The 53973-nt window shown below is 72.4% G+C and carries 58 protein-coding genes (2 of these 58 cut by a window edge); 32 read left to right on the top strand and 26 right to left on the bottom strand.

What is annotated here, in order from left to right; translation table 11 throughout:
• The 5 genes in view from rsgA to ACIBK9_RS00905 are tightly spaced (at most 8 nt apart) and all read right to left on the bottom strand, a layout consistent with a single transcriptional unit that may run on beyond the window.
• Positions 1–130: the 5' portion of a ribosome small subunit-dependent GTPase A gene (rsgA, locus tag ACIBK9_RS00925; protein WP_397154163.1), read on the bottom strand. 908 nt of this gene lie to the left of the window's left edge; 130 of the gene's 1038 nt are visible here — the first part of the coding sequence; the start codon lies at positions 128–130; its stop codon lies beyond the left edge, outside the window.
• The gene (locus ACIBK9_RS00920; protein WP_397154161.1) at positions 123–1412 is read right to left on the bottom strand and encodes an MFS transporter; all 1290 of its coding nucleotides are present in this window, start codon (positions 1410–1412) and stop codon (positions 123–125) included. The genes rsgA and ACIBK9_RS00920 overlap by 8 nt, the downstream gene beginning before the upstream one ends.
• The gene (locus ACIBK9_RS00915) at positions 1409–2626 is read right to left on the bottom strand and encodes an arginase family protein (protein WP_397154159.1); all 1218 of its coding nucleotides are present in this window, start codon (positions 2624–2626) and stop codon (positions 1409–1411) included. The genes ACIBK9_RS00920 and ACIBK9_RS00915 overlap by 4 nt, the downstream gene beginning before the upstream one ends.
• A gap of 8 nt (positions 2627–2634) precedes the next feature.
• Entirely contained in the window at positions 2635–3735 is a 1101-nt protein-coding gene (locus tag ACIBK9_RS00910) for a JmjC domain-containing protein (protein WP_397154157.1), read from the bottom strand.
• Positions 3732–4862: a hypothetical protein gene (locus ACIBK9_RS00905; protein ID WP_397154155.1), complete on the bottom strand. Its 1131-nt coding sequence runs from the start codon at positions 4860–4862 to the stop codon at positions 3732–3734. Before ACIBK9_RS00905 ends, ACIBK9_RS00910 begins: the two co-directional genes overlap by 4 nt.
• 683 nt (positions 4863–5545) lie before the next feature.
• On the opposite strand from ACIBK9_RS00905, the gene ACIBK9_RS00900 reads away from it, so the two are divergent.
• Both ACIBK9_RS00900 and ACIBK9_RS00895 read left to right on the top strand, forming a co-directional pair.
• Positions 5546–6487 carry a hypothetical protein gene (locus tag ACIBK9_RS00900; protein WP_397154153.1) on the top strand — a complete coding sequence of 314 codons (942 nt, stop codon included), beginning with the start codon at positions 5546–5548 and terminating at the stop codon, positions 6485–6487.
• A 121-nt stretch (positions 6488–6608) separates the two neighbouring features.
• On the top strand, positions 6609–6896 hold the full coding sequence (locus tag ACIBK9_RS00895; protein ID WP_397154151.1) for a hypothetical protein: 288 nt from the start codon (positions 6609–6611) through the stop codon (positions 6894–6896).
• Between the two features lie 74 nt (positions 6897–6970).
• On the opposite strand, the gene ACIBK9_RS00890 is transcribed toward ACIBK9_RS00895, so the two are convergent.
• The 3 genes from ACIBK9_RS00890 to ACIBK9_RS00880 form a co-directional block, all read right to left on the bottom strand.
• Complete coding sequence (locus ACIBK9_RS00890) at positions 6971–7777, bottom strand: type II CAAX prenyl endopeptidase Rce1 family protein (protein WP_397154149.1); 807 nt, start codon at positions 7775–7777, stop codon at positions 6971–6973.
• 118 nt (positions 7778–7895) lie between these two features.
• On the bottom strand, positions 7896–8252 hold the full coding sequence (locus tag ACIBK9_RS00885) for a YdeI family protein (RefSeq protein WP_397154147.1): 357 nt from the start codon (positions 8250–8252) through the stop codon (positions 7896–7898).
• Between the two features lie 5 nt (positions 8253–8257).
• On the bottom strand, positions 8258–8671 hold the full coding sequence (locus ACIBK9_RS00880) for a VOC family protein (RefSeq protein ID WP_397154145.1): 414 nt from the start codon (positions 8669–8671) through the stop codon (positions 8258–8260).
• Positions 8672–8764: 93 nt separating this feature from the next.
• On the opposite strand from ACIBK9_RS00880, the gene ACIBK9_RS00875 reads away from it, so the two are divergent.
• Positions 8765–9691 (top strand): helix-turn-helix transcriptional regulator, encoded by a 927-nt coding sequence (locus ACIBK9_RS00875; protein ID WP_397154143.1) that lies wholly within the window; start codon positions 8765–8767, stop codon positions 9689–9691.
• A 6-nt stretch (positions 9692–9697) separates the two neighbouring features.
• Here the strand turns inward: ACIBK9_RS00875 and ACIBK9_RS00870 are convergent, their stop codons facing one another.
• Together ACIBK9_RS00870 and ACIBK9_RS00865 are read right to left on the bottom strand one after the other, a co-directional pair.
• Positions 9698–10144 (bottom strand): GNAT family N-acetyltransferase, encoded by a 447-nt coding sequence (locus ACIBK9_RS00870; RefSeq protein WP_397154141.1) that lies wholly within the window; start codon positions 10142–10144, stop codon positions 9698–9700.
• Positions 10145–10170: 26 nt separating this feature from the next.
• Positions 10171–11043 carry a winged helix-turn-helix transcriptional regulator gene (locus ACIBK9_RS00865; RefSeq protein ID WP_397154139.1) on the bottom strand — a complete coding sequence of 291 codons (873 nt, stop codon included), beginning with the start codon at positions 11041–11043 and terminating at the stop codon, positions 10171–10173.
• 52 nt (positions 11044–11095) lie between these two features.
• Here ACIBK9_RS00865 and ACIBK9_RS00860 point away from each other — a divergent pair, with 52 nt between their 5' ends.
• Entirely contained in the window at positions 11096–12367 is a 1272-nt protein-coding gene (locus tag ACIBK9_RS00860; RefSeq protein WP_397154137.1) for an MFS transporter, read from the top strand.
• Positions 12368–12424: 57 nt separating this feature from the next.
• Positions 12425–13315 (top strand): SMP-30/gluconolactonase/LRE family protein, encoded by an 891-nt coding sequence (locus ACIBK9_RS00855; RefSeq protein ID WP_397154135.1) that lies wholly within the window; start codon positions 12425–12427, stop codon positions 13313–13315.
• On the opposite strand, the gene ACIBK9_RS00850 is transcribed toward ACIBK9_RS00855, so the two are convergent.
• Entirely contained in the window at positions 13281–14195 is a 915-nt protein-coding gene (locus ACIBK9_RS00850; protein WP_397154133.1) for a LysR substrate-binding domain-containing protein, read from the bottom strand. The two genes, ACIBK9_RS00855 and ACIBK9_RS00850, sit on opposite strands and share 35 nt — an antisense overlap.
• 79 nt (positions 14196–14274) lie before the next feature.
• On the opposite strand from ACIBK9_RS00850, the gene ACIBK9_RS00845 reads away from it, so the two are divergent.
• Positions 14275–15480 carry an MFS transporter gene (locus tag ACIBK9_RS00845; RefSeq protein WP_397154131.1) on the top strand — a complete coding sequence of 402 codons (1206 nt, stop codon included), beginning with the start codon at positions 14275–14277 and terminating at the stop codon, positions 15478–15480.
• Positions 15481–15498: 18 nt separating this feature from the next.
• Here ACIBK9_RS00845 and ACIBK9_RS00840 read toward each other — a convergent pair whose 3' ends face one another.
• Positions 15499–17085: a Coagulation factor 5/8 type domain-containing protein gene (locus ACIBK9_RS00840; RefSeq protein ID WP_358289412.1), complete on the bottom strand. Its 1587-nt coding sequence runs from the start codon at positions 17083–17085 to the stop codon at positions 15499–15501.
• A gap of 110 nt (positions 17086–17195) precedes the next feature.
• Positions 17196–17627 (bottom strand): MarR family winged helix-turn-helix transcriptional regulator, encoded by a 432-nt coding sequence (locus tag ACIBK9_RS00835; RefSeq protein ID WP_397154129.1) that lies wholly within the window; start codon positions 17625–17627, stop codon positions 17196–17198.
• 57 nt (positions 17628–17684) lie between these two features.
• On the opposite strand from ACIBK9_RS00835, the gene ACIBK9_RS00830 reads away from it, so the two are divergent.
• The 5 genes from ACIBK9_RS00830 to ACIBK9_RS00810 all read left to right on the top strand — a co-directional run bounded on the left by ACIBK9_RS00830 (position 17685) and on the right by ACIBK9_RS00810 (position 21027).
• A complete protein-coding gene (locus ACIBK9_RS00830) occupies positions 17685–18056 on the top strand; it encodes a VOC family protein (protein ID WP_397154127.1) in 372 nt (123 codons plus the stop codon).
• A gap of 82 nt (positions 18057–18138) precedes the next feature.
• Complete coding sequence (locus ACIBK9_RS00825) at positions 18139–18789, top strand: hypothetical protein (protein WP_397154125.1); 651 nt, start codon at positions 18139–18141, stop codon at positions 18787–18789.
• Between the two features lie 173 nt (positions 18790–18962).
• Positions 18963–19457, top strand: coding sequence for a sigma-70 family RNA polymerase sigma factor (locus ACIBK9_RS00820; protein WP_352355860.1), 495 nt, complete (start codon positions 18963–18965; stop codon positions 19455–19457).
• Complete coding sequence (locus ACIBK9_RS00815; protein WP_358289406.1) at positions 19454–20161, top strand: zf-HC2 domain-containing protein; 708 nt, start codon at positions 19454–19456, stop codon at positions 20159–20161. Before ACIBK9_RS00820 ends, ACIBK9_RS00815 begins: the two co-directional genes overlap by 4 nt.
• A gap of 17 nt (positions 20162–20178) precedes the next feature.
• Positions 20179–21027: a PHP domain-containing protein gene (locus ACIBK9_RS00810; protein WP_397154123.1), complete on the top strand. Its 849-nt coding sequence runs from the start codon at positions 20179–20181 to the stop codon at positions 21025–21027.
• A gap of 90 nt (positions 21028–21117) precedes the next feature.
• On the opposite strand, the gene ACIBK9_RS00805 is transcribed toward ACIBK9_RS00810, so the two are convergent.
• Complete coding sequence (locus ACIBK9_RS00805) at positions 21118–21714, bottom strand: alpha/beta hydrolase (RefSeq protein WP_358289401.1); 597 nt, start codon at positions 21712–21714, stop codon at positions 21118–21120.
• A 103-nt stretch (positions 21715–21817) separates the two neighbouring features.
• On the opposite strand from ACIBK9_RS00805, the gene ACIBK9_RS00800 reads away from it, so the two are divergent.
• Positions 21818–23008: an aromatic acid exporter family protein gene (locus tag ACIBK9_RS00800; protein WP_397154120.1), complete on the top strand. Its 1191-nt coding sequence runs from the start codon at positions 21818–21820 to the stop codon at positions 23006–23008.
• Positions 23009–23429: 421 nt separating this feature from the next.
• Here the strand turns inward: ACIBK9_RS00800 and ACIBK9_RS00795 are convergent, their stop codons facing one another.
• The 3 genes from ACIBK9_RS00795 to ACIBK9_RS00785 all read right to left on the bottom strand — a co-directional run bounded on the left by ACIBK9_RS00795 (position 23430) and on the right by ACIBK9_RS00785 (position 28143).
• On the bottom strand, positions 23430–23798 hold the full coding sequence (locus tag ACIBK9_RS00795) for a hypothetical protein (RefSeq protein ID WP_387679428.1): 369 nt from the start codon (positions 23796–23798) through the stop codon (positions 23430–23432).
• Between the two features lie 101 nt (positions 23799–23899).
• Entirely contained in the window at positions 23900–27346 is a 3447-nt protein-coding gene (locus ACIBK9_RS00790; protein WP_397154118.1) for a tetratricopeptide repeat protein, read from the bottom strand.
• A gap of 104 nt (positions 27347–27450) precedes the next feature.
• The gene (locus tag ACIBK9_RS00785; RefSeq protein ID WP_397154116.1) at positions 27451–28143 is read right to left on the bottom strand and encodes a winged-helix domain-containing protein; all 693 of its coding nucleotides are present in this window, start codon (positions 28141–28143) and stop codon (positions 27451–27453) included.
• 176 nt (positions 28144–28319) lie between these two features.
• Here ACIBK9_RS00785 and ACIBK9_RS00780 point away from each other — a divergent pair, with 176 nt between their 5' ends.
• The 10 genes from ACIBK9_RS00780 (at position 28320) to ACIBK9_RS00735 (ending at position 34301) form a co-directional block, all read left to right on the top strand.
• Positions 28320–28571 carry a MoaD/ThiS family protein gene (locus ACIBK9_RS00780; protein WP_358289389.1) on the top strand — a complete coding sequence of 84 codons (252 nt, stop codon included), beginning with the start codon at positions 28320–28322 and terminating at the stop codon, positions 28569–28571.
• Between the two features lie 72 nt (positions 28572–28643).
• Entirely contained in the window at positions 28644–29309 is a 666-nt protein-coding gene (locus ACIBK9_RS00775) for a DUF2993 domain-containing protein (RefSeq protein ID WP_397154114.1), read from the top strand.
• A 37-nt stretch (positions 29310–29346) separates the two neighbouring features.
• Positions 29347–29859, top strand: coding sequence for a sigma-70 family RNA polymerase sigma factor (locus ACIBK9_RS00770; protein WP_125643242.1), 513 nt, complete (start codon positions 29347–29349; stop codon positions 29857–29859).
• A complete protein-coding gene (locus tag ACIBK9_RS00765; protein WP_397154112.1) occupies positions 29856–30674 on the top strand; it encodes an anti-sigma factor family protein in 819 nt (272 codons plus the stop codon). Before ACIBK9_RS00770 ends, ACIBK9_RS00765 begins: the two co-directional genes overlap by 4 nt.
• A gap of 28 nt (positions 30675–30702) precedes the next feature.
• A complete protein-coding gene (locus tag ACIBK9_RS00760; protein ID WP_358289383.1) occupies positions 30703–31161 on the top strand; it encodes a thioredoxin family protein in 459 nt (152 codons plus the stop codon).
• 174 nt (positions 31162–31335) lie between these two features.
• Positions 31336–31749 carry a DUF4395 domain-containing protein gene (locus ACIBK9_RS00755; RefSeq protein ID WP_397154110.1) on the top strand — a complete coding sequence of 138 codons (414 nt, stop codon included), beginning with the start codon at positions 31336–31338 and terminating at the stop codon, positions 31747–31749.
• Positions 31746–32585 (top strand): sulfurtransferase, encoded by an 840-nt coding sequence (locus ACIBK9_RS00750; RefSeq protein ID WP_358289377.1) that lies wholly within the window; start codon positions 31746–31748, stop codon positions 32583–32585. The genes ACIBK9_RS00755 and ACIBK9_RS00750 overlap by 4 nt, the downstream gene beginning before the upstream one ends.
• The gene (locus tag ACIBK9_RS00745) at positions 32585–32887 is read left to right on the top strand and encodes a DUF1416 domain-containing protein (protein WP_357706203.1); all 303 of its coding nucleotides are present in this window, start codon (positions 32585–32587) and stop codon (positions 32885–32887) included. Before ACIBK9_RS00750 ends, ACIBK9_RS00745 begins: the two co-directional genes overlap by 1 nt.
• A gap of 104 nt (positions 32888–32991) precedes the next feature.
• Positions 32992–33552, top strand: coding sequence for an RNA polymerase sigma factor (locus ACIBK9_RS00740; protein WP_397154107.1), 561 nt, complete (start codon positions 32992–32994; stop codon positions 33550–33552).
• Entirely contained in the window at positions 33549–34301 is a 753-nt protein-coding gene (locus tag ACIBK9_RS00735) for a methylated-DNA--[protein]-cysteine S-methyltransferase (RefSeq protein ID WP_397154105.1), read from the top strand. The genes ACIBK9_RS00740 and ACIBK9_RS00735 overlap by 4 nt, the downstream gene beginning before the upstream one ends.
• On the opposite strand, the gene ACIBK9_RS00730 is transcribed toward ACIBK9_RS00735, so the two are convergent.
• The gene (locus ACIBK9_RS00730; RefSeq protein ID WP_387679403.1) at positions 34277–34831 is read right to left on the bottom strand and encodes a helix-turn-helix domain-containing protein; all 555 of its coding nucleotides are present in this window, start codon (positions 34829–34831) and stop codon (positions 34277–34279) included. The genes ACIBK9_RS00735 and ACIBK9_RS00730 overlap by 25 nt on opposite strands.
• A gap of 225 nt (positions 34832–35056) precedes the next feature.
• Here ACIBK9_RS00730 and ACIBK9_RS00725 point away from each other — a divergent pair, with 225 nt between their 5' ends.
• A complete protein-coding gene (locus tag ACIBK9_RS00725; protein ID WP_397154103.1) occupies positions 35057–36298 on the top strand; it encodes a hypothetical protein in 1242 nt (413 codons plus the stop codon).
• Here ACIBK9_RS00725 and ACIBK9_RS00720 read toward each other — a convergent pair.
• The 3 genes from ACIBK9_RS00720 to ACIBK9_RS00710 are packed head-to-tail and all read right to left on the bottom strand — an operon-like array spanning position 36285 to position 38786.
• Positions 36285–37463, bottom strand: a complete 1179-nt coding sequence (locus ACIBK9_RS00720) for a hypothetical protein (protein WP_397154101.1) — start codon at positions 37461–37463, stop codon at positions 36285–36287. The genes ACIBK9_RS00725 and ACIBK9_RS00720 overlap by 14 nt on opposite strands.
• A 7-nt stretch (positions 37464–37470) precedes the next feature.
• Positions 37471–38124, bottom strand: coding sequence for a hypothetical protein (locus tag ACIBK9_RS00715; RefSeq protein WP_397154100.1), 654 nt, complete (start codon positions 38122–38124; stop codon positions 37471–37473).
• Positions 38121–38786 (bottom strand): hypothetical protein, encoded by a 666-nt coding sequence (locus tag ACIBK9_RS00710; protein ID WP_387679392.1) that lies wholly within the window; start codon positions 38784–38786, stop codon positions 38121–38123. Before ACIBK9_RS00710 ends, ACIBK9_RS00715 begins: the two co-directional genes overlap by 4 nt.
• Before the next feature lie 169 nt (positions 38787–38955).
• Between ACIBK9_RS00710 and ACIBK9_RS00705 the strand changes: the two genes are divergently transcribed.
• Positions 38956–40899 carry a hypothetical protein gene (locus ACIBK9_RS00705; protein ID WP_358289355.1) on the top strand — a complete coding sequence of 648 codons (1944 nt, stop codon included), beginning with the start codon at positions 38956–38958 and terminating at the stop codon, positions 40897–40899.
• Positions 40900–40972: 73 nt separating this feature from the next.
• Positions 40973–43942, top strand: a complete 2970-nt coding sequence (locus tag ACIBK9_RS00700) for an ATP-binding protein (protein WP_358289352.1) — start codon at positions 40973–40975, stop codon at positions 43940–43942.
• An 18-nt stretch (positions 43943–43960) separates the two neighbouring features.
• Here the strand turns inward: ACIBK9_RS00700 and ACIBK9_RS00695 are convergent, their stop codons facing one another.
• Positions 43961–44380, bottom strand: a complete 420-nt coding sequence (locus ACIBK9_RS00695) for a YjdF family protein (protein ID WP_397154097.1) — start codon at positions 44378–44380, stop codon at positions 43961–43963.
• 172 nt (positions 44381–44552) lie between these two features.
• On the opposite strand from ACIBK9_RS00695, the gene ACIBK9_RS00690 reads away from it, so the two are divergent.
• A complete protein-coding gene (locus tag ACIBK9_RS00690; RefSeq protein WP_358289348.1) occupies positions 44553–45782 on the top strand; it encodes a MurT ligase domain-containing protein in 1230 nt (409 codons plus the stop codon).
• Positions 45772–46485, top strand: coding sequence for a type 1 glutamine amidotransferase (locus ACIBK9_RS00685; protein WP_397154094.1), 714 nt, complete (start codon positions 45772–45774; stop codon positions 46483–46485). The genes ACIBK9_RS00690 and ACIBK9_RS00685 overlap by 11 nt, the downstream gene beginning before the upstream one ends.
• A 4-nt stretch (positions 46486–46489) precedes the next feature.
• Here the strand turns inward: ACIBK9_RS00685 and ACIBK9_RS00680 are convergent, their stop codons facing one another.
• Together ACIBK9_RS00680 and ACIBK9_RS00675 are read right to left on the bottom strand one after the other, a co-directional pair.
• Complete coding sequence (locus ACIBK9_RS00680) at positions 46490–46852, bottom strand: DsrE family protein (protein WP_352319743.1); 363 nt, start codon at positions 46850–46852, stop codon at positions 46490–46492.
• A 9-nt stretch (positions 46853–46861) separates the two neighbouring features.
• The gene (locus ACIBK9_RS00675; RefSeq protein WP_397154092.1) at positions 46862–48355 is read right to left on the bottom strand and encodes a sugar-binding protein; all 1494 of its coding nucleotides are present in this window, start codon (positions 48353–48355) and stop codon (positions 46862–46864) included.
• Positions 48356–48423: 68 nt separating this feature from the next.
• Between ACIBK9_RS00675 and ACIBK9_RS00670 the strand changes: the two genes are divergently transcribed.
• The 4 genes from ACIBK9_RS00670 to ACIBK9_RS00655 all read left to right on the top strand — a co-directional run bounded on the left by ACIBK9_RS00670 (position 48424) and on the right by ACIBK9_RS00655 (position 50941).
• Positions 48424–48912, top strand: a complete 489-nt coding sequence (locus ACIBK9_RS00670) for an FABP family protein (RefSeq protein WP_352319740.1) — start codon at positions 48424–48426, stop codon at positions 48910–48912.
• Positions 48913–48914: 2 nt separating this feature from the next.
• Positions 48915–49211, top strand: coding sequence for a DUF2470 domain-containing protein (locus ACIBK9_RS00665; protein ID WP_352319738.1), 297 nt, complete (start codon positions 48915–48917; stop codon positions 49209–49211).
• A 313-nt stretch (positions 49212–49524) separates the two neighbouring features.
• The gene (locus tag ACIBK9_RS00660) at positions 49525–49938 is read left to right on the top strand and encodes a Fur family transcriptional regulator (RefSeq protein WP_357967168.1); all 414 of its coding nucleotides are present in this window, start codon (positions 49525–49527) and stop codon (positions 49936–49938) included.
• A 64-nt stretch (positions 49939–50002) separates the two neighbouring features.
• The gene (locus ACIBK9_RS00655; protein WP_352319734.1) at positions 50003–50941 is read left to right on the top strand and encodes a glycine cleavage T C-terminal barrel domain-containing protein; all 939 of its coding nucleotides are present in this window, start codon (positions 50003–50005) and stop codon (positions 50939–50941) included.
• A 5-nt stretch (positions 50942–50946) separates the two neighbouring features.
• Here ACIBK9_RS00655 and dtd read toward each other — a convergent pair whose 3' ends face one another.
• Positions 50947–51378, bottom strand: coding sequence for a D-aminoacyl-tRNA deacylase (gene dtd, locus ACIBK9_RS00650; RefSeq protein ID WP_397154089.1), 432 nt, complete (start codon positions 51376–51378; stop codon positions 50947–50949).
• A gap of 60 nt (positions 51379–51438) precedes the next feature.
• Between dtd and ACIBK9_RS00645 the strand changes: the two genes are divergently transcribed.
• A complete protein-coding gene (locus tag ACIBK9_RS00645; RefSeq protein WP_358289333.1) occupies positions 51439–52347 on the top strand; it encodes an asparaginase in 909 nt (302 codons plus the stop codon).
• 30 nt (positions 52348–52377) lie between these two features.
• Here ACIBK9_RS00645 and ACIBK9_RS00640 read toward each other — a convergent pair whose 3' ends face one another.
• Positions 52378–53973: the 3' portion of a DUF2207 domain-containing protein gene (locus ACIBK9_RS00640; RefSeq protein ID WP_387679371.1), read on the bottom strand. 9 nt of this gene lie beyond the right edge of the window; the window shows 1596 of its 1605 coding nt (coding positions 10–1605); its start codon lies beyond the right edge, outside the window — the gene reads right to left on this strand; its stop codon occupies positions 52378–52380.

The raw sequence follows: 53973 nt of genomic DNA, 5'->3' as shown, positions 1-53973 counted from the left end.
GGGCGACGGCGCACGCCTCGGCGAGGCTCCCGTGCACGGCGGCGATCCGCGCGGGCACGTGCTCGTCGCGCGGCCACACGGCCCCGTCCGGCCAGCCGAGCACGGCCAGCCCGCGTGTCCCGTCAGGCATCGCGGCCCGCCAGGTCGCCCGCGGACTCCTCGACGAACCGGTCGCGCACGCCCGATCGCGCGACCGCCCAGAGGAGCACCGCCCCGGACGTGACCACGATGACGGCCGCCAGCCCGGCCAGGTACGCCGTCCGCCCCACGAGGTTCGCCAGCGGCAACGCGATCGCGAAGCCCAGTGGCACCATCGCCGTGGTCATCGTGGTCTCGAACGAGCCCACCCGCGAGAGCATCGAGGCCGGGACGGAGAGCTGTACCAGCGTGTCGAAGACGATGCCCGCGACCCCGGCGGTGAGGCTCGTCAGGAACAGGGCCGCCGCGATCACCACCAGGTCCTGCCCGTACGCCAGCGCGATCAGCTGGACCGGCATCGACACCGCCAGCAGGACGACGACGAGCACACCGCGCCACGCGACCCGCACCATGCCGCTCACCAGCGCTCCCAGCAGCCCACCCGCCGCGAGGAAGGTCACGAGGACGCCCCACTCCTCGATGCTCCCGAGGGTGTCCCGCACGGCGATCGGCCCGAGCACGCTCACCGACGCCAGACCGATCTGGGCCGGCACCCAGATGAGGATCGCCCCCAGAACGTACGGAACGCGCGGCATGATGCGCATCGCGTCGAGGAAGCGCACCCGTTCCCGAGGACCGTGCGCCTCGCCCTCCGCGGCCTCCGGCTCCTGGCGGCGCGGCACCAGCCGCCACAACCAGGCCAGCGAGAGCAGGGAGAAGACGAAGGTCGCGGCGTCGAAGAAGAGCGCCAGCGGGACACCCCCGAACGCCACGAGCAGCGCCGCCAGCGAGGGCCCGGCCAGCCTGCCGGTGTCGCCGGCGACACCGAGCCAGGAGTTCGCCTTCTGCAACTGCGTCGGCCGGACCAGCTCAGGCAGGAGCCCGACGGCGCCGGGCATGAAGAAGGCCGTCGCCGCGCCGTACACCGCGGCCGAGGCCACGAGATGCCAGAGCTGCGGCTGCCCGAAGGCGAAGGTGAGCGCGGGGAACAGCTGGGCGCCGAGGCGGACCAGGTCCGCGCCGAACATGACGGGCAGCCGCCCGATGCGGTCGGGCAGGGCGCCCCCGTACGCGACGAAGACGAACCGCGAGACCCACAGGGCCAGCAGCACCATCGGGATGCCCCGCCCGTCGGGTGCGACGGCCAGAGCGGCGAAGGCGAAGGTGACCGCGACGACACCGTCCCCGAGCCGCGAGACCGCCTGCCCCGCCAGGTGGACCCGGAAAGGGAGCGAGGTCAGAGGCGAGGTGGACACGGGTCTGGCCTCGGTCATCCAACTGCTCCAGGGAGGTCGTCCGTCAACGGTTCCGGCTGGTCATGGGGGGCGGACAGGGCCCGCCGGGCCTCTTCCAGCAGGACGGTCACCATCAGGTCCGCCAGATGCCTGGCCGCCAGGTGCCGGCCGGTCGGGGACGGGCACGCTTCCACCAAGTCGGCCCCGACCAGCCGCCCGGCGCCCGCCACCGCACGGGCCACCGCCGTCAGCGTCGCCGGGGCGAAGCCGCCTGAGCAGGGGTAGACCACGTCGGGCGCGTGCACCGGGTCGAGGGCGTCGACGTCGACCGTGAGGTAGACCGGCCGCCCGTCGCAGAAGCGCGCGATCCGCTCGGCCGTGCCGGGCTCGGCGGCCTCATCGGCGGTGAGGTAGGAGACCCGCTCCTCGTGCGCGTCGGCGGCCAGGTCGACCTGTGGGTCCACCCCGCGGACGCCCACGGTGAGCCAGCGCAGGCGGGAATGCTCGGCCAGCGCCCAGCTGACGAAGTTCCCGCAGTCGGCCGTGGCCCGCTCCCCGCGCGGCCTGCGGTCGGCATGCGCGTCCACGTGTACGACGCGGAGGCCGGGGTGGGCGTCGGCGACGGCGCCGATGGCGGGGTAGCTGACCGAGTGGTCCCCGCCCACCACCAGCGGGCGATGCCCCTGGGCGACCACGGCGCCGACCAGCGCCCGCAGCCGCTCGTGCGCCGTCACGCCCGTGTCCGTCGCCGGATCGACGAGGAGGTCGCCGTGATCGGCGACGCCGGGCAGCCCGTCGGCGGGCCTGGCGCGCAACGACCACGACCACGCCCCGTCCTGGCCGAGCAGGCGCAGCCGCCGGGCGAGGGCCGCGCGGATCACGGGGACGCCGTCCCTGGGCCGGGGCCCCGGCGGACCTCCCAGGTCCACCGGCGCCCCGATCACCCCCCACACCGCCGCGTTCGCGCGCTTGCCGGCGGGCAAGGCGAGCGGGGTCACGGCCACGCGGGCCAGCCCGCCGCCGGCCGCCGCCGCCGCGCCCATCGGCACGATCAGCCTGACCCTGCGCAGCGCCTGCTCGGCCTGCGGCGTCAGCCGTACCGCCGGGAGCGTGGCACGGCCGTTCCACAGCTCGCGCAACGGCTCGGTCAGGGCGAGCCGGACGCCCTCGGTGTCGTTGACCAGCTCAGCGCCCTCGATCCGGAACGCCGGGTTGAGCGCCCAGGGCGTCGCGGCCGGTGTGTCGCTCGTCATGGCGCGCTTCACCCCACCTGTTCGACCAGGAGCAGCCCGGCCTTGACCAGCGCGTCGAGCCCGGCGTCGAGGTCGTCGTCGCCAAGCGGGATGCCCATGACGTCCTCGCGCCTGACGACCCGCCCCGCCGACCACGCCTTCACCCAAGGGGCGAGCCTGGCGTCGACGTTGAGCCGGACGCCGAGGCTCTCGATGGTGATCGTCTCCTCCTTGTACGTGACCAGCGGCGGGAAGCGGGCCGCCCACCGCAGGCCGGTGCCCGCGAAGGAGGCGCTCTGCACCGACCAGGGCAGCGACAGCCCCTCACGCCGTTCGAGTGACTGCGCGGAACGCAGTTCGCGCGCCTGGTGCACGTCCGTGGACAGCGAGGTCATCAGGGAGTCGAGCGCCACGGCGTCGTCAGGTCTGCGCTCGCCATGGCGGTTGGTCCACGCGTCCATCGCGGTCCTGGTCAGGTCCTCGGGAGTGGACAGGTGCACGCCGAACGTCCAGTGCAGGCTCGGCCCGATGCCGGTGGCCTCATGATCCCAGCGGCGCGGGATGTGCCAGACGTCGCCGGGGTGCATGTCCGCCTCCTCGATCAGCTTCGCGTCGGGCCCGGTGCCCTCCCAGATCCGCCAGCGTTTGCTGCCCTCGGCCTGGAAGATCACCGTGGAGTGACCGTCGCAGTGGCGGCCGAACGCCGACTTCTCGGTCCAGCAGGCGTAGCCGTTCACCCAGGCGGGGTCGTCGGCGAAGTACTCGAACTGCTCGCGCAGGCGGGCGGGCCCCACGTGCAGACGATCGGCCCGGTTCGCGATGAGCGTCGCGCCCGACCGCAGGTACTCGATCATCGGGCCGTAGCGCCAGTTGCGGTGCACGATGTCGCCGCCGTCGATGCGGGTGCTGATGTAGCTGCCCGGATAGGCGATCGGGTCCGCGGACAACCGGATCATCAGCGGCTCGATCGTGGTCGTCTTCATGAGGTGGTCGACGACGCTCCAGCCGAGCGAGGACTCCCAGGAGTGCTCCCGCGAGACCCGGCCCTTCAGCAGTTCGTGACCGAACGACTTGCGCCAGACGGTCTCCCCGCCCAGCGCCTCGACGATGATGTCCCAGGACAGTGTCATTGTGGTGTCCCAACGCTCCGAAGGACGCCTACCTGGATCAACGCCCGCACGGCGGCTCTCAGCTCGGGCGTGGCGGCCGCGTCGCCGAGCTCGTCCTCGCCGACGAGGGCTCCCGGCTGTAGGAGGCCGGCCAGATCGCCCAGGTCGACGGTGAGTTCCCGCCCCATGGCGAAGACGCTCCTGCCTGTGGTGATGATCGGTAAGCGGGTGACTTTGTACGGCGGGCCCAGATCGACGGCTCTGCGGGGGAAACGCGGCGGCGTGCCGTACCCGCTGGAGCGGAGCAGTCGCGCCAGGCGTTCCGCGGCCCGTTCGACGCCGTCGCCCGCGAGGGCGGCGCGGAAGGCGTCCAGCGGATCGGGCTCGTGGCGGCGGCGCATCTGGTGGAGCAGCGCCTCCGTCGCGGTCTGCGCGGGGTCCTCCGGATAGACCGTGAGCCCCAGCAATGTCGATGGGCCGTCATTGCGGAAGATGTGAAACATCCCCGCGGGAATCAAGAGGAAATCGCCCGGCGCGAGACGGACGCTTTCCGCCGCCGGAAGAAGCGGCTCCGCGTCGAGCGTTCTCGGCCGCCCGTTGCCGAGCGCGGAAAGGCTCGACCGCGACCACGTCCAGGCCGTTTTGCTCGCCGGGCCGAGATTGAAGATGAAGGAGGGCTCGGGGTCGGTGTGCACCCCGAAAGGAGTGGGACCGGCGCTGGCGACGAAGCAGTACCAGTCGATTCCTCGCGTCAGCGGGACGCCCGCCTCCGCGAGCGGGGCGACGAAATGCGAGTAGAGCAGTTCGCCGAATTCCGCGTCCCACGATTCCATGCCGTTGGCGGCGAGGCAGATGTCGGTCTTGCCGCCCTGCTCGAAAAGCCAGGAGTGGATGTCGTGCGCACGGGAGAAGGCACCCGACATCAGCCGCTCCGAGGCGTCGTAGTCGAGGGCGGCCCCGCGGAAGGCCCGCATCGTGGGCAGGTCCGCGTCGTCCTCGTCCACCCGGGTGGTGGCCGCCGCGACGGCGTTCAGCAGCAGGTCGGTGAGGGCCTCCGGCCTGGTGATCAGGCCGGGGACGTGCACGCGCTCGGTGAATCCGGGCGCGTTGCGCTCGCAGAGCTCCCGCCACTTCCCCTCGTCCAGCACGTTTCAGACCTCCGGAAGATTCCTGCGGCCGGTGGGCGCAAGACCCCGTTCCCTCGCGACGGACGGAAGGAGGTCTTGCGCCGTCGGCTCAGGACGCCTGGAAGGCGCCCGTCGCTACATTCGGATGACGTCCTGGGGGACGTCGTCTCCGTTCAGGAGATGCCGGGAACGGCCCGGATCGGGCCGATCCCGGTCGCGGCTCACCGTCAGTGGCCGACATCCTGCTCGGGCCGCATCCACAGCTGACGGCCCTGAGCGGTGGAAGTCGAGTCCTCGAACACGATGATGTCCGAGATGTCGACCACGGCCATGGGCGAGTCGTTACGCGACGGCGTTTCCATTGATGCTCCTCTCGTTGTCGTGGGAGACGCGACGCAATTCCGTCTCGATCTCCGTGAACCAGTGGGACAAGAGTGCGATCATCCGGTGCGCTGATCAGCTTGGGGCGATCACTGGAACGAACCTAACGACAGCCGATATGGATCCGCTTTCGCTGCGCTTTGGATCGCCTTTTCCGGCAAATGTGACGAGTGGGAGATCAGGCGCGGGATGAGCGGGCGGCCCGCCGACGAGCCACATCGGGTCGCCAACCGGCTGGAGCCGCTGTTCGACCTTCACCTTCGTGTCGCGGCAGCCTTGCAGCAACCAGGAACGTCCGGTCCGGGCCGTTCGTCGTTCATTGCGTGACCCTCTCCCCGGAACTTGACGAACGGCTGCGCGAGGCGTCCGCGAGGATGCACCGCGCCGAGCACGTCCGGCGTCTGCGCGGGAACGCCGCGCGGCAGATCGCGGACGTCCGCGACACCCTGAAGGGCCTGGAGTGCGAGCTGGCCGATGAGGAGCGCGACGTCGCCCGGCTGGAGGGCGGCCTGTCCGCCGTCCTGTCCCGCCTGCTGGGCAACCGGGAGGAGCGGCTGGCACGCGAGCGCGCCGAGGTGGTGGTGGCCAGGGAACGCGTGGACGGTCACCGCGCCCGGCTCGCCCAGCTCGAAGCCGACGTGGCGGCGGCCGACGCCGAGCTGGCCGTGCTCGACCCCGCCTCCCGCGAGTACGCGCGGCTGCTGGTCGAGAAGGAGCAGCAGATCGTCCGGAGCGGCGATCCGCGGGCGCGGGAGCTGGCCGACCTCGGCGCCGCGCTCGACCGGCTGAGCGCCGAGGTGCGCGAGTGCGACGAGGCCCACCAGGCGGGGCAGGGCGCGCACGAGGCGCTGGCCGTCGTGCTGCGCCTGCTCGACTCCGCCAGGACGGCCTCCACCTTCGACGTGTTCGGCGGCGGCCTGATCGCCGACGCCTTCGAGCACGACAGGCTGACCAGCGCCGACAAGGCCGCCTGGCACGCCCAGCGGGCCCTGGACGTCTTCTCCCGCGAGCTGGCCGACACCGGGATCGCGTCCCGGCCGGTGATGCCCAAGGTGGACACGCGGTGGTTCGTGGACGCCTTCTTCGACAACATCGTCAGCGACGTGCTCAAGCATCAGCGCATCGAGAAGACCAGGGCCGAGGTGCAGCGGCTGGCGCAGTGGGTGCGCGAGACCAGGGCGCAGCTGAAGGGGCGGCGCGGCCAGTTGCTGGCCGAGCAGTCGCGGCTGCTGACCAGGCGCGAGCAGCTGCTGCGTCCCGAGTAGCCGCTCGTCGAGCGCCACCGATCACTGTCGTCACGGACAGTAGTCGTGTGACTGCAATACGTGAATGATGGCGAGGACGCCGGCGCCACGGCGCCGTACCTCAAGGGACAGGAACGCGCTCATGCTCCGTACCACGACCAGCCTGACCGGCCTCGCCACCGCCGCCGCACTCGTCCTGAGCCTGGCGACCCCCGCCTCGGCCGCGACCGGCACCCTCTACATCAACCGGGCGCAGTACGACGACCCCAGCGGCTGCTACACCTCCGACAGCGCGAACCCCTTCGTCTACAACCGGACCGACGAGGTGGCCATCGTGTTCCTCCGGCCGGGCTGCCAGGGGCCGGTGACCGGGGCGGTACAGCCGAACGAAGGCCAGGAGATATTCGGCACCAGCGTGCTCATCCGGTAGGGAAAATCGTCCGGCCACGGCCCCGCGGCGTTGTGCGGGGTCGTGGCCTTCGTCGTTCCGGGGAAGGGGGCGGCTCACATCGAGGCGGCGCCGGAGGCGAGGGCGACGATGCCGACGACGGTCATCAGGAGCGTCGTGCCGGGGTGCATGGTGATCGAGATGCGGATGTCCTGCTTCTTCCAGGCCAGCCAGACGCCGGGGTAGAGGAAGACGAGCTTCGACAGGACGGTCCAGGGGGCCCAGAAGTGGTACACGGAGAACAGGAGGGTGTTGAAGATCGGGGCCCACTTGCCGAGCTGCGGCAGGCGGGGCAGCAGGAAGCCGCGGAAGTAGTACTCCTCGATCAGCGGCAGGGTGAAGCCGGTGAACGGCCCGCAGACGAGCAGCGTGGTGAGCACGACCGCCTGCGGGTAGCCCTGGAGGTAGGTGGTTCCGTCGGGGCCGGCGCCCTGGTAGTCGACCCAGGTGAAGAACCAGTCGTAGACGAGGTTGTCCAGCGGGGTCAGCGCGAGCGAGACGACGGTCATCCACACCAGGCACGCGCCCCCGAGCCACATGACCGTGCGGCGCGTGAGCGGCTTGTCGCGGTAGCGGACGACGCCCTTCATCGTGAAGCGGCCGGTCTGCTTCCTGCCCAGCCACAGCAGGAACAGCTGGAGCGGGAAGAGCACGATCGCGAGGGCCATGGCCCAGGCCGCGAAGATCGGCGCGCCCATCGCCCGCACCAGCGGGGCGGCGACGAACGCGTACACGGCCACGATGGCCGCGCCGGGCACCAGGTGCAGTGCGATGGAGAGCGGGACGGAGTGACGGTCCGCGAGGAGCTTCGCGACGAAGCCTGTCGGGTGGGAGCCGGCCGGGGGCCGCGTTGCTGTGTCCATGCCGGCAATCGTGGCCGGGCGACCCGACACGGCCCTGACATCGTTCTGACACGGCTTCGAGCCCCGTGAAAGGCGCACGTCACGAGGGGCCGGAGCGCCCCTGCCGAGCGGGAAGGCGTCAGGCGGGCCAGCGGCCGGTGGCCTTGGCGGCCTCGATCGCGGCGTGGCCCGCCGGGCGCATCCGGCCGGCGGCCGTCAGCGCCTCGGCCTTGGCGACGTTGATGGCGGACCAGGGGCTCCGGCGGGCGCGCGGCGAGTAGCGCTGGAGGTAGTGGTCGCCGTCGAAGGCCCTGCGGTGGCTGTCGATCCAGCCGTGGCACAGGGCTTCGTCCAGGGCCTCGTCGAGGGTGACGGTGGTCGCGGCGCTGTTCTTCTTGGCGATCAGCAGCCAGACGTCGGCGGCCGTCTCGTGGTGCTCGGCGAGCCAGGACCTCCAGGCGGCGGCGTCGTCCAGGCGCAGGGCGTCGTCGGTCATCGTGGTCAGCCCTTCCGGCTCGCGAGGACGTTGAGGTAGTGGTGGTTGATCATGATGCCGAGGATGTTGCCGAAGGGGTCGCGGACCGAGGCGGTGGTGAAGCCGGGGCCGCGTTCGGTGGGCTCGTCGTAGGGGGTGGCGCCCATCTCCAGCAGCCGCTCCCAGGTGGCTTCCAGGTCGTCGACGGCCCAGTAGACGATGGCGCCGCCGTCTTCGGCGCTCCAGCTCTGCGGGGCGAAGCGGGCGTCGATGATGCCGAGTTCGTGCTGGTAGTCGCCGACGCGGAACTCCGCGTAGACGGGGTCGCCCTGTTCGGGGCGCTGGAAGTAGGCGGGGATGCCGAGGAGGTCGGCGTACCAGTCGCGGGCGGCGGCGACGTCGTGGGCGTAGAAGCTGATGGTGGTGAGTCCGCGGAGCATGTCCTCGCGCCTTTCGTTGCGGTGGCTTGTGAGATCGATGCTGCCAGGCAAAGTGCTCATCGAATGAGCACTTTTTCTGACATCGTCGAAGACATGAGAGCGGATCGACTGGTGGCCGTCCTGCTGCTGATGCAGTCGCGTGGACGGGTGACGGCGGCGGACATCGCCGCCGAGATGGAGGTCTCGGTCGCCACGGCGCGCCGTGACCTGGAGGCCCTGTCGGCGGCGGGCATCCCCGTCTATCCGCAGGCCGGGCGCGGCGGCGGGTGGGCCCTGCTCGGCGGCGCCCGCACCGACCTGTCCGGGCTCAAGGCCTCCGAGGCCAGGGCGCTGTTCCTGCTGCTCGGCCCGGCCGCGGCCATCGCGCCCGAGGCCAAGGCGGCGCTGCGCAAGCTCGTACGCGCCCTGCCCTCGACGTTCCGGCAGGAGGCCGAGGCGGCGGCGGACGCCGTGGTGGTCGATCCGGCCCGCTGGGGCGAGCACCGCCGCGCCCGGCCCGCGCTCGTCAACCTGCTGGAGGACGCGGTGGTCCGGCGCCGGAAGGTCCGCCTCACCTACTCTGGACGGGCGCGCGTCGTCGCGCCGTACGGCCTCGTCGACAAGGACGACACCTGGTACCTGATCGCCGGCACTCCCGACGGGCAGCGGACCTTCCGCGTCGACCGGGTCACCGACGCCGAGGTCACCGACGACCCGGCCGAACGCCCGGCGGACTTCGACCTCGCGACGGCCTGGGACGAGGTCGTCACCGCGATGGAGGCCCGCCGCGCGACGACCACGGCCACCGCGACCATCGAGCCCCGCTACCTGCGCGTCCTGCGCGACCGCTTCGGCCGCCACTGCGAGGTGATCTCCCACGGGGAGCGGGTGCGCGTCACGCTCACCGCGCCGACCGCGCTGGACATCGCCCGCCAGCTCGCGGGCTGGGGCGACCTCGTCGTCGTGGAGGGCCCGGAGTCCGTCCAGCGGGAGCTGACGAAGCTGGCCGCGCAGCTCACAACGCTGTACGGCGGCGGCTGACGGCCCCTACCGGGCGGTGTCGCGGCGGTAGGTGTAGAGGATGAGGCCCTCGTGAAACCTGCCGATCTTGTCGTAAAGGGCGCGGGCCTGGGCGTCTTCGAGGGTGTTCCAGTAGAGGCTGGGGTAGCCGTGGTCCTTGGCGTCGCGGGCCACCCACTCGATCACCGCCGTCGCGATGCCCCGCCGCCGGAACGCGGCGTCCACGAACAGGTCCGCCATGTAGCACCTTCCGGCGTACCAGACGCTGGCGTGGAACAGGTAGTGCGCGATGCCCACCATCTCGCCGTCCAGGCGGGCGGTGATCCCGCGGGTCTGCTCGTCGTCGATCAGGCGTCGCCAGGTCCGTTCGTAGGCGTCGTCGTCGCGTTCGGTGTCGAAGTAGGCGTCCTGTCCGCGGGCCAGCACTTCCCAGCGGGCGCGGTCGGGTTCGGTCAGGAAGTCGATCTCCAGCATGGCGCCATCCTGCCGTAGGCCGGCGGTCAGCGGCCGCGGACGAGGGCGAGCATCTCGTCCACCGAACCGGCCGGATCGATGATCGGGAACTGCACGGCCCGGACGACCGCGTCGGGATCGACCAGCAGGGTGAGGCGCTTGAAGCGGTCGACGCCGGCCGTCCGGAAGGTCGGCAGCAGCAACCCGGCGGCGAGCCTGTCGTTCTGGTCGGACAGCAGGGGAAAGGGCAGTTTCGCGTGCGTGACGAACGCGGCCAGCTGGTCGGGGCGCTGGGTGCTCACGCCGCGGACCGTGGCGCCCGCCGCCTCGAAGTCGGCGAACCGTGACGCGTAGGTGAGAGCCTCCAGGGTGCAGCCCTTCGTGCCGGGGATGTCGGCCCAGCCGGGCGGGTAGTCCTGGGCGTCCGGGGCGAACGCGCCGGGGAAGAAGTAGAGCACCGTCCAGACGCCGGGCTCATTGGGCGCGGTCAGCTCGCCGTCGTGGCGTTCCAGCAGGACGCCGGGGATCTTCCGGCCGACCAGCTCGTGCACGCGACGGCTCTCGGCGGAGCCGTTCTGGCTGGTGGCGGTCAGGGCGCCGTCGCCCATCACGTGCCGCACGCCCCAGTCCTGGAGGGCGATGAGCGCCGGCAGCAGACCTTCGCCCTTCGCCGTCAGCACGTAGTCGTGGCGCGGCGGGCGGGTCGAGTAGGGCCGCCGTTCGAGCACGCCGTGTTCGACCAGCTTGGCCAGGCGTTCGGCCAGGGCCCGGCGGCTGACGCCGAGCTCGCGCTGCAGGCCGTCGAAGCGGGTGGTGCCGCCCGCGATGTCACGTACGACCAGGAACGTCCACCAGTCGCCGATCACGCCGAGGGCCTGCGCGATGCCGCAGTCGGAGTCGGGGAGATCGGCGCGCTTCACGGGCTCCAGTATAGTGCGTTCCATTCTGGGACTTACTTGGCGGAGGTGCGGGATGGGGATCGACGGCGGAGGTGGCGCGGCCGTCTTCTGGCGGTGGTGGACGGCCGGCACGACCAGCGCGGTCGGCTCGGCGGTCGGCGCGGTGGCGTTACCGCTGACGGCCCTGACCGTGCTCGACGCCTCCGCGTTCGAGATGGGCGTGATCGCCGCCGCCGCTTACGTCGCCTGGATCGTGATCGGCCTGCCCGCCGGGGTGATCGTGCAGCGGCTCCCGATGCGGACGGTGCAGATCGCCGCCGACCTGGCGCGCGCGGCGGCCATCGTGTCCATCCCGGTGGCCTGGTGGCTGGACGAGCTGACCGTCGCCCAGCTGGTCATCGTGGCCCTGGTGACCAGCTTCGCGAACGTGCTCTTCGACGTCGCCAACGCGACCTTCCTGCCGTCGATCGTGAGCAAGGAGCAGTTGCAGTCCCGCAACAGCCTGACCTCCGGCACCCACGCCACCACCCAGCTCGGCGGGCCGTCGGTCGGGGGGCTCGTCGTCCAGGTGCTCGGGGCGGTGCCCACCCTGCTCGTGGACGCCGTCAGCTACCTCGTCTCGGCCCTGCTGCTGCGGACCCTGCCCGAACGCCGTCCCGAGACCCCCGACCGCTACCCGCCGATGCGCGAGATGATCCGCGAAGGCCGGCGGTTCGTCGCGCGTCACCCGGTCATGGGTCCGTGCATGTGGGCCGCCACCGCGGTGAACACGGTCTGCGGGGCGCAGCACGCGCTCTACGCGCTCTACCTGGTACGCGAGCTGCACGCCGAGCCCGGCCTCGTCGGCCTGCTGCTGGCGGTGGAGGGCGTCGGCACGCTGATCGGCGCGGCGGCGACCAGCCGGCTCACGGCCCGGTTCGGCACCGCCCGTACGCTGGTCGGCGCGGGCTTCGTCGTGGTGGCCGGGGCGCTCGTCATCCCGCTCGGCGACGGCTGGCCGGGCTTCGCCGCGTTCGCCGTCGGCAACGTGGTGTTCGCCGCCGGGGTCGTGGTGCTCAGCGTGGTGACCCGGACGTACCGGCAGCTCGCCAGCCCGCCCGAGCTGCTGTCCCGGGTGATGGCCACGGTCCGCTTCGTCTCCTGGGGCGCGATCCCGGTCGGCGGGCTGGTCGCGGGGGTGATCGCCGGGCTGCTCGGCGCGCGGGCGACCCTGTTGATCTTCGTCGTCGCGGCCGTCTGCGTGCCGCTGGTCCTGCTGGCCTCGCCGATCCGGCGCCTGCGCGACCTCACCGACCATCAGGGGAGCGAGGAGAGCTCCGGCGCGCATGGTGTGCCGATCACATGATGATTCGCGGAAGTGGCGGTGACGTCATGGCGATCTTGCGGCGTCAGGATCACAGCCATGAAGCGCATCCCCCTCTTCCTCTCCACCGCCGCGCTGCTGACGCTGGTCGCCACGCCGGCCCAGGCCGCCGCACTGCGCCCGATCGTCGTGCAGCCGTACAGCGACCTCACCGAGGGCGTCACCGTCGCCCCGGACGGCACGATCTACGTCGGCCTGCTGACCAAGGGCGAGATCAGGAAGGTCGACAGCACCGGCACCGACAGCCTGCTGGCCGCCCTGCCCATCGGCGAGGGCAAGCTGAACGGCCTGGCCACCGACCGCCAGGGCAACGTCTACGCCGCGCTCAACTCCGGTGAGGCCGCCACCAACGGCATCTGGCGGATCACCTCCTACGGCGAGGCCAAGCTCTACGCCGCGCTGCCGATCGGCTTCGCCAATGGCCTGGCCTTCGGCCCCGACCACGCGCTCTACGTCACCGACACCACGAACAGCGTCGTCTACCGCGTGACCGACGGCAAGGCGGCGGTCTGGGCGAAGTCGTCCCTGTTCGTCGGCTCGGACGGCACCGGGGCGAACGGCATCGCCTGGCGTTCGGGCGCGTTCTACGTGGCCGTGTCCGACGAAGGACAGATCGTCCGCGTCCCGTACGGCAAGGGCGGCAAGGCGGGCGTGCCGACCGTGTACGTCAAGGACGCCAAGCTGGCCGGCGCCGACGGCGTGGCCTTCGACGTGCGCGGACAGCTCTACGTGCCGAGCTACACGGGCAACACCCTCAGCGTCGTCCGCACCGGCGGCGGCGTGGAGGTGCTGGCCGACAAGCTGGACAGCCCCGCCAGCCTGGCCTTCGACGGCAAGGCGCTCTACTTCGTCAACATCGGCGGCAACGGCGCGCCCAGCCTGATGAAGACCAAGGTCAAGCTCCCGGGCCAGCCGCTGCTGCGCGGCTGACCCCGCTCCCGCCGCCGGACGGCGGGCCGATCAGGCCGAGGAACGCCGTGGCCGCCGCGGACGGGTGGGCGCCCCAGATCAGGTGCTCCACCCGGGCCGGGGCGTCGCGGAGGCGGACGAGGCCGAGGTTCGGGAAGCGGGGGGCGTAGGCGGCGGGGAGCAGGCCCACGCCGAGGCCGTGCCGGACCAGGTCGACCATGAACTCGGCGGAGGTGACCTCGAAGGCGACCTCGCGGTGGACGCCGGCCGCCGCGAACGCCACGTCCGACTGGATGCGCCCGGCGTGACCGGCGCGGAAGTCGATGAACGGCTCGTCGGCGAGGCCGCGCAGGTCGCTCTCGCCGCCCGCGAGGGGGTGGTCCGGGGCGACGACGGCGACCAGCTCGCCCCGGGCCAGCGGGCGGCTCTGGACGGCCTTCGGCTCCGCGCGGGTCGGCAGGCCGAGGAAGGCGACGTCCGTCTCGCCGCGCCGGACGCGTTCGATCAGGTCCTCGCTGCCGGCGGAGACCAGCGTGATGCGCACCCGCGGGTGCCGGCGGCGGAACTCCTTCAGCACGACCGGCAGGTCCACGGCGGAAACCGTGGGGATCGAGCCGACGGCGAGCCGCCCGCGGATCTCCCCGCTGGCCGCCGCGACGTCGGTCCGCACCCGGTCGGCGGCCTCCAGGCAGTCGCGGGCCGCGGGCAGGAACGCCTCCCCGGCCGCGGTCAGCCGCACGCGGCGGCTGGTGCGCTCGAACAGCCGGGCGCCCAGCTCCCGCTCCAGGGCGGCGATCTGGTGGCTGAGCGCCGACTGCACGACCCGGCAGCGCTCGGCGGCCCGGGTGAAGTTGCTGGTCTCGGCGACGGCGAGGACGTACCGCAGCTGTTGAAGCTCCATGGATCAATCGTGTCAGACGATCGATCGCGATGAAAACTATGTGTTGGACTCATCGATGGAGAGTCGGCAGGCTGGGCGCATGACGCAAACTCTTTCTCCGCAGGCGACGCGCTCCGCCTTCCGGGCGTGGGCGGGGGTCGCCGCGATCACGGCCAGCCTTTTCGTCTTCCTCACGACCGAGTTGATGCCGGTGGGGCTGCTGACCCCGCTCAGCGAGGATCTGGGCATCTCCGTGGGCGCGGCCGGGTTGATGGTGACGTTGCAGGGCGTGTCGGCCGGGCTGGGCGTGCCGTTCATCGTGGCGTGGTCGCGGCGGGTCAACCGGCGGGTGCTGTTGTCGGTTCTGCTGGCGGTGCTGGCCGTGGGCAACCTGGTGACCGGCATCGCGCCGAGCTACACGGTGATCTTGACGACGCGGCTCCTGCTGGGCTTCGCCAGCGGCGTGTTCTGGGCCATCGGCGTGAGCATGGCGATGCGGCTGGTCGAGGAACGGCACGCCAACCGGGCCGCCGCCATCGTGATGTCCGGTATCTCGGTCGCCACCGTGGTCGGCATCCCGCTCGGCACCTTCCTGGAGAGCCTCACCGACTGGCGCACCACGTTCCTCATCTGGAGCGGGCTGAGCGGGCTGGTGTTCCTGGCGGTCGCCTTCGCGATCCCGTCGCTGCCGTCGGCGAACGCCGTCTCGGTCCGCGAGGTGTTCGGGCTTCCGCTGCGGAACGTGCCGCTGCGCATGGTGCTGTTCACGGTGGTGCTGTTCGTGCTCGGCCACTTCGGGGCCTACACCTTCGTCCGGCCCTTCCTGGAGGCCAACGCGGGCGCCTCGCCGCTGCTGGTGACCGGGGTGCTGATGGTGTTCGGGGTGGCCGGCGCGATCGGCAACTTCGTCGCCGGGCACACCGTGAGCCGCAGCCTGCGGGGCAGCTTCGTCGTCGGCGCCGCGGGGCTCGTGACGGCCATGCTGCTGCTGCTCGCGCTCGGCGGCAGCGCCACGGGGGCGATCGTGGCGCTGGTCGTCTGGGGGCTGTCGTTCGGGGTGGTGCAGCTCGCCCAGATCAACATGACGCTCGCCGCCGCGCCGGAGACCTTCGAGGCGGCCATGTCGCTCAACACGATGGCGTACAACACCTCCATCGCGCTCGGCGCGCTCTTCGGCGGGCTGTTCGCCGACAACGTCGGCGTGACCAGCGTCGTGTGGTTCGGCGTGGCGCTGACCGCGGCCTCGCTGCTGCTCAACCTCGCCACCGGCCGGCGGACCTCGCGGTCCGTCCAGCCGGTCGCGTGAACGACGGGGACGCCCGCCTCAGGGCAGTCGCCGCGCGGCGGTCGCCTCCCAGGTCCGCAGGTACGATTCCGCGCCGCTCGCCAGGTCACGGACGATGTCCTGACCGGCGAGCAGGCGCATGTCCTCGATCCAGTCGGGGACCAGGCCGTAGTTGGCCACGCCGTCGACGTTGACGTCCCAGACCCGCTGCCCGGTGCGCTGGCGGTCGAGGCGCACGCTCCCGTCGAAGGACGTGAACGGGTACGTCACCGGGTTCGCGGCGTTGCCCGCGCGCGGGGCGGGCAGGCGGCCCATGCCGTTGACGTCCAGGCCGTAGCCGTATCCGGGCACGTTGTACTGCTGCCGCAGCGGCGCGGTGCGCCGCCACTCCGCGACGAAGTCGGGGGAGTTGTGGCCGTACTGGGTGATCATGCCGCCGAGGGCGTAGATCCGGCTGAAGAAGCCGGGATCGGCCCAGCTGTGGGAGGAGATCACGCCGGGGTAGCGGGCCGCCTCCAGCAGGCCGAGCGTCTGGGCCGCGGCCTTCACGCTCATGTGGTCGATCTCCACCATCATGCCGCGCCGGATCAGGCCCTGGACCATGTACGTGCCGAGCGAGGTCAGCCCCCGGGTGTTGCAGTGGGGCGCCGGCGGGTACAGCGGCAGCGAGACGCCCGGCGGCAGCAGCCGCGCGATCTGGTCGGGCAGCACGCCGGCCGGGTCGATGGTGTTGTCGTGCTCGGGTCCTGTGCAGGTGCGGGCCTGCCAGAACGAGCCGGTGGACAGCAGGTTGCCGACGTTGACGATCGCGCCCTGGGTGCCGGAGTCGAAGCGCACGCCGCACAGCGCGTTGTCGTACTTGTGGCAGACGAACATGCTGCGCACGCCGAGCGCGTACATCTCGTCCAGGCCCCGGTCGATCTGGGACTTCGTGCACTGCGGGATGCCGAGGATCTGCCGGCAGCCGAACGGCTCCGACGTCTCGATCCCGAGGACGACGGCCAGCTTGCCGGCCGCGGCCACGCTCCTGGCCTCGGCGGGGTCGTTCACGAGGCGGAACCAGCCGCGCCCGGGGCCGCCCGACTCGGCGTCGATGTGGTCCTGCAGCTCGCGGGCCCGCTGGGCCTGCAGGCGGATGGACGTCATCTCGTCGCAGGAGTACTTCTTCAGCGGGTAGATCGCGCACAGCTGCCGGTTGGCCACCAGGTCGTTGACCAGCACCCGCAGCCCGCCGCGCCAGGCGCGCTCGACCCAGGTGTAGTACGCCTGCTGGTGGGTCAGCGAGTCGTTGGCCGGCCAGTCGCGGAAGGTGGGCCAGCCCACCGGGTCGTGGGTGCCGGTGGGCTTGCCGGTCCTGGTGAAGTTCTCGTACCAGGCCAGCTCGCCGTTCGGGTAGTGGTCGGGGCAGTCGGTCAGCGCGTGCTCGATGCCGTCGGGGTCGAACGGCTTGCCGCACATGAGCATGCCGCCGAACGTCTCGTACGAGAACAGGTGGCTGTGGCCGTCCACGAAGCCGCTCACGGCGGCGGCGGCGTGCGCGGCGGCGGTCGGGACGGACGGCGCGACCAGCGCGCCGGTCAGGAGAAGGACGGCTGCGGCCGCCCGGCGGATGAGACGGTGGAACACGGGACCACCTCCCAGGCTGCGGTACCGGGGTCGCCGCAAGCATCCACCGCCGGAAGGGTCCCGGCAAGACCGAACATGAGCTGATCTCATCTAAATTTGCGACCGAAATGTCAGGCGCCCACGTCGTCGGCCAGGCGGCCGAGGTAGGCGCCGAACCGCCGCCGGTCCGCCTCGTCCCAGGACGCGGTCAGGTCGTCGAAGACGTGCCGCTGCCATTGCCGGGCGGCGGCCAGCAGGGCCTCGCCGCTGCCGGTGACCCGCAGCGCGGCCCGGCGCCGGTCGTGCTCGCTGGTCTCGCGGACGAGATGGCCGGCGGCGACGGCGTCCTTGACCATGCGGCTGGCGCCCGAATGGTCGAGGCCGAGCTGGTGGGCCACGCCGGCGACGTCCGCCTCGCCGGGGGAGCTGCGCACCGCCTCCAGGAGCAGGACGTGCTGGACCTGACCCAGCTCGCCGACCGCCTGCCCGGCCCAGCGGCGCGACCAGAAACGGACCAGCCGGAAGAGCGCGGGGCCGCCGTCGGCGGAGAAGTCGTCGTTCACGGGGTCAGTCTATGCGGATATTGTATGCGTATCGCATGCAATTGAGAGGAGAGCGCCATGGGCATCACGCTCGACCACCTGATCGTCCCCGCCGCCGACAAGGACCTGGCGGCGGCCTTCCTCGCCGGGCTGCTGGGCCTGGAGGCGGGCGCGCCGTCGGGGCCGTTCACGCCCGTACGGATCAACGACGACACCACCCTCGACTTCGACGACCGCCACCACGCCCAGCCCGGCCACTACGCCTTCCTGCTGGACGACGACGCCTTCGACGCGCTCCTGGCCCGGCTCGCCGCCGACCTGGACGTCGAGTACGGCTCGGGCCCCTGGAACGGCTGGGACCGGCGGACCAACGACCTGGGCGGCGGCAGGGGCGTCTACGTGCGCGACCCGAACGGTCACAGCTACGAGTTCTTCACAGCCGTTCCATGAGTTTTCCGCATGGGAGCCGTTGAACCCGGCCCGCGCGGGACGGCGTACACCCTGACGACGAGCACCGAGCCGGAGGACGGCGATGGACAGTCAGGGATGGGGTGGCGGGCTGGCCCTTCGGCCGCGCGACTACCTGGGCATGGGTGAGCCGCTGGCCGACGTGGTCGCGGCGGCGGGGCCGTACGAGGGGGAGGCGCTGCACCGGCTCGCGCTGGGCACGGCCGCCACCATGGCCAGGCTGCATCTGACCGGGATCGCGGGGCTGCGGCTCGGGCCGCACAACGTGCTGGTCGGGCCGCTCGGCGAGGCGTCGTTCGCGCCCGGCCCGCGGAGCAGCGACCTGCCGCCGGCCGACGTGCGCGAGTGGGCCGACGTGATCGTCTTCGCCGCCGCCGGGCCCGCCGGGGGCGGGCACGCCGCCGGGCACGCCGGGGCCGGGCAGGCCGGGGGCGGGCACGCCGGGGGCGGCGACGACCTCGGCCGGCTGCCGGCCCCGCTGCGCGGCCTGGTCGACCGGTGCCGCCGGCCGGACCCGGCCGCCCGGCCGACGGCGATCGAGCTGGTGCGCGTCCTGCTCGGGCACGCGGCCTCCGCCCGGCACGCCTCGGTGCGCGACCTGCTGCGCGAGGCCGAGGCATGGGCCGGTCCGCACGAGCCGGCACGTCCGGAGGCGCGTTCGGAGGTACGGCCGCGAGCGGCGGGTCGGCACGGGCGTGCGTCTTCGGGGGAATGATCAGCTTTTTATCGATGAATCAACAGGTGGGGGGATTGATGCAAATCCCGTATCTTGTTCCTCGCCCGTGCTAGGGCAATAATTCAATATCAGTAGTTATCCGGGCGACATTTCATGATGTACGCAGCGCGAGGAGTCGCCGCGTGAATCATCGTGTGACCGACGAGGCCATGGTGCGGGCCCTGTACCGCGAATACGGGTCCCCGCTGATGGCCTTCGCCGTGCGGCTGACGGGCGGCGACCGGCGCTGGGCGGAGGACGTCGTCCAGGAGACGCTGGTACGCGCCTGGCGCAACCTGGGGGACCTGCGGACCGACAACGGCTCGTTGATGCCCTGGCTGGCCACCGTGGCCCGCCGGGTCGTGATCGACGACCGGCGCCGGGCCGGCACGCGTCCCCTCGACACCGTGGAGGAGGTCCCGGAACGGGCGAACGCCGTGGCCGCCGAGGACGACCGCCTGCTGCGCGAGATCGTGGTGACCGACGCCATGCTCTCGTTGTCGCCGGCGCACCGCCAGGTGCTCACGGAGACCTTCCTGCGCGATCGCACACTGCAGGAGGCCGCGGAGACGATCGGCGTGCCCGTGGGCACGGTGAAGTCCCGCGTGTACTACGCGATGCGGGCGTTACGCATCGCATTGGAGGAAAGGGGGGTGGGGCTCCCGTGAACGAAGTGCACCACGAGGACGTGGCGGCGTACGCGCTGGGCCTGCTGGACGACGACGAGCGCAACGCCTTCGAACGCCACCTGCACGGCTGCCCGAGCTGCGCCGGCGAGGTCGGCGCGTTCGCGGCCATGGGGGAGCTGATGCGCGACGTCGACCCCGACGACCTGCGCGCCGGACCGGTCGATGCAGAACTGGACTCCCCGGTCGAGTCGCTGCTGGTGCGCCGGGCCGCCGTGGAGCGCCGCCGCCGCACCCTCCACCGGGGGCTCATGTCGGCCGCCGCGTGCTTCCTCGTCGCGACCGGCGTCTTCCTCGCCGTCAACGCGGCGACCTCGGGCCCCAACCCCGACAGCGTGCACAGCCCAGCCCGCGCCCTGCTCATGACCGGCCGCACCTACCCGGTCAACGACCCCGCGACCGGCGTGTCCGGCGTGGTGGGCGTCGAGGACAAGGGCTGGGGCACCCACGTGGCGCTGGAGCTCAAGGGCGTCAAGGGGCCGCTGAAGTGCCGGCTGGTGGCCTTCGGCGACGACGGCCGCTCGGAGACCGTGGCGAGCTGGGGCGTGCCCGACAAGGGGTACGGCGTCCCGGGCGCCCCCGACCCCCTGCTGCTGCACGGCGGCACCAGCCTGACCCAGGACGACCTCAACCACTTCACCATCGAGACCCTGGACGGCCGCATCCTCGCGACCGTGCAGGTGTGACCGCCTACCATCGAGCGATGCGCATCGACCTGCACAGCCACAGCACCGCCTCCGACGGCACGCAGCCGCCGGCCGACGTGGTGCGCCGCGCCCGCGAGCGCGGCCTCGACGTGCTCGCGCTGACCGACCACGACACCGTCGCCGGGCACCGCGCGGCCGTCGAGGCGCTGCCCGAGGGCCTGACGCTGGTGCCGGGCATGGAGCTGTCGTGCCGGCGGGCCGGGCAGAGCATCCACCTGCTCGCCTACCTCTTCGACCCGGCCGACCCCGAGCTGCTGGCCGAGTGCGAACGCATCCGCCGGGCCCGCGAGGAACGCGGCAGGCTGACCGTCGAGCGGCTGGTCGAGCTCGGCGTGCCGATCACCTGGGAGCAGGTGGCCGCGGTGGCCGGCGACAGCCCGGTCGGACGGCCGCACATCGCCCGCGCCATGGTCGCCGCGGGGGCCGTGGCCGCGCCGGAGGAGGCGTTCACGCCCGAGTGGATCGGCGCCGGCGGCCGCGCGCACGTCACCCGCTACGCCCTCGACCCCGTACGCGCGGTGCGCCTGGTGCGGTCGGCCGGCGGGGTGCCCGTGCTGGCCCATCCTAAGGCGGTCCGGCGCGGCGAGGCGGTGCCCGACGAGTGGATCGCCGAGCTGGCCGCGGCCGGGCTCTTCGGCGTGGAGGCCGACCACCTCGACCACGACGACGAGGCCCGCGCCCACCTGCGCCGCCTCGCCGCCGGGCTCGGCCTCGAAGTGACCGGGTCGAGCGACGACCACGGCGAGCTGACCGGTCACCGCCTGGGCTGCGAGACCACCGACCCCGAGGTCTACGCGCGCCTGCTCGCCGAGGCGAAGGGCGCCGCACCGATCGCGGGCCGTTGAAACCCGCACCCGTCACGGGCCGTTGAAGGCCGCACCGATCGCGGGCCGTTGTAAGCCGCGCCCATCAGGGGCCGTTGAAGGCCGTACCGGTCACGGCGCGTTGAAGTACGTGGTGAACCAGTCGCGGGCGTGTCCGGCGACGCTCTCCAGCGCGCCCGGCTCCTCGAACAGGTGGGTGGCGCCGGGCACGACGGTCAGGCGGTGCTCGGCGCTCAGGTGCCGCTGCGCCTCCTCGTTCAGGTCGATCACGATCGGGTCCCGGCCGCCGACGATGAGCAGCGTGGGCGCGCGCACCGCGGCCAGCCGCTTCCCGGCCAGGTCGGGCCGCCCGCCGCGGGAGACGATCGCCGCGATCCGGTTGTCCGGCTCGGCCGCCGCCCACAGCGCCGCCGCCGCGCCCGTGCTCGCGCCGAAGTAGCCGATCGGCAGCCCCGCGGCCTCCTCGTGCCCGCGCAGCTCCTCCGTACGCTCCAGCAGCCGTCCGGCCAGCAGCGCGATGTCGAACACGTTGGCCCGGTCGGCCTCCTCCTCGGGCGTGAGCAGGTCGAACAGCAGCGTCCCCAGGCCGGCCTTGTTCAGCACCTCGGCCACGTACCGGTTGCGCGGGCTGAGCCGGCCGCTGCCGCTGCCGTGCGCGAACACCACCACCCCCCGGGCGGCGTCAGGGACGACCAGGTCGCCGGTCATGCTTCACCTCCGACGGGCGCGCTGCCCCGCTGCGCCACAACCTTGCCGCTACCCAGGCACGGCGACCTCTATCCACCGCTCGAATGGGCATTGACCTGGGAGTATGGACAAGGAGCCGGGGCGCAAGCAGCAGAGCGCCGGCGCGCCGCTCGGGCGGATCGTCTCGGGCGCGGCGGCCGGGCTCGCGCGCCTGCGCGCCCAGGGGTTCCGGAAGTGGCTGGGGGCCGAGCGGGAGGCGTTCACCCAGACGGTCAAGGTGACGCTGGCCTGCGTGTTCGGGTGGTGGCTCGCCACGTTCGCGTTGAAGGTGCCGCTGCCCGTGCTGGTGCCGATCGGGGTGCTGCTCACGGTCTCGGCCACCGCCTACAGCACGGTCGTCCGCGGGTTCCAGCAGGTCGGGGCGGTCGTGGTCGGGGTGGCGGCGGCGTCGGGGGTGATCTGGCTGATGGGCGTCAACGCGCTGACGCTGGGCCTGCTGGTGGCGGCCGGGCTCGTGCTGACCCGGCTGCTCAACCTGCCGGCCCAGAACGTGCAGATCCCGATCACCGCCCTGCTGGTGCTCTCGCTCGGCCGCACGTACGGCTTCGCGCGCCTGGCCGACGTCCTGCTCGGCGCGGCCATCGGCATCGCGGCGAACCTGCTCATCCTGCCGCCGCGCTTCGTCGAGCACGCCGCCAGGGAGTTGTGCGACATGTCGGCCGAGCTGGCCGACCTGGCCCAGGACATGGCCGACGGGCTGAGCGGCCACTGGACGGAGGACATGGCACGCGACTGGCTCGACCGCGCCCGCGAGCTGTCCCAGCGCCTGGAGGAGACCAAGGACACCGCCGACCAGGCGGCCGAGTCCGTGCGCCTGACCTTCCGCCGGCGCCGCCGCTACGACCGGCGGCTGCGCCAGTCGGCCGAGGCCGCGACCTGCCTCGACCACGCCGGGCACCAGCTCAGGAGCATCGCGCGCGGGCTGGTGGACCTGGTCGCCGGCGCCCGCGGCCTGCCCGGCGAGAAGGCCGCCGACCTGCCCGAGCCCCTGGCCGGCGAGCTGCGCGCGCTGTCGCGCATCTTCCGCGACTTCGGCCTGATCCAGGTGGGCAAGGCCGCGTCCAGGGACATGGCGAACCTGTGCGCGGCCCTGCGCGAGGGCGAGCACCAGCAGCGCCACCTGGCCGCCGAGCTGGCCGGCTCCCCGCCCAAGGGCCCCCTGTGGCCCCTGTACGGCGCCCTGCTCGACGACTGCGCCAGGATCCGCCACGAGTTCGACCCCGACACCGGCCCCCACCGGTCCGCCTTCCCCTGACCCCGACCCCCCCGGCCCCCATTGCCCTGCCTTCCCCTACCCCGGAAGCGGCCGCCATCGGCCCGCCTTCCCCCGGGTTCCGCCCGCGGGCCCGCGGACCGTGTCATGATCCCCTCGTGATCGACGCGGAGACCGGCTGGTATTTCATGCACGCCTCGATCAAGGGCGTGGTCCTGACCGACGAGGGCGTCCCGCTCTGCAGGAACCCCAGGAACGCCTGGGAGCTGCCCGGCGGCTGGCCCGACCGGGCCGGTCGAGCCGCGTGTCAGCGAGGAGCACAGCGACCTGCGCTTCTTCCCCGTCGACCGGCTGCCCGACGACCTCGAAGCCGGCTACGCGCCGCTGATCAGGGCGGCCGTCGGCGCGTGGCGCGAAGACGGCGGGACGCCACCGCGAAGGTGACGGCCCGCCGCGCCCCCGTTCAGGCCAGGAGCAGCGCGGAGACGAACTGGAGCAGGTGCCAGGCCACGTACGCGGCCAGCGAGCAGAACGCCCACTCCTTGCTCCTGCTCACCCGCGCCACCCAGACCAGCACCTCCACCGGTTCGGACCGCGGCCTGACCGCCCGTGCCGCGAAGTAGGCCGCCATCAGCCAGGCCGCCCCCGACGCGGTGAGCAGCCCTACGGACAGGGCGAGCAGCACCCCCGGCCCCGCCGGCGGGTCACCCGGCGAGAGCTGACGGGTCCAGGCCGCCAGCACCCCGGCCAGCAGGCCGAGCGTGACCCGCCGATCCCTGCGCGCCTGTCGCTTGAGTGACTGCAGGTCTCGACGCATCTGGTGCTTGAGCATCCGGATCACCTCCGTGTCGTCGCTGGTGGCACCAGCTAACGAGAAGGCGCGGAGAAGATCTGCGACCTCACTTTCGAGATTTCCCGACTTTTAGCGGTCTTTCAGGAGAGCTCCCGCAGCTCCTGCGCCGCCCGCCGGCCCTCGAAGACGTCCCCCACCTCGTCCAGCGTGCGCACCGCCTCGGCCAGATGGGCCACCGCCGCCTCGCGGTCCCCGAGCCTGGCGGTGATCAGGCCGAGCGCCCTCAGCGCGCATCCCAGGTCGCGCCGCGTCCCGCACTCCAGGTGCACGTCCCTGGCCTGCTTGGCGTGGACCAGCGCCTCCTCGGCCCGGTCCAGGTCGAGCAGCACCATGGCCAGCGTCGTGAGCGCCGCCCCCCACCGGTCCCTGGTGCCGGTCACGTGCTGCAGCTCGACGGTCTCCACGGCGTACTCCAGGGCCGCCGCGGGCTCGCCCGCCGCGTGGAGCGCGTGCGCGATCGACAGCAGCGCGCTGGCCCTGCTGTCGCCCGTCTCCTCCCGGATCGCCAGCGAGGCCCGCGCCGCCCGCACCGCCGGCTCGTGCCGCCCGAGCGACAGGTACGTGTAGGTCAGCGTCTCCTGCACGTCGGCCTCGGCTCGCCGGTTGCCCAGCCCCTGGACCAGGTCCAGCGCCTCCAGCGCGTACACGAAGGCCACCTGGGGCAGGCCCTGGCGGCGGCGCACCCGGGCCAGCCGGTTGAGCATGCGGGCCTCGACGGGCTCGTCGCGGATCACCCGGCTGATGACGAGCGCCTGGTTGAGGTAGTCGTCGGCGCGCAGGTAGTCCGACAGCCGCCAGTGCACCACCCCGATGTCGCCGAGCGTCTCGGCCTTGCCCTGCTCGTGGTGGAGCTCGACCTGCACCGCGAGCGCCTGCTCGTAGCAGGCCAGCGCCTCGTCGTAGCGCGAGCCGTTGCGCGCGATGCGGCCCAGCGCGCACAGCGCCCGCCCGCACCCGTGCTGGTCACCGGTGGCCGTGTACCCGGCCAGGGCGCGTTCGGCGTCGCGGCGGGCGTCCTGCTGCAGCCCGAGCTGGTCGTAGATCTCGGCCAGGCAGAGCAGCGTCTCGGCCTCGGCGTGCTCGTCGCCCAGCTCGTGGCAGATCGACAGCGCCTCCAGGCCCTCCGACAGCGCCGCGTCGGGCTCGCCCAGGCTCCGCCGCACCCGGGCCGAGATGATCATGCTCTGCGCGGCGCCCCTGCGGTCGCCCAGCTCCTCCCGTACGCGCCGCGCCTGGCCGGCGTACCGGAGCGCCAGATCGTTGCGCTCCTGCGACAGGTGCAGCCGGGCGAGCGTGTGCAGGCACTTCGCCACGCCGGGCAGGTCTCCGATCTCCCGGTGCACCTCCAGCGCCTCGCCCGCGCGGCGCAACGCCTCGTCCCTGTTGCCCGCGATGCCGTGCACCTCGGCCAGGTCGTTGAGCGCGCGGGCCAGCCCCGCGCGGTCGCCCAGCGAGGTGAAGTCGGCCAGCGCCTCGCCGATGAACCTGGCCGCCAGCGTGGACGGCCCGATGTCGCGGTGGATCGAGCCGAGGTGGCTGCGCATGAGCGCGACGGCCCGCCGGTCGCCCACCTGGATGGCCGAGGTCAGCCCGGCCTGCTGCACCTCCAGGTTGTTCTCGTAGTACCGCAGCCGCCTGAACGGCTCGAACACCGCCTCGGCGAGCTGCCAGGCCATCCCGTACGCCCCGCTCTCCTCGGCCAGCCGCACCGCCGAGACCAGCGACCGCCGCTCGGCCTCGAACCACTCGCGCGGCGTGTCCGGACCGGTCGCGACCGCCAGGTAGTGGTCGAGCAGCCGCACCCTGGCCTCGCGCACCCCCGCCTCGGCGTGCCTGCCCAGCTCCCTGGCCTGCCACTTGACCAGGTCGTGCACCCGGTACCGCGACCCCGGCAGCGGCTCGACCAGGTACGCCCGGTGCAGCCCCTCCACCGCCGCGACCGCCTCGCCCACCGGCACGCCCAGCGCCGCCGCCAGCACCTCCGGCGCGAAGTCCCGCCCGGGAAGCAGCCCGACGTGCCGGAAGGCCCGCCGCTGCGCGGGGCTCAGCGACTCGTACGCCAGGTCCAGCGCCGACCTGAACGCCTCCTCCGGGTCCCCGGCCAGCGGCCGGTCCGGCGTACGCAGCTCGGCCGCCCGCGCCCGCACGCTCAGCCCCGGGTCCTCGGCCAGCTTGGCCGCTGAGATCCGCAACGCGTACGGATGGTACGAGCACACCCGGGCCAGCTCGGCCAGCGCGTCCCGGTCGGCGGCCCGCGGCGAGCCCTCGCCGAGCACCGACACCAGCAGCGCCACCGCGTTGCCCGGGTCGAGCACCGACAGGTCCATGAGGTCGGCGTGCCCGGTGGCGCGCAGCGGCGCCATCCGCGTCCTGCTGGTCACCAGCACCACGCAGTCCTTGCCGCCCGGCAGCAGCGCCCGCACCTGGGCCGGGTCGGCCGCGTTGTCCAGGACGAGCAGCAGCCTGCGCCCGGCGATCCTGCTGCGGTAGAGCAGCATCAGCTCGGCCTCGTCGGAGGCCGGCATGTGCTCGCCGACGCCGAGCGAGCGCAGGATCTGCCCGAGCGCCTCGGCCGAGCTCATCGGCGGCTGGGTCGGCGAGTGGCCGCGCAGGTCGATCATGATCTGGCCGTCGGGGAACCGGTCGGCGTGCAGGTGGCCCCAGTGCGTCACCAGCGCGGTCTTGCCCACGCCGGTCAGGCCCTGCACGACCATGGTGTTCGTCCGCCGCGGCCGGTCCAGCCAGGCCGTGAGCAGGTCGAGGCTCTGCTGGCGGCCGGTGAAGTCGGACACGTCGGCGGGCAGCTGGCGCGGCTTCGGCAGCTCGCCGACCGGCAGCGGCCCGGCCTGCGCGCCCGGCCGCGTCAGGAACGGCGTCACCCGGCCGCGCCACGGCTCGGACAGGTGCTCCCAGGCCCCCGCGGCCTCGCGCAGCGCCACCGGGTCGGCGATCCGCAGCCTCCGGTACCCCAGCCGCACCAGCCAGCCGCGCCTGACCCACTGCGTGAGCTGCCGCTGCACGACGTCGGGCGCGCTGCCCACGAGGTCGGCCAGCGTGTCCCCGGACAGCGGCGGCGCGGCGGGGGAGGCCAGCTCGTACCGCTCGTCCAGGTGCAGCAGCCACACGGCCAGGCGGGCCGCGACCGGGGCCCGGGCCAGCGCCTCGTGCCTGCGGGCCGCCAGGTTCCTGGCGAACAGCTCCTGGACGAGCGCGGTCGCCACGGCCGGACCCGCCGAGGCGTGCTCGCGTAACCGCCGCAGGTCGATGGGCCAGGCCCGGACGTCGGTCAGGGCGTCCACCTTGACGCGCTCGCCCGGGCTCCAGAAGGCCAGCTCGCCCACCAGGTCGCCGGGGCCGCGCAGGTCGTGCACGACCTCCCGGTCGCCGCCGGGGACGTGCTCGCGGGCGTACCCGTGGTCGATCAGGTGGACGCGGTTGACCGGGCGCACCGGCGAGCAGATCAGCTCGCCGCGGCGGAAGAGACGGAGGCTCGTGCCCTCGTCCACGAGCGACCTGAACAGACCCACGCCGCCACCACCACCAATCTTGGGGACGGCGGTGTCCTCGACATGACAGGTTGGAAACAGTCCCAACGACAAAGTGTCACATCAGGCGAACACGGGTCAACGGATCACACGTGCGCCGAATCGCTCCGGTCGGGCACGAACCGGTAGCCGACGTTGCGGACGGTCCCGATCAGCGACTCGTTCTCGGTGCCGAGCTTGGCGCGCAGCCGCCGGACGTGCACGTCGACCGTCCTGGTGCCGCCGAAGTAGTCGTAGCCCCAGACCTCCTGCAGGAGCTGGGCGCGGGTGAAGACCCGGCCGGGGTGCTGGGCCAGGTACTTCAGCAGCTCGAACTCCTTGAACGTCAGGTCGAGCACGTTCCCGCGCAGCCGCGCGGTGTAGGTGGCCTCGTCGATCGACAGGTCGCCGCTGCGGATCTCGTCGGGGACGTCCTCGGCGGTGGCCTGCGACCTGCGCCCGGTCGCCATGCGCAGCCGCGCCTCCACCTCGGCGGGGCCGGCGGTCTCCAGCAGCACGTCGTCGACCCCCCACTCGGCGGTCATCGCGGCCAGGCCGCCCTCGGTCACCACCACCAGCAGCGGGCAGTCGATGCCCGTGGTGCGGATCAACCGGCACAGGCTCTTGGCCTGCACGAGCTCCTTGCGCGCGTCGACGACGACGGCGTCGGCGGGCGGCGTGTCGATGAGCGCCGACGCCTCGGCCGGCGAGACCCGCACGGAGTGGAGCAGCAACCCCAGCGCCGGCAGCACCTCGGAGGACGGCTCGAGGGCGTTGGTCAGCAGCAGCAGGTTGCTCATCACGGCCTCCTCTAACACACAAGGACCCGGAGGCGACGTCGCCCAGGTCCTGTACGCGAGGATATCCCACGGCTTAGTCGCGTCCATTGCGCGTCCACCAGGTGAACAGCGGGCCCTTTGAAACAAGCGTGTTAAGGGCGTCGCACAATAGACCGAAGGCGATTGTGAGGCAACGCATGGCCACAGGAAAAGTACGTTATTGGGCGGCGGCCAAGGAGGCCGCCGGAGTCGCGGAAGAGTCGTTCGAAGCGGCGACTCTTGACGAACTGATGACCAAAATCACACAGGACCGGGCCGAGCTCGCCCGGGTGGTCGGCCGTTCGTCGTTCCTCGTCGACGGCGCCCCCGTGGGCCGGCGCGCCCACGACACGGTGGTGCTCGGCGAGGGCGTCACGGTGGAGGTGCTGCCGCCCTTCGCCGGCGGGTGATCGACGGCTCCGGCGGGGAAGGAGACCGCCGGATCGATAGGCTCGACACCCCCGCCGACGACAGGGAGCCCCATGCGCAAGCTGATCATCTTTCTGATCGTGCTGGTCGTCCTCTTCGTCGTGGTCGACCGCGTCGCGGTGGCCGGGGTGGAGCGTGACCTGTCCAACCGGATCGCCGCCGCCACCAACCTCAGCGACACCCCCAAGGTGACGATCGAGGGCATCCCGTTTCTCACTCAGGCCGTCTCGGGGCACTATCCCGAGGTACGGTTCGATCTCGGCACCCTCACCTACGGAGGCGTGCCGGTGAAGAACCTGCGCGGCGTCGCCTACGACGTGACCGCCCCGCTGTCCGACGTGCTGCAGAACCGTGCCGACGTCCGGGCCGGGCGGGTCACCGTGAGCGGCGAGCTCACCCGGGCCACGATCGACAAGCACGCGCCCCGGGGCATCAAGATCAGCGGCAACGGGCGGCGGCTCGTGGCGTCGGGAGAGGTGACGGTGGGGGTGCAGAAGGTGCAGTTCACCGCGGAGATGCGGGTCGACGTGGCCGACGGCGCCATCAGGCTCCAGGCGGAGAAGATCCAGGGCGTGCCCGACCAGCTCGCCCACTTCGTCACCTACACGATCCCGTTCAAGGGCGGCCTGCCCTTCGACGTGAAGATCACCGGGGTCAAGAGCGTGGCCGACGGATTGGAGTTCTCGGCCGAAGCGTCTGACGTGCCGATCCGTGGATGAGCCTGAACCGCTGCGGCCCCCCGTACGTGATGAGGGCGTGAGCGCAGCAGGCACCGCGGACGAGGAGCTCGTACGCACCCTCTTCGACGAGCACGCCGGGCCACTCTACGGGTACGTGCTGCGACTCACCGGTGATTCCGGACGTGCGGAGGACGTGGTGCAGGAGACGCTGCTGCGGGCCTGGCGGCACCCCGACGCGCTCTCCGGCCGTCCCATCCGGGCCTGGCTGTTCACAGTGGCGCGTAACCTCGTGGTCGACCAGCACCGCGCCAAGAAGGCCCGGCCGCAGGAGACCGGCGACGAGGCCCTCGCGGTCCTGCCGGCCGACGACGAGCTGGAACGGGCGGTCGAGTCGTGGGCCGTGGCCGAGGCGCTGGCCGCGCTGCGGCCCGAGCACCGCGAGGTGCTGCTGGAGGTCTACTACCGGGGGCGATCGGTGAAGGAGGCGTCGGCGACGCTGGGCATACCGCCAGGCACGGTCAAGTCGCGCACCTACTACGCGCTGCGCGCGCTCAAGCTGGCGCTCGAAGAGCGGGGGCTGGCGCCGTGACGACCTGCGAAGAAGTGCGCATCGCCATGGGGGCGCACGCCTTGGGCGCGCTCGAACCCGACGAGGCGCTGGAGATCGACAACCACCTGGCCACCTGCGAGACCTGCGGCGCCGAGCTGCTCGAACTCGAAGGCGTCGCCGCCTTCCTCGGCAAGGTGTCCGAGCGCGACGTCGAGCTGGTGGCCAGCCCGCCGCGTCAGGTGCTCGACCGGCTGCTCAACGCCCGCGCCCGGCGCCACCGGCGTGGCCGGGTCATGCTGGCCGTGGCCGCCTCCGTCGCGGTGATCGCCGTCGGCGGCACGGTCTGGAGCGTCACCCGGCAGGACGTCACGCAGCAGACCGCGGCCGCGCCCGCGCCCGCCCCCCAGTCCTCGGCGGCCGCGAAGTCGCCGGAGACCGAGGGCTTCGTCGCCAGCGACGCCGCGCCCGACGCCCAGCTCAGGAAGGCCCTGCCGACGCCGAGCACGATGCCCACGACGGCCCTGAGCACCACCGGCGACGGCCGGGCGTTCAAGGGCGAGAACCGGGCCAAGGACTACTACGCCACGGTCTACGCCCTGCCCGCCGACGGGCGCACCGAGCTGCTGGTGACCGTGCGGAACGTGCCGGTCGGCACCGCCTGCAGCCTGGCCGTCTACGACGACAGGGGGCGGCGCGAGGTCGTCGGGAGCTGGACCGTCAGCCGCGAGAGCTACCGCGAGGAGACCGTCTTCCAGATGGCGACGCCGGTGCTCATGCGGCGCATCGACCGCTTCGAGGTCGTCGACCGGCGGGGACGCGTCCTGGTGGACGTCGCCGGCCCGGCCAGGAAGTAATCGCGGCCGCCCGTGGTTGGCACCTGAGGTGACGGGTCTGTGGATCGCGCTGGCGACGCTGGCGCTCGGCACGGTGATCGGGGTGGTACGTCTGCGCCGCGACGGACGGGTGCGCGCGGCGGCCGGGGAGCGGCTGACCGCGGACATGCTGGGCGCCGCCATGGGCGAGCGGGCCACGCTGGTGCAGTTCTCGACCGCGTTCTGCCAGCCCTGCCGGGCGACCAGGCGGGTGCTGGCCGAGGTGAGCGCGCTCGTGCCCGGGGTGGCGCACGTGGAGATCGACGCCGAGTCCCGGCTCGACCTGGTGCGGCGGTTCGACGTCATGCGCACGCCCACCGTGTTTGTGCTGGATCCGTCAGGCAACGTGGTCAAAAAGGCCTCTGGCCAGCCACGGAAGGCCGACGTGCTGGCCGCGCTGGCGGTCGCGATCCCCTCCGGGGAGTCACGGCCGTCTCACGAACTGTCTCAGAACTCGGACGAGATGTGACAGATGGCGAGACGACGAGTAGGGTCGTCGCTATGAACCCGTCGACAGAGCTGCTCACGAAGCGGCGCGCGGTTGATTTCTGCCGCGTAGCCACCGCGCTCTGTCGCGCTGCCTGAGGACGGTCACCGCGGACATCTGGTCCGCCCCATCCGACCCCTTCAGGAGCATCCTGCGATGCGTGCTGATCCCAGAGCGCTGCGCTTCGGCGCGGCCGTCACCACCTTGGTCCTCGCTCTCGTCCTCGTGACGGGGAGCGCGTGGCTGCTCGCCGTCCAGGCGGTGGTCTTCGCGCTGGGAGTCGCGCGCCGCTCGCCGTACACGATGCTCTTCAAGGCGCTCGTCAGGAGCGCTCCGAAGGAGACCGAAGACGCTCGCCCGCCGCGGTTCGCGCAGGGGGTGGGGCTGCTCTTCGCGGTCGCGGGGCTGGCCGGGTTCGTCACCGGGATCACGCCGCTGGCCCTCGGGGCCACGGCCGCGGCTCTCCTCGCCGCCTTCCTCAACGCAGCCTTCGGATTCTGCCTCGGCTGCGAAACGTACCTGCTCATTCGCCGTCTACTGCCCGCCGCCAAAATGGAGGTTTCCCAATGAGCCGCTCCGCCGCCCTGGTGGACGCCGACTGGGTCGAGGCCAACCTCGACACGCCCAACGTCGTACTCGTCGAGGTCGACGAAGACGTCAGCGCCTATGACAAGGGCCACATCCGTGGCGCCGTGAAGGTCGACTGGCGGCAGGACCTGCAGGACCCGGTCCGCCGCGACTTCGTGGACAAGACCGGTTTCGAGGCCCTGCTGTCGGACCGCGGCATTTCCAACGATGACACCGTCGTGCTCTACGGCGGCAACAACAACTGGTTCGCGGCCTACGCGTACTGGTACTTCAAGCTCTACGGCCACCAGGACGTCAAGCTGCTCGACGGCGGGCGCAAGAAGTGGGAGCTCGACTCCCGCGAGCTGGTCCGCGACGTGCCCGAGCGCGCCAAGACCCAGTACGTCGCCCAGGAGCAGGACACCGCGATCCGCGCCTTCCGCGACGACGTGGTCTCCGCGATCGGCAAGCTCAACCTGGTCGACGTGCGCTCGCCCGACGAGTTCACCGGCAAGCTGCTCGCCCCGGCCCACCTCCCGCAGGAGCAGGCCCAGCGCGGCGGCCACGTGCCCACCGCCCGCAACATCCCGTGGTCCAAGGCCGCGAACGACGACGGCACCTTCAAGTCCGACGACGCGCTGCGCGCCCTCTACGGCGAGGCCGGCGTCGACTTCGGCAAGGACACCATCGCCTACTGCCGCATCGGCGAGCGCTCGGCGCACACCTGGTTCGTGCTGCACGAGCTCCTCGACCAGGGCAACGTGAAGAACTACGACGGTTCGTGGACGGAATACGGCTCGCTCGTGGGCGTGCCGATCGAGCTGGGGGAGGCCCGCTGATGACCACTGCACAGGGTTGCGGAGCGCCGGAGCAGACCATCGCGCTGCCGGCCGGGATCGATCTGTCCAACCAGGCCGTCATCCAGGGCGTGGTGACGGGCGCCACCACCGCCTACGCGCGGTTGCTCGACCACTCCGGCGAGTTCACCGGTGAGGTCGTCGTCTCCGACGACGGTGTCTTCCGCTTCTTCGCCGCGCCCGGCGACTGGACCGTCCGCATCATCGCGGGCGGCGGCGTCACCCGCGACGTTCAGGTGGAGGCCCGGCTGGGTGAGGTCTCCCAGCTCGCGGTCGCCGTCTGAGCCCAGACAGCGCCGAGACGGGGCCCGTGTCCACACCGGACACGGGCCCCGTTCCCGTTCCGGGCGGGCGCAACGAAACCCGGCGCGGCGGTGTTGTAGAGGGCGTGAGTGGAACCGACTGTCTCGACCCGGTGCGCAAGGCGCTCCTCGACGACCTCGACGAGGGCTTCGCCGAGCTGTACGCCGCCCACCGCGGCCTGGTCTTCTCGACCGCGCTGCGGCTGAGCGGGCGCTGGGCCGACGCCGAGGACCTCACCGCCGAGGCGTTCCTGCGGGCGTACCGGGCACTGGCCGGCTACGAGCCCGACCGCGTGGCCGCGCTGCAGCCGCGGGCCTGGCTGATGACGATCCTCATGAACATCTGGCGCAACTGCGCCAGGGCCAAATCCCGCAAACCGCCACCCGACCTGCGTGACGAGCCCGTGGACGAGCCGGACCCCGCCCAGGACGTCGAGGAGGCGGCGGTCCGCAGGGAGACCGGCGACGAGCTGTCGGAGCTGCTCGGTCTGCTGCCCGAGGAACAGCGGGCCGCCGTGGTGCTCAGGCACGTCGTCGACCTGCCGGTCAGCGAGATCGCCACCGTGCTCAGGATTCCGCAGGGCACGGTCAAGTCGCACGTGTCGCGAGGGCTGCGGCGGCTGCGCGAACTGGGAGGTGCCCGATGAACGACGATTCACTGCTGGCCGGGCTGGCCGCGCTGGCCACCGACGCCCCCGCCGGACTGCTCGACCGGATCGCCGCCCGCTGGGTGAGCGTGCCCGCGCCGATCGGCGAGCTGCGGGTGGCCTTCACCGACCAGGGCGTGGCCTACGTGCACGCCGGCGACGACTTCGCCGCCTCGTTCAGGAAACGGTTCGGCCGGCCGCTGCTGGCCGCCGACCGGCCGCCCGCGGGGCTGGTTCCCGCGCTGCGCACCGGCCGTCTGGGCAAGGTGCCGCTGGACCTGCGCGGCGTCAGCGGCTTCCAGCGTGACGTGCTCGACGCGGTCAGGACGATCCCGAGGGGCGAGGTCAGGCCGTACTCGTGGGTGGCCGAGCAGATCGGGCGGCCGCGGGCCGTACGCGCGGTGGGGACGGCGCTCGGCACCAACCCGGTGCCGCTGCTCGTGCCGTGCCACCGGGTCGTCAGGTCCGACGGCGTGAGCGGCGACTACGTGTTCGGCTCGGCGGCCAAGGAACGGCTGCTGCTGGCCGAGGGCGTCGACCTGGACCGGGTGCGCGCGCTGGCCGGGGAGCGGGTGTTCTACCTGGCCAGCGACACCACCGGCGTGGTGTGCTTCCCGACCTGCCACAACGCCCGCCGGATCACCCCCGCGCACCGGCACGGCTTCCGCAGCGTCGCTCAGGCCAGGGCGGCCGGCTACCGGCCGTGCCGCACCTGCCGGCCCGCTCAGGCGGAGGGCTTGGTCGGGTAGCGCATCAGGAGGGTGGCGCGCACGACGTCGGGGCCGTGCGCGCGGTATCCGTGGGGGACGTCGGAGAGCCAGGAGATGTGGTCGCCCGGCCCGGCCGTGAGCGGCTCGTGGATCGGGCCGGCGCTGAGCGTGCCGGTGAAGACCGTGACGTGCTCGCTCACCCCCTTGTGGTGGGCGGGCGAGGTCTGGGTGACGCCCGGGGGCACGCGGACGCGGTAGAGCTCGTAGGTGACGCTGTCGTCCTCGAAGACCTCCAGCAGGTCGGCCTCGATGGCGGCGCCGCGCATGGTCCGCGGCTCGGGCGGCGAGTCGAGTATCGCCCCGATGGGCACGCCGAGCTGCGCGGTGATCGCCCAGAGCGTCTCCAGCGTGGGGTTGCGGGTGCCGGTCTCCACGCCGGACAGCGTGGCCTTCCCGATGCCCGCCCGCTTGGCGAGCTCGGACAGCGAGACTCCGCGCGCCTGGCGCAGCCGTCGCAGCCGGTCACCGACGACGGCGGGGTCCTGGTCGAACGCGGGCAGCGGCTCCATGACGCCATCGTGCCGCAAGGCTCGTCCGGTGTGACCGCCTCTCGGGGGCCGAATCGTCGTTTCCCGGATTTGCCACTGCTCAGGAGTGGCCTGGAGACACGCCGGCCACAGGCTGTCCACGGGTTGCGGCTGCGGCGTAAGGGACAGACCGCTACGATTCAGCAGATGTCCGGATCGACAGGTGTGATGGCGCCGCCCCGACCTGGGCCTACGCCGGCTCAGCGGATGCCGTCGCCGTACTCGCTGCCCCTGCACGCGCTGCGCCTCGCGGGGAGCTGCGCGCTGCCGCTGATCCTCTGGTACGCGGCGGGCCAGGTCGTGCGCTTCGTCCTGCTGTACGCCGCCACCGAGCTCGCCTACGGCGACCTGCGACAGCTCCGGCTGGTGGGCACGGTCACCTTCCTGACCCTGATCGTCCTCGCGGCGATGACGGTCACCACGGGCATGCTCTACACCCTGCGCGGCGCGCTGTGGGAGATGCGCGCGAGGCGGGAGGAGGGCGTCGAGGACGAGCGCTTCTTCCGGGTGCTGGACCGGGTGGCGCCCGCCTTCGCGGTGCTCTACCTGTCGTGGGGCTGGCACGTGGAGGACGCCCGCGCCCTCCAGCAGATGGACCTGAACCACCACTTCTACGACATGCAGTCGGCGGCCTGGTTCGGCGAGGAGACCCACGTCGGCAAGGGCCTCACCGACCTCGACTGGCGGGTCTCGCTGGGCGCGATGGTCGTGCTGTTCGGCCTGAAGTGGCTGTTCGCCAAGCTCGTGGAGCAGGGCAAGGGCAAGCTGTACGGCTTCGGCGCCGCCTTCTCCGAGTTCGCCTTCGTCTTCTACGGACTGAACGCCACCGTCGCCATCGCCGGGCTGCGCTCGGACTGGGTGGAGCACCGCAGCGTGGTCGCCGGCACCAACGACCTGCTGGAGCAGGCGGAGAAGAGCGTGCCGCTGTGGAAGACGGTCACGGACGCGGTGAGCGACTTCTGGCCGTTCTTCATCGGCGGCGTCGCCGTCCCGCTGGCCTGGCTGACCGTGGCGATGCTGGTGTTCGGCGCCTACTCCGACGAGACCCGCAGCCTGGTCAAGGGCACCCGGTTCGAACGGGGCGTGGACCGGCTGGAGGACAGCCACGACCTCACCAAGAGGTCGTTCGACCAGCTGACCGGCGGCTTCCGGGACCGCTGGCTGCCGCTGGCCAACTCGCTGCGGATGATCGCCAAGGGCGGCGCGCCGCTGTTCGGCATGATGTGCCTGAGCTACGTCGCCCTCACCGTGGGCGCCGAGTACGCCGAGCGCGCCGTGGTGACGCTCGTCGGCTCGCAGGCCGAGTGGGTGTGGGCGTACAAGCAGGGGCCCGTGACGTTCGTGCGCGGGCTGGTCGTGACCGTGCTCACCATGGCGCTGCTGGCGGCCACGTACGACCTGGCCGCCACGCGGGCCCGGCTCAAGGGCGAGCCGCTCAGCGACGTGTGAACCGCAGCACGTCCGCCTCCGGCTTGCCGGCCTTCTCCCGTTTGAAGTAGTCCGCCGTCGGGGTGTCGGAGCGGTAGTCGCTGACCCTGAAGGAGAGCTCGACCTCGTCCGCGACCGGCGCCGGGACGATCGCCATGCCCTCGAACTTGTACTCCTTGCCCAGCTCCAGCCGGTCCGTCGGACGGTCGCCCGGGGTGAACTCCACCGTCCAGGTCCGGCCGGCGCGGTCCTCCAGCTTGGCCCTGTCCGGCGGGGCGGTCATGGTGGCGCTGGACTCGTCGAGGAGCTTCTGGGTGATGTCCACCTTCAGCCAGGTGACCTCGGGGCCGTGCTTGCTGCCCTCGGGGGCCTGGACGGCCTTCAGGGCGGCCCGCCACTCGATGTCGTGGACCTTCCCCGACTGGCCGGGAGCGACGGCGACCTCGTTGATCTTGATGCCGTCGGTGATGGTCGTGTCGTAGAAGCGGTAGCCGTCGTAGGTGTTGAGGCCCATGGCGAGGACGGAGGCCACGGCGGCGCCCACGGCGACCAGGATCAGCCGGCCGCGCCTGGGCGGCCGGGCGTCCTGCGGGGCCGCCGGCGGCTGCTCCACGGGCGGTACGGCGGCCGCGGCCGGGGGGCGCTGGGGGGACGGCATGGCCATGCCGGGCCGGATGGCGGGCAGAGGCTGGGTGCTGCCTCCTGAGGACTCGCGGGGGGCCGGCGGCCACACCTGCTGGTCCGGATGCACGAACCGCCCCCGCCCGGGCCCGCCGGGCAGCCCAGGGCCGGGCTGCTGCGCGCCGCCACGGCCGGGAGGCCGCGCGTCGTGACCGGGAGGCGCCCCCGCGGGGCCGGCCGGGGGAGCCGCGTGGCCGGAGGGAACGGGGCCCGAGGGGGCGGGGCCGTAGCCGGGAGGCGGCGTGGGACGGGTCGGCGGCGGGGTGGCGCGGTCGCGCGGCGAGCCCGTACGCCGGCGTCTGGGCCGGGCGGGCAGCGGCGTCTGCGGCGCAGGCGGCATCGGCCCCGCCGGGGGCGGCTGCTCCGTCTCGGGTGGAGGGAAGGCCGGAGCCCCCGGCGGGGTCACGGGCGCCGGGGGAGGCGGGAAGGCCGAGGGGGCCGGGGCGGGGTCCTCGGAGTGGTGGTCGTTCCTGGGGGCGAACCAGTCGCGCTCGTTCGTGCTCACAGTGCGATCACTTCTTGACGGTGGAGTAGACGGCCTGCGGCGAGGCCGCGAGCTTGCGCGCGGCCTCCTCGTCGAGCCCGAGGTCGATCTCGACCTCCGGCTGGAACGGCTCCACCAGCATCTCGGCCGGCAGCCCGAAGACCACCCGCGCCCCCGGCAGCGCCGATGGAGGAACCTCGAAGAAGAACCGCCCGCTGACCCAGATGTCGGGCTGGACCCAGGTGTTCGCCAGCGTCAGAGTGCTCGCCACGCGGTCGGTGGCCTGGAACTTCTTGCCGTCCGCGGTCAGCAGCTGCGGCTGCCCCAGGTGGTACGGCTTGAGGCTCGACCTGGCCGAGGCGTTGACGACGAGGAACAGGTTGTCCGTCGTGATGGTCTCGTCGCTGTTCTGGATCGTCTTGGCGGCCAGGAACGAGTCGAGCCGGACGGTGAACCGCCTGGCGTCCACGTCCTGGCCCTTGGCGCCCGTGTAGGTCACCCTGGCGCTCGCCTCGTTGGCGGTCAGGTGGAACGTCTGCAGCCCGACGGCGGCGGCCGCCAGCAGCAGCCCGGCGCAGGCGTTGAGCACTTTGGAGCCGCCGCCCGGCCCGCGTCCGGCGCGGCGGCCGGGCCGCTCGGGGCGCTCGGGGACGGCGGAGGAACGCGGCTGGGTGGCGGTCATGCCCCCTCACCCGCCTTGACCGGCAGCGTCACGCGGGCCTTCACCTCGGGGTAGAACTTGTCGTCCTTCTCCTTGGCGACCATCTGCCACTGCAGCCGCTCGTCCTGGAAGCCGGGGACGTACTCGAAGGTGGCCACGTCGAACGTGATCTTGTCCGGCGGCCGTTCGGTCGCGCCGAGCCGGTACCGGACGAGGACCTGGCTGGTCACGCCGGGGTGGAGCTGCCGGGTCTCGTCGCCCTTGTCCAGGGCGTAGACGAAGGGCCCCGACTCCTTGGAGAACTTGGGGCTGATGGCGACCAGCGAGTCGGCGAAGGACGAGCCGAGCCACGCCTTGTCCGGCTGCGCGGGGTCGGGGGGCAGGCCGACACTGGAGGTCTCGTCCCCCTTGTTGGTGACTTCGAAGACCAGCTCCACGAACCGCTTGTCCTCGTCGAACTGCGTCTTGGCCCGCTCGACCTTGACCCGCGACTCGACGAAACGCGTGGAGTAACGGCCCTGGTCGAGCGTCGCGCCCTGGCCGAGCAGGTCGGGGCCCTTGTCGGGGGCCTCGTTCAGCCCGCCCAGCAAGGCCGTGATGCCGACGGCCGTGACCGCCACGAGAGCCAGGATGGGCACCGCCACCGGGCGTCTCGGCCTGCTGTCGCCGGAGGGTTCCGTCATGGGTATGGATGGTAATAGGTCACGGTTGCCCCATCTGCCGCAATGGTCCCTTCTGGCGGGGGGAATTGCCGCGAACCCTGCCGCTACGGGGGTGGAAGCTCATACGCTGTCACGGAGCGGAAAAGGGCTGGCCCCTGCAACTAACGACATATCGCGGCCGGAGGGTCACGTGGCGGACGTGCATCCCGAGCATGCCCAGCTCCAGGCGGACCGCATCTACCTGGGGTGGCAGTACATCCTGCTGCATCCCGACCCGGGGCCGCCGCCCAAGCGTCCCTCGCCCGAGAAGGAACCTGCGCCGGACGCGGAGTCGTCCGGCCGGGCGGCGGCCGAGGCGCTGCGCCGCGAGCGGCTCCAGGAGGACATGCTCAACCGGCCCGTACGCGTCATCCGGGCCATCAGCCTGACCATGTCCGCGCTGATCCTCGTGGCCGCGGTCAGCGGCTACCTGGGATGGTCGTTCGCGCTCCTCGGGCTGGTCGCGGCCGGCGGCGTGGCGGGCATCTGCACCTACGCCCTGCTCCAGGGCGACCGGGCGGTCCGCTACCGAGTGCTCGAACAGCAGGCCAGGGACGACCGGCAACGTCAGGAACGTGACAAGGAGCTGTTCCGCGCCCAGGAGGAGCACGCCCGGCGCTACCGCGACTGGCAGGAGTCGAAGGAGCGCCACGAACGCCAGCTCACCTGGTACGCCGTCGCCGTCCCCGACGAGATCGACCGCATCGACGTGGCCGGCGGCACGCTGCCCGGCTGGTCCGCGCTGATCACGCTGCTCGGCGCCACCCGGCTCTACAGCGGCGGCCACCTGACCGTGCTCGACCTGTCGGAGGGCGCGATCGCCAAAGACCTGATCGAGCTGGCCCGCAAGGGCGGCGACGACCCGCTGGTCTGGGTGCTGCCGGTCGACCTGCCGAAGCTCGACCTCGGGGCCACGCTCAAGCCGGAGGCGTTCGCCGACGTGCTGGCCCACGTGGTGAGCGTGAGCGAGGAGCACCGCACCACCCGCGACCTCAGCTTCGACAACGCCATCCTGGAACGGGTGCTCGAAGTGCTCGGCGAGAACGCCACCATCAGCCAGGTCACCGCCGCCCTGCGGGCCCTGGCGCAGGTCGGCGACCCGCGGGACGACCTGCGCTTCGGCCTGATCACCGCGACCCAGCTCGAACGCATCGGCACGCTGTTCGGCCGCGGCGTGAGCGACCGGGTGGTGATCGAGCGCGCCTGGGCCCTTGAGTCGCAGCTGCGCAAGCTGGAGACGCTCGGCACCCAGGCGGTGCGGCTGCCGCCCGCCCGGCTGCGCGTGGTGAGCATGGACCGGCAGGCCGGCGTGTTCGGCAACCGGGTGCTCGGCACGTACGTGGCCACCGCGCTCACCCACATCCTGCGCCAGTCGCCCGCCTCCGACCGGCCCTGGTACCACACGATCATCGTGGCCGGCGCCGACAAGCTCCGCGGCGACGTGCTCGACCGGCTCATGGACGCGTGCGAGACCTCGCGTACCGGGCTGGTGCTGACGTACCGGAGCCTGACCCCCACCGTGAAGGAGCGGCTGGGGCGCGGCCACGCGGCCGTGGCGTTCATGCGCCTCGGCAACGCCGAGGACGCCCGGGTCGCCAGCGAGCACGTCGGCACCGAGCACCGGCTGGAGCTGGCCCAGCTCACCGAGACGATCAGCGACGCCCTGCCGGGCCTCGACGGCGGCTACACCTCCACCATCTCCCAGGTGGACGACGCCCGCCACGACCGCGGCGACGGCCACGCCGACCTGGTCGAGGACATCACCGAGTCCACCGAGTGGGGCCGGACGGCCGACAAGATCTCCGAGACCGAGCGCGTGCTCCACCGGTCGCGCGAGTTCCTGGTCGAGCCGCACCAGCTCCAGCAGCTCCCCACGACGTCCGTGATCGTCACCGACGCGACCGCCGAGGGCAGGCGGGTGCGGCTGGCCGACGCCAACCCGGCCATCCTCACCTTCCCCAAGACCACGCTCGGCGACCTGGAGGAGGTGCGCGAGGCCGTGCTGGCCCTGGAGGCGAAGGACGAGGGCGAGGAGCCGCCACCCAACCTCGGGCCACCACCGCCACGCCTTGACTGGCGCAAGGGCAGGCAATGACCTGGTCAAGGGCGTGGTGAGGAGCTGACGATCAGCGGGATTTTACTGAGAACCGACTGTGGGGGAATTGAAGATGCAGCCGAGTGTCTCGCTGAGCGGGCCCTGGTATCGGATCCAGTCGATCGCCGCACCCTCGCGAAGCTCGTCGGCGGAATGGGATTTCGTCACCGTGCTGCCCGCCGTGTTGTCGGCGGCGCAGCGTGACCGGCCGTTCGTCATCGGGTGGCTGTCGCGGGGTTCCGGGGCGCCGCTCGAACTGATCACCAATGCCGGCCCGCTCTCGCCGCCGCGCCAGCCGCGCAGGGCGACCGACGTGCCCGGCCTGCCGACCGGGCCCCAGCCGCTGCTGTTCCCGGGCGGCGCGCGGGGCGTCGAGCTGGACGAGGAGTACCTGGCCGACCTCGCCGACCTGGTCTGGACGCCGTGCCCCGGCCGCCAGGCGCCGCCGCTGGGCGGGCGGGGGCGCGAGTTCGCCGGGTCCGACCCCGACGAGCTGAAGCGGCCCACGTTGTTCGAGTCGACGCTGGTCACGCTCATGTCGCGGCCGTTCGCCTGGCTGGTGGTGGCCGAGCCGACCGACCTGCTCGACGCCGAGGTGGCGCACCTGCGCACCCAGCTCAACGTCCTGCGGCAGTACGGCGACGCCTCCGAGCGTTCCCGGTTCGACGCCGAACGGGCCGAGCGCCGCATGCAGGAGCTCGACGCCTTCCGCGAGGCCGGCCTGTGGAACGTGCGCGTGCTGGCCGGCGGGGCCACCGCCGAGGAGCTGCGGCAGATCGCGCCCGTGCTCGTCGGGTCGGTCGAGATGAGCCACCACCCGTACCGGCTGCGCAGCGCGCACGGCGCGGTCTACGCGCTGTCGGAGGCCCTGGCCATCACCATGCAGGACCCGGCCGACGGCGCCGCCGCGCCCTTCGCGGCCACCGCCGGTGCGCTGGCCGCGCTGGCCGGGCTGCCCAGGCGCGAGGTGCCCGGCGTACGCGTGCTCGACTCCGGCTTCTTCGACGTGACGTCCGAGGCCGACGGCGGCGAGCTGGAGCTGGGCGAGATCCTCGACGGCCAGGACAGAGGCGTGGGCAGCTTCCGGGTGCCCCTGGCCACGCTCAACAGGCACGCCTTCGTCACCGGCGCGACCGGCTCGGGCAAGTCCCAGACCGTCCGGCACCTGCTGGAGCAGCTCAGCGAGGCGCGCATCCCGTGGCTGGCCATCGAGCCGGCCAAGTCCGAGTACGCGGCCATGGCCGGCCGCATCGCCGACCCGGTGACGGTGATCAACCCGTCGGCCCCCGAGGGCGTGCCGCTCAGCGTCAATCCGCTCGAACCCGAGCCCGGCTACCCCGTCCAGGCGCACATCGACATGATCAGGGCGCTGTTCATGGCCGCCTTCGACGCCGAGGAGCCGTTCCCGCAGATCATGTCGCTGTCCCTGCAACGGGTCTACGAGGCCACCGGCTGGGACGTCGTGACCGGCGGCGCCGTGCCCGGCTCGAACGTCCCGCCCAGCGTGCCGACGCTCGAACAGCTCCAGCAGCACGCCATGGACGTCATCAAGGAGATCGGCTACGGCCGCGAGGTCCAGGCCGACGTCGAGGGCTTCATCTCGCTCAGGCTGCGGTCGTTGCGGGTCGGCTCGGCCGGGCGCTTCTTCGAGGGCGGCCACCCGGCCGACATCGGCGGCCTGCTGGAGCGCAACGTCGTCCTGGCCATCGAGGACGTCGCCAACGACGAGGACAAGGCGTTCCTCATGGGCACGCTGATCATCCGGATCGTCGAGCACCTGCGCATGCGGGCCAGGAAGGAGAAGTCGGCCGGGCTGCGGCACGTCATCGTGATCGAGGAGGCCCACCGGCTGCTGCGCGACCGCGGCCACGGCCGGGCCTCCACGCACGCCGTGGAGCTGCTGGCCGGCCTGCTCGCCGAGATCAGGGCGTACGGCGAGGGCATCGTGGTGGCCGAGCAGATCCCGACCAAGCTCGTCTCCGACGTCGTGAAGAACACCGCGCTGAAGGTCGTCCACCGGCTGCCCGCCGAGGACGACAGGAAGCTCGTCGGCGCGGCCATGAACCTCAGCGACGAGCAGTCCAGGCACGTCGTCTCGCTCCAGCCCGGCTCGGCCGCGGTCTTCGCCGACGGCATGGACCGGCCGCTGCGGGTGCGCGTCCCGCTGGGCGAGTCGCGGGAGAAGCCGCTGCCGGGCCCCCAGCCGCCCATCCGCGGGCGCAGGTCGGCCGCGTGCGGGGCGCAGTGCCGCACCGGCCAGGCGTGCACCCTGGTGGAGCTCAGAGAGGCCGACGTGCTCGCCGACGGGCCCGACTGGGCGTGGCTGCGCATCTGGTGCGACACGGTCGTGCTCGCCTTCGTCAGCAACCGGCCGCTGCCCGGCGTGCCGCGCGCCCTGTCGGCCGCCTGGGGCGAGCTGCCCGCCCGCCGCCGCGAGTGCCTGCTCGCCACGCTGGTCGAACGCGCCGTCCAGCGGCGGGCCTGGTCGTTGCGGAGCTGGTTCGACCCGGCGCTGCTCACCGAGAAGGCCGCCGAGGTCGCCGCGCGGCTGCTGTCGGGGGCCGAGCCGGGCGGCGACCGTCCGGGCGCGTCGTGGGTGATCCCGCAGGTGCGCTGGCTGCACGAGGTCGACCGGCTCTTCCCGTACGGCCAGCCCGCCCCCAACCTGCGCAGCCCGGCCCCGCCCATGGAGTACGCCCTGTTCCGCCAGTCCAACGGCAACGGCACGGCCGACCTGGTGCACGCCGAGCTGCTCGGCCACCGCGCCAAGGCCCTGCGCCACCACCCGCTGTCCATGGAGGTGGACCACAACCGGGCCCTGGCCTGGCGGGTCATCCTGGGCGACGACGAGAACGAGAGCGTGCAGCGCGACATCACCAACGTGGCGATCGGCATCGAGGCGTCGGCCAGGATCAGGCACGTCGGCCAGACGATGGGCGCGGGCTGGCTGGAGGGGGTGCTGTCGTGGCCGCAGCGGTTCGTCCTGCCGTTCGACCACGGGGGCGCCCCGGAGATCGCCTTCGTCGACGCCCCCTCGGCCTGACGCCCGTCCGGGAACGGGTCAGCGGTCGCGGCGGCGTTCGAGGCGCTTGCGGCGGGCCACCTCGCGCTTGTGCTCGGCCAGCTCGCGCCGCCGTTCCCGACGTCCCTGCGCGGCCTGCTGCCTGCGGTTCTCCAGCTCCAGCCGCATCGCCTCCTGCGCGGCCGTGCTCCGTACGGACACCTGGGCGGCGGCCCGCGCCGCCAGCTTGGCCGCCCGCTTGGGGTTGACCCGCCGCGCCCGTTCCCCGCCGGCCACGGCGGGCGCGGCATGGGCCTGCTCCAGCAGCGAGACGCCATGGCGCATCAGGAACGCGTGCAGCTCGGGATCGGTGGGCTCGGACCCGAGGGTGAACCGGGTCGCCCGCAGCCGCCCGCCCTCGGCGACCTCCAGCACCCCGACCCAGAACGGGCCGTCCAAATAGACCGACAACGTGACCATCTTCTCCGCCCTTCACCAGACATGCCGGGAAAGCGACCTGGACAGGCCGCCTCCGGCACACCGGACATCCCTGGAAGGGCGGATACGTGATGCTTCGCCCGGGCTACCAACCGGGCCGCGTTTTCGTGTGCGACTCCAGAGTAGGACTCAACGGCGACTAGGATCCATGTGCATGACCCAGCTTCCTCTGCGGGCTCAGCTCGCCAGCGCCCTGGGACGCAGCGCTGCCACGCTCTCGCGGATGACCGGGCGCGGTGACGGCTCGGTGATCGGCGGCAGGGTGGGCCTGATGCTCGAACCCGACCTCCTGCGCAAGCTGGCCCGCGACCGCAAGCTGGCCCTGGTCAGCGCCACCAACGGCAAGACCACCACGACCAGGTTGATCACCTCCGCGCTGCTGGAGATGGGCGAGGTCGCCACCAACGCCTTCGGCGCCAACATGCCGGCCGGGCACGTCTCGGCGCTCTCCCAGCACAAGGGCGCCCCCTACGGCGTGCTGGAGGTCGACGAGAAGTACCTGCCGGAGGTGCTCGACACCACCGGCGCCGGCGTCGTCTGCCTGATGAACCTCAGCCGCGACCAGATGGACCGCGCGGCCGAGATCTGGCTGCTCGCGCAGAAGTGGCGCAGGGCGCTGTCGGGCAGGCCCACGCACGTCATCGCCAACTGCGACGACCCCCTCGTCACCTGGGGGGCCTCCACCGCCGCCAAGGTCACCTGGGTCGCCGGCGGGCAGCGCTGGAAGGAGGACTCCTGGTGCTGCCCCGAGTGCGGCGGCCCCCTCGACCGCAAAGACGCCGACTGGTCCTGCCGTGAGTGCACCTTCCACCGTCCAGAGCCGCAGTGGGTGCTCGACGACGACGTCGCCATCGACCCGCGCGGGCAGCGCTGGATGCTGGACATCCAGCTTCCCGGCCTGGCCAACCGCTCCAACGCGGTGATGGCGCTGGCCGTGGCCGAGGCGTTCGGGCTGCCCGTCGACCGGGCGCTGCCGCGGCTGCGCGAGGTCACCTCGGTGGCCGGCCGCTACACCACGGTCGAGCGCGAGGGCCGCCACGCGCGGCTGCTGCTGGCCAAGAACCCGGCGGGCTGGCTGGAGGCCTTCGACGTCGCCGACCCGCAACTGCCGATCATCCTCTCGGTCAACGCGCAGGGCCCCGACGGCCGCGACACCTCGTGGTTGTGGGACGTCGACTACCGCATCCTGCGCGGCCGTCCGGTCTTCGTCACCGGTGAGCGGCGGCTCGACCTGGCGCTCCGGCTCGACGTGGCCGACGTGCCGTTCACGTTGTGCAGCTCGTTCTCCGAGGCGCTGGCCATGCAGCCGCCCGGCCGGGTCGACGTGATCGCCAACTACACCGCCTTCCAGCAGATCCGATCGGAGTTCGGACGTGCCGTCTGACAGCGCCCTCAGCATCGTCTGGATCTACCCCGACCTGCTGAGCACCTACGGCGACCAGGGCAACGTGCTCGTCCTGGAGCAGCGTGCGCAGCGCCGGGGCATCGAGGTCGAGACCGTCTACGTCCGCTCGGCCGACCCCGTGCCGGAGACCGGCGACATCTACCTGATCGGCGGCGGCGAGGACCGTCCGCAGATCCTGGCCGCCCAGCGCCTGCGCCGCGACGGTGGCCTCCAGCGGGCCATCGCCCGGGGCGCGGCGATGCTGGCCGTGTGCGCCGGCTACCAGATCATGGGCAGCACGTTCGGCGGCGAGGAGGGCCAGCCGGTCGACGGCATCGGCCTGCTCGACATCGCCAGCTCGCGCGGCCCCGCCCGGGCCGTGGGCGAGCTGGTCGCCGAGGTCGACGCCGCCCTCAACCTGCCCACGCTGACCGGCTTCGAGAACCACATGGGCGTCACGCACCTCGGCCCGGGCGTGCGGCCGTTGTCCAAGACGGTCGCCGGGGTCGGCAACGGCGACGGCTTCGAGGGCTGCTACGCGGGCCACGTGGTGGGCACGTACCTGCACGGCCCGGCCCTGGCGCGCAACCCGGCCCTGGCCGACCTGCTGCTGTCGTGGCGCGTGGGCGAGCTGACGCCCCTCGACGACTCCCGCTACGAGGCCCTGCGCCAGGAGCGGCTCAACACCGTCCTGTCCGGCTGACGGCCTAGTAGACCAGGGCCTGGGCGCCCTCGCTGACCGCCTCCTCCACGAACGCGGGCGCGCCGGCGATGCGCACGCCCTCGATCACGTCGTCGACCGTGATGTCGCGGCGGGCGGCGCACTGCGTGCACAGGGTCACCCGGCCGGCCGCCAGGACGGCCTCCAGCAGGTCCGCCAGCGGCGCCGCGTGGGGCAGGGAGAACTCCTTGGCCCGCCCCGGCAGGGCGAACCACGACGACTCGCCGGTCAGCCAGAGGGAGACCGGCACGCCGCTCGCCAGCGCGGCCGCCGCCACCGTGAATGCCTGGTTGCACCGCTCAGGGGCGTCCGCCCCCGCGGTCACCTTGATCACCAAAGATCGTGCCATGGCGTCACCCTAACCCCGACCGACGCGGCCCCACACGTACGGATCGGCCTGGGCGCTGCCGAACGGCGACCAGGCCAGGCGCGTCTGCCCGGTCCTGTCCCCGGTGTCGGAGTCGTAGACGAGCACGTTCGCTCTCAGCGCGGTGGGCGGGGCGGGCAGCAGCGCGAACGGGATGCGCACCTCGACACCGTACCCGCCGTCGTGGGCCGCGGACGCCACGCCCACCCGCGGGGCGGGGCCCTGGCGGGCGTCGGCGTCGCGGGCCGCGCACGGGCCGCCCTCGGCGGTGTAGGGCAGGACGCCCAGCTTGAACGTGGTCGAGGTGTCGTCGGAGTCGCCGCGCGGGTCGAGGGCGATCTCGACCGCGTCGGTGCGCCAGTGGCGCTCGCACGCGTCGAGGGCCGCGCCGCGCGCCTCGTCGGTGACCTCGACCTGGACGTAGAGGTCGGCGCCGTGGCGGGTCAGCCGGACGGTCGCGGCGCAGTCGGCCGCCGGGCAGCGTTCGCCCTCCCAGTGGGCGAGGGGCAGGGCGGGGCCCGCGTACTCGCCGGGGGAGGCGACGCCGTCGAGCACGGGGGCACGCCCGGCGACCGGGAGCGTGGTGGCGGGCGGCTCGGGGTAGTCGGGCTGCGCCCGGTTGGCCAGCCAGGGCAGGCCGGTCGCGCGCGCCCAGTCGCGGAACTCGGCGTACAGAGGACGCAGGCCCGCCTGCTCGACGACGGGAGCCGGCACCGGCCGCCCGCCGTCGAAGACGACCGAGAACCAGTCGCACCCGAACGGCCCGGCCACCTTCGCCGGCCGCGCGGCGAACCCCTGCGTGCGGTACGCCCGCTCGGCGTCGCGCTCCCGCTGGGCCCACGTGGCGCGGTGGCGCGGCGACCACGCGCCCGCCCAGACGCCGAGCTGCGGCAGCCCGGTGGCCGGGTCGCGCAGGCCGGCCGTCGCGCAGCCGGGGCCCACGGGGCCGCGCAGCCCCCAGTTCTGGGTCAGCAGCCGGGTGGCCCGCCAGGGCGCGCCCGTCCCGGGGAACGCGGCGGGGTCGGCGGCCAGCCGGAACGCCTCGACGGCCAGCCGGGCGGCGAGCTGGTGCCCGCCGTGCTGGTTGAAGGGCCGCGGGTCCATCGTCACCACGGTCGAGGGCCTGGTCGCCCTGATCGTCTCGACCAGCCGCCGGAGGGTGCCGGGCCCCCACGCGCGGGCGGTCAGGGGCGCCGACAGTGTGTACCAGAAGTCCGGTCTGTCCAGGTAGAAGACGTCGCGGATGCCCGCGTGCGCGACCGCCTCGCGCTCCTCGGCCTCCCTGATCCGGCCGAGCGCCGCGCCCTTCTCCGGCCCGGCGGCGTTGCCGCCGCCCTCGCCGCGGGTGACCGTCACGACCCCGGTGGTCAGCCCCAGGCGTTCGCGCCACTGCCCGAACGTGGACAACGACTGGTACTCGTCGTCCGGATGGGCGCCCACGAACAGCACGTCGACGTGCGGCGGCACGGCCCAGGCATCCAGCATCGCGGCTCCCCCCGGCGAAACGTCTCCCCGATCCAGAAGGTTAGCCACCGGCGCTAGGCTTGGTGAGCATGGAAGAACCTGAGGTGCACCCCGCTCTGGAGCAGATCGCGTTCCTGCTCGGCCGCTGGGAGGGCGCCGGCGTGGGCGGCTATCCGACGATCGAGAGCTTCAACTTCGGCCAGGAGATCGAGTTCGGCCACAACGGCAAGCCGTTCCTGACCTACGTCAGCCGCACCTGGCTGCTCGACAACGACGGCAACCGGGTCAGGCCGCTGGCCACCGAGTCCGGCTACTGGCGTCCGCAGCCCGACCGGCAGATCGAGGTGGTGCTCGCGCACCCGACCGGCATCGTCGAGATCTACATCGGCGAAGTGGTCTTCCACAAGATCGAGCTGCGCACCGACGTCGTGGCCCGCACCTCCACGGCCAAGGAGTACACCGCGGGCCACCGCCTCTACGGCCTGGTCAACGGCAACCTGATGTGGGCCTACGAGATGGCCGCCGTCGGCCACCCGCTCACCGACCACATGTCGGCCGAGCTGAAGAAGGTGTCCTGAGCATGACCTCGCCCTTCACCCCCGACGCCGTCGAGGCGATCAAGCGGCACATGAACGACGACCACACCGGCGACGCCCTGGTCATCGTGCGGGGGCTCGGCGGCCGTCCGCAGGCCACCTCGGCGGTGACCAGCGACGTCGACGCCGAGGCCATGGAGTTCACGGTCGACGGCGGCGAGCGGGTGCGCGTGCCCTGGGGCGAGACGCTGACCGAGCGCGCCCAGGTGCGCAAGGCGGTCGTGCGCCTCTACCGGGCGGCCTGCGCCGAACTGGGGATCGAACCCCACGGAGAACACTGAGGGAGAAAACAAAGAAGGGCCCCGGGCAACACTCCGCCTGCCGAGCAGACGGGCCGGATGGACCAATGGCCGGGATGCGTCATCCCGCCCTCCGGCTGCCAGGGGCCCCGGTGGTTGCCTCGGATTCGCTTGCGACACGAGACAACAGTCCGCAGCGCTAGCGGACAACCACCTCGCTAGCCCGACTATGACTATCCATTATTCGGACCACCTCCTTTCCGCGTACTCACGAAGTTATGCGGTCGCGAGCGCCGGGGGCAAGTAATTATCGGACGGCCGCGAACAGGCGATCGTGCGCTTTACACTCGGGGGCATGACCGAGACGCAGTGGCACGAGGAACTCCGCGCCAAGGGCTACCGGGTCACCCCGCAGCGGCAGCTCGTGCTCGAAGCGGTCAAGGATCTGGAGCACGCGACGCCCGAGGAGATCTGCACCAAGGTGCGCGAGACGGCGCGCGGGGTCAACATCTCCACCGTCTACCGCACGCTCGAACTGCTCGAAGAGCTCGGCATGGTCACCCACACCCACCTCGGTCACGGCGCGCCGACCTACCACCTGGCGGCCGAGGCCGACCACGTCCACCTGGTGTGCCGGGGGTGCGACGAGGTCTTCGAGGTGCGTCCCGAGCTGGCCGAGGGGCTGGTGAAGGGGCTCGACGAGGAGCTGGGGTTCGCGGCCGACGTCCATCACCTCACGGTGTTCGGCCGCTGCCGCAACTGCCGCTGACCCGCGGCGCCGGCGTCGGGCACCGGCGTCGGGCGTCGTCGCGGGGGCGGATAGCCTTGGATGCATGCGTAGCCCTCTGCTCGATCTCCCCGGCGCCGTCGCGGCCGACGGGCCGGACGCCGACGTAGCCGCGCACTATGGCGACCTGTTCGCCGAGCAGCGCGCGCTGGCCAAGGGTGAGGCGGTCGTCGACCGCAGCAACCGCGAGGTGGTCCGCATCTCCGGCGCCGACCGGCTGAAATGGCTCAACGACCTGACCTCGCAGAAGCTCGACACGCTGACGCCCGGCCAGTGGACCCAGACGCTCGACCTCGACCTCCAGGGCCGCGTCCTGCACCACCTCACGCTGGTCGACGACGGCGAGAGCGTGCTGGCGCACGTCGAGCCCGGCACGGCGCAGAGCCTGGTCGACTATCTCGACCGCATGCGGTTCATGCTGCGCGTGGAGGTGTCGCGGGCCGACGACCTGGCGGTGCTCTCCACGGCCACCGAAGACTTCCTGGTGCCGCGGGCCGAGCTGGCCGATCATCTGGGCCGGCCCCTGGCGGGGCTGTGGGCGTACGAGGCGCTGCGCATCGAGGCTCACCGGCCGCGGCTCGGCTTCGAGACCGACCACAAGACGATCCCCCACGAGGTGGGCTGGATCGGCTCGGCCGTCCACCTGAGCAAGGGCTGCTACCGCGGCCAGGAGACGGTCGCGCGCGTCCACAACCTGGGCCACCCGCCGCGCCGCCTGGTGTTCCTGCACCTCGACGGCAGCGTCGACACCCTGCCCGCGCACGGCGACCCGGTGATCTTCGAGAGCCAGGAGATCGGCGTCGTCGGCTCGGCCGCCCGCCACCACGAGCTGGGCCCGATCGCGCTGGCCGTGGTCAAGCGCACGGTCCCGGTCGACGCGCCGCTGCTGGCCGGTGGCGTGGCCGCCGCCCAGGAGGTCGTCGTGCCGCCGGACGCCGGTCGCAACGTCAGCATCGACCCCTCGCTGCGCCGCCGGATCCGCTGATCCCGCTAGGCGTCGATGTCGAGGACGAGCGTGATCGGCCCGTCGTTGACCAGCGAGACCTTCATGTCGGCGCCGAAGCGGCCGGTCTCCACGTGGGCGCCGAGCGCCCTCAGCTCCTCGATCACGGCCTCCACCAGCGGCTCGGCGATCGGCCCCGGAGCCGCGGCCTGCCAGGTGGGGCGCCGGCCCTTGCGCGCGTCGCCGTAGAGGGTGAACTGGCTGATCACCAGGAGCGGGGCGGAGACGTCGGAGCACGACTTCTCGCCGTGCAGCACGCGCAGGCCCCACAGCTTGGCGGCGAGCTTGGCGGCCTCGGCGCGGGTGTCGGTGTGCGTCACGCCGACCAGGACGAGCAGCCCCGGCTCGTCGATGGCGCCGACCGTCTGCCCCTCGACCTCGACGGAGGCCGAGCTCACTCGTTGTACGACTGCTCGCATGGCATCCCATTCTGGCGCAGAAAGAACTGTTCGTAGACTCGTGCCGAAAGGGGGCGCGTAATGTCGCTTGTTGTCGAGGTTGTCCGGTCGGGGTTCGTGGAGTCCACCCATCTGGCCCGCATGCTCACCGTGGACGCGCAGGGCGTCCCGGTGGAGACGCGGGGAGCGGTGCACGTGCCGGCCTCGCCGCGATCGTCGATGAAGCCGCTGCAGGCGCTCGGCATGATGCGCAACGGCCTCCAGCTGGAGGGGGAGCTGCTGGCCCTGGCCTGCGCCTCGCACTCCGGCGAGGCCTTCCACGTGGACGGCGTACGGAACATCCTGGCCGGAGCGGGCCTGGATGAGTCCGCCCTGCTGTGTCCGGAGGACCACCCGTTCGAGCGCACCTCGACCGAGTTCGGCCGGGTCTACATGAACTGCTCCGGCAAGCACGCCGCCATGCTGGCCACCTGCGTGCTCAACGACTGGCCGCTCACCACCTATCTGGAGCCCGCGCACCCGCTCCAGCGCGCGATCCGCGCGACGGTCGAGGACCTGACCGGCGAGCGGGTGGCCGCCTCCGGCGTGGACGGCTGCGGCGCGCCGCTGTTCTTCGTCTCGATGCTCGGCGTGACCAAGGCGTTCCGGGCCTTCCCGCTGGCCGCGGAGGGCTCGTTCGAGCGGCGCATCTTCGACGCCATGCGCGCTCACCCCGAGTGGACCTCCGGCACCGACCGGCCCGAGGCCAAGCTCATGCGGGCGATCCCCGGGCTGATGCTGAAGGCGGGCGCGGAGGCGTTCGACGCGTTCGCCTTCGAGGACGGCCGAGCCGGCACCATCAAGATCGAGGACGGCTCGTCGCGGGCCCGCGTGCCCGTCACCGTGGCGGCCCTGCGCTCGCTCGGCCTGGACGCGCCCGAGCTGGCCGAGCTGGCCAGGCCGGCGCTGCTGGGCGGCGGCCGGCCGGTCGGCGAGCTGCGGATCCGCTAGAGGGGCGAGAGCCGCCGCCGCGCGGAGTGTCTACAGGGTGCGGAACTGGCGGCTGGCGGAGATGGCCCCCGAGGTCGTCGTGGTGAACGTGCGCATCGACCCGGCGAACTTGGACAGGTCCCACTCCGCCGGCCCGTGGTACCAGTAGAGGTTGTCGGCCTGGTGGCCGTTGCCGGTCACCGAGGCCACCACCCGCGACCAGTGCTCGACCCCGTCGAAGATCACCGCGTACGGCAGGTAGCGCGAGAACAGCTCCACCCGGTGCTGCTCGGGCACCTCGCCGAGGTCGCCGGAGAACAGGTACTCGCGGAAGCCCATCGTGTGCGCGAGCGCGGCCGAGCCCTTGGCGGTCTTGGCCGGCATGTACTGGCCGCCGACGGCCAGCGCGCCGCCCGCGATGACCAGGGCCAGCCCCAGCAGCCCGTACGTGGTGAACCAGGCCAGCCCGACGGTGGCCAGCAGGCCCAGGCCGATCAGCACGACGCCGATCGTCGTCCACCGGGTGCGCTCGGTGTCGGGACGGCGGGCGAACCAGCCCTGCTCGACCACGTCGGTGTAGAGCGCGTCGCGCACCTTGCCCAGGTGGCCGGCGAACGAGCCGGACAGCTGGGAGAGCAGCACCGCGTCGCGGCCGTCGAAGACCGCGTCGTACAGGGCGCGCTCGTACGTCAGCAGCGAGTTGACCGGCGCGTTCGGCAGCCTGACCAGCAGCCAGTCGGGGGCGTCGTAGGTCTGGCGGGGCTGCTCGTCGATCCGCAGGTAGCCCCGGACGGCCAGGTCGACGATCGTGGCGGTCACGTCGACCACGTCGGCCTGCTCGTCCACCAGCGTGCCGATCTGGCCGGGACGCACGCCGTCCGGCGGGGTGAAGTGCCCGTTCTGGATGGGATCGACCCCGCCCTTCTCGTGGCCCGCGACCCGGGCGTCCCGGCCGCGCGTCCAGTAGAGCAGGCCGACGCCGCCGAGCAGCAGCACCAGCAGGGCGGCCAGCGCGCCGCCGGTGACCAGGTCGAGGGTGAACGCCGAGGCCAGCGAGAAGCGCCGCTCCAGGATGGGCGCCCCGGAGCTGGAACCCTTGGGGTAGCCGACGACCACCGTCAGGGCCTGGCCCGCCGCGAGGTTGTCCTGCTCGAAGTCGGCCCGGGTGGCGGTGTGGTCCATCGAGGCCGAGGTGCAGCCGATCGCCGAGGTCAGGTCGCCGGCGAAGCACGACAGGTTCTGCACCTGGCCGGGCCCGCTGACCTGGACGGTCGCCTTGGTGACGGGGACGCTCCAGCCGCTGACGGCGAACCAGCGCAGCTCCTCGACCCCGCCGGAGGTGGTCACCGCGCCCTTGACGTCGTACTCGACGGTCTGGCCGGTCACGGTCAGGACGTCGCCGTCGAGCTTGCCGCCCTTGACGTTGGTGACCCGGTAGACGCGGTCGTTGTCGTCGTCGTAGCGGGTCTTGGTGAGCAGGGTGCGCTTGAGGCCGCCGGACGCCCCGGTGATCTTCTCGACCACGTGGAGAGTGCCGTCCTTGGCGAGCGTCATCGTCACCTGGTCCGTGATCCCGGCCTCCGCCGAGGCGGGGGTGGCCAGCAACGTCAGAGCGGTGGCTCCCAGGGCGGCCAATGTGAGTCTGAA

The sequence above is a fragment of the Nonomuraea sp. NPDC050227 genome (assembly GCF_044459705.1).
Classification (GTDB): domain Bacteria; phylum Actinomycetota; class Actinomycetes; order Streptosporangiales; family Streptosporangiaceae; genus Nonomuraea.
The sequence above is the reverse complement of the archived record's forward strand: the minus strand, read 5'-3'. Positions and strand labels throughout refer to the sequence as shown.

Excerpts from the sequence above, each read along its gene's own strand:
- ACIBK9_RS00920 (WP_397154161.1), bottom strand. The coding sequence starts at position 1,412 with ATGACCGAGGCCAGACCCGTGTCCACCTCGCCTCTGACCTCGCTCCCT.
- ACIBK9_RS00915 (WP_397154159.1), bottom strand. The coding sequence starts at position 2,626 with ATGACGAGCGACACACCGGCCGCGACGCCCTGGGCGCTCAACCCGGCG.
- ACIBK9_RS00910 (WP_397154157.1), bottom strand. The coding sequence starts at position 3,735 with ATGACACTGTCCTGGGACATCATCGTCGAGGCGCTGGGCGGGGAGACC.
- ACIBK9_RS00895 (WP_397154151.1), top strand. The coding sequence starts at position 6,609 with ATGCTCCGTACCACGACCAGCCTGACCGGCCTCGCCACCGCCGCCGCA.
- ACIBK9_RS00890 (WP_397154149.1), bottom strand. The coding sequence starts at position 7,777 with ATGGACACAGCAACGCGGCCCCCGGCCGGCTCCCACCCGACAGGCTTC.
- ACIBK9_RS00885 (WP_397154147.1), bottom strand. The coding sequence starts at position 8,252 with ATGACCGACGACGCCCTGCGCCTGGACGACGCCGCCGCCTGGAGGTCC.
- ACIBK9_RS00880 (WP_397154145.1), bottom strand. The coding sequence starts at position 8,671 with ATGCTCCGCGGACTCACCACCATCAGCTTCTACGCCCACGACGTCGCC.
- ACIBK9_RS00875 (WP_397154143.1), top strand. The coding sequence starts at position 8,765 with ATGAGAGCGGATCGACTGGTGGCCGTCCTGCTGCTGATGCAGTCGCGT.
- ACIBK9_RS00870 (WP_397154141.1), bottom strand. The coding sequence starts at position 10,144 with ATGCTGGAGATCGACTTCCTGACCGAACCCGACCGCGCCCGCTGGGAA.
- ACIBK9_RS00860 (WP_397154137.1), top strand. The coding sequence starts at position 11,096 with ATGGGGATCGACGGCGGAGGTGGCGCGGCCGTCTTCTGGCGGTGGTGG.
- ACIBK9_RS00855 (WP_397154135.1), top strand. The coding sequence starts at position 12,425 with ATGAAGCGCATCCCCCTCTTCCTCTCCACCGCCGCGCTGCTGACGCTG.
- ACIBK9_RS00850 (WP_397154133.1), bottom strand. The coding sequence starts at position 14,195 with ATGGAGCTTCAACAGCTGCGGTACGTCCTCGCCGTCGCCGAGACCAGC.
- ACIBK9_RS00845 (WP_397154131.1), top strand. The coding sequence starts at position 14,275 with ATGACGCAAACTCTTTCTCCGCAGGCGACGCGCTCCGCCTTCCGGGCG.
- ACIBK9_RS00830 (WP_397154127.1), top strand. The coding sequence starts at position 17,685 with ATGGGCATCACGCTCGACCACCTGATCGTCCCCGCCGCCGACAAGGAC.
- ACIBK9_RS00825 (WP_397154125.1), top strand. The coding sequence starts at position 18,139 with ATGGACAGTCAGGGATGGGGTGGCGGGCTGGCCCTTCGGCCGCGCGAC.
- ACIBK9_RS00810 (WP_397154123.1), top strand. The coding sequence starts at position 20,179 with ATGCGCATCGACCTGCACAGCCACAGCACCGCCTCCGACGGCACGCAG.
- ACIBK9_RS00805 (WP_358289401.1), bottom strand. The coding sequence starts at position 21,714 with ATGACCGGCGACCTGGTCGTCCCTGACGCCGCCCGGGGGGTGGTGGTG.
- ACIBK9_RS00800 (WP_397154120.1), top strand. The coding sequence starts at position 21,818 with ATGGACAAGGAGCCGGGGCGCAAGCAGCAGAGCGCCGGCGCGCCGCTC.
- ACIBK9_RS00795 (WP_387679428.1), bottom strand. The coding sequence starts at position 23,798 with ATGCTCAAGCACCAGATGCGTCGAGACCTGCAGTCACTCAAGCGACAG.
- ACIBK9_RS00785 (WP_397154116.1), bottom strand. The coding sequence starts at position 28,143 with ATGAGCAACCTGCTGCTGCTGACCAACGCCCTCGAGCCGTCCTCCGAG.
- ACIBK9_RS00780 (WP_358289389.1), top strand. The coding sequence starts at position 28,320 with ATGGCCACAGGAAAAGTACGTTATTGGGCGGCGGCCAAGGAGGCCGCC.
- ACIBK9_RS00775 (WP_397154114.1), top strand. The coding sequence starts at position 28,644 with ATGCGCAAGCTGATCATCTTTCTGATCGTGCTGGTCGTCCTCTTCGTC.
- ACIBK9_RS00755 (WP_397154110.1), top strand. The coding sequence starts at position 31,336 with ATGCGTGCTGATCCCAGAGCGCTGCGCTTCGGCGCGGCCGTCACCACC.
- ACIBK9_RS00750 (WP_358289377.1), top strand. The coding sequence starts at position 31,746 with ATGAGCCGCTCCGCCGCCCTGGTGGACGCCGACTGGGTCGAGGCCAAC.
- ACIBK9_RS00745 (WP_357706203.1), top strand. The coding sequence starts at position 32,585 with ATGACCACTGCACAGGGTTGCGGAGCGCCGGAGCAGACCATCGCGCTG.
- ACIBK9_RS00735 (WP_397154105.1), top strand. The coding sequence starts at position 33,549 with ATGAACGACGATTCACTGCTGGCCGGGCTGGCCGCGCTGGCCACCGAC.
- ACIBK9_RS00730 (WP_387679403.1), bottom strand. The coding sequence starts at position 34,831 with ATGGAGCCGCTGCCCGCGTTCGACCAGGACCCCGCCGTCGTCGGTGAC.
- ACIBK9_RS00725 (WP_397154103.1), top strand. The coding sequence starts at position 35,057 with ATGCCGTCGCCGTACTCGCTGCCCCTGCACGCGCTGCGCCTCGCGGGG.
- ACIBK9_RS00715 (WP_397154100.1), bottom strand. The coding sequence starts at position 38,124 with ATGACCGCCACCCAGCCGCGTTCCTCCGCCGTCCCCGAGCGCCCCGAG.
- ACIBK9_RS00710 (WP_387679392.1), bottom strand. The coding sequence starts at position 38,786 with ATGACGGAACCCTCCGGCGACAGCAGGCCGAGACGCCCGGTGGCGGTG.
- ACIBK9_RS00700 (WP_358289352.1), top strand. The coding sequence starts at position 40,973 with ATGCAGCCGAGTGTCTCGCTGAGCGGGCCCTGGTATCGGATCCAGTCG.
- ACIBK9_RS00695 (WP_397154097.1), bottom strand. The coding sequence starts at position 44,380 with ATGGTCACGTTGTCGGTCTATTTGGACGGCCCGTTCTGGGTCGGGGTG.
- ACIBK9_RS00690 (WP_358289348.1), top strand. The coding sequence starts at position 44,553 with ATGACCCAGCTTCCTCTGCGGGCTCAGCTCGCCAGCGCCCTGGGACGC.
- ACIBK9_RS00680 (WP_352319743.1), bottom strand. The coding sequence starts at position 46,852 with ATGGCACGATCTTTGGTGATCAAGGTGACCGCGGGGGCGGACGCCCCT.
- ACIBK9_RS00675 (WP_397154092.1), bottom strand. The coding sequence starts at position 48,355 with ATGCTGGATGCCTGGGCCGTGCCGCCGCACGTCGACGTGCTGTTCGTG.
- ACIBK9_RS00670 (WP_352319740.1), top strand. The coding sequence starts at position 48,424 with ATGGAAGAACCTGAGGTGCACCCCGCTCTGGAGCAGATCGCGTTCCTG.
- ACIBK9_RS00665 (WP_352319738.1), top strand. The coding sequence starts at position 48,915 with ATGACCTCGCCCTTCACCCCCGACGCCGTCGAGGCGATCAAGCGGCAC.
- ACIBK9_RS00660 (WP_357967168.1), top strand. The coding sequence starts at position 49,525 with ATGACCGAGACGCAGTGGCACGAGGAACTCCGCGCCAAGGGCTACCGG.
- ACIBK9_RS00655 (WP_352319734.1), top strand. The coding sequence starts at position 50,003 with ATGCGTAGCCCTCTGCTCGATCTCCCCGGCGCCGTCGCGGCCGACGGG.
- dtd (WP_397154089.1), bottom strand. The coding sequence starts at position 51,378 with ATGCGAGCAGTCGTACAACGAGTGAGCTCGGCCTCCGTCGAGGTCGAG.
- ACIBK9_RS00645 (WP_358289333.1), top strand. The coding sequence starts at position 51,439 with ATGTCGCTTGTTGTCGAGGTTGTCCGGTCGGGGTTCGTGGAGTCCACC.